43 protein-coding genes, 1 tRNA gene and 3 pseudogenes (2 of these 47 running past the window's edge) are annotated in these 57,671 nt (G+C 71.3%); 19 read left to right on the top strand and 28 right to left on the bottom strand.

Features of this window, described 5'->3' with window-relative positions; genetic code table 11:
- Positions 1-724, top strand: partial view of an MFS transporter gene (locus ACIODU_RS00530; RefSeq protein ID WP_401762228.1) — the 3' portion only. Its footprint begins 518 nt before the window's first position; 724 of the gene's 1,242 nt are visible here — the last part of the coding sequence; its start codon lies beyond the left edge, outside the window; its stop codon occupies positions 722-724.
- A 384-nt stretch (positions 725-1,108) separates the two neighbouring features.
- On the opposite strand, the gene ACIODU_RS00535 is transcribed toward ACIODU_RS00530, so the two are convergent.
- Positions 1,109-4,183: an AfsR/SARP family transcriptional regulator gene (locus ACIODU_RS00535; protein ID WP_401762229.1), complete on the bottom strand. Its 3,075-nt coding sequence runs from the start codon at positions 4,181-4,183 to the stop codon at positions 1,109-1,111.
- Between the two features lie 361 nt (positions 4,184-4,544).
- On the opposite strand from ACIODU_RS00535, the gene ACIODU_RS00540 reads away from it, so the two are divergent.
- Positions 4,545-6,992: a hypothetical protein gene (locus tag ACIODU_RS00540; protein WP_401762232.1), complete on the top strand. Its 2,448-nt coding sequence runs from the start codon at positions 4,545-4,547 to the stop codon at positions 6,990-6,992.
- Between the two features lie 26 nt (positions 6,993-7,018).
- On the opposite strand, the gene ACIODU_RS00545 is transcribed toward ACIODU_RS00540, so the two are convergent.
- From ACIODU_RS00545 to ACIODU_RS00555, 3 genes are all read right to left on the bottom strand, one after another.
- Positions 7,019-7,357, bottom strand: a complete 339-nt coding sequence (locus tag ACIODU_RS00545; protein WP_401762233.1) for a hypothetical protein — start codon at positions 7,355-7,357, stop codon at positions 7,019-7,021.
- A gap of 281 nt (positions 7,358-7,638) precedes the next feature.
- Positions 7,639-8,808 (bottom strand): hypothetical protein, encoded by a 1,170-nt coding sequence (locus tag ACIODU_RS00550; protein ID WP_401762237.1) that lies wholly within the window; start codon positions 8,806-8,808, stop codon positions 7,639-7,641.
- A gap of 503 nt (positions 8,809-9,311) precedes the next feature.
- On the bottom strand, positions 9,312-9,608 hold the full coding sequence (locus tag ACIODU_RS00555) for a hypothetical protein (RefSeq protein ID WP_401762239.1): 297 nt from the start codon (positions 9,606-9,608) through the stop codon (positions 9,312-9,314).
- A 170-nt stretch (positions 9,609-9,778) separates the two neighbouring features.
- On the opposite strand from ACIODU_RS00555, the gene ACIODU_RS00560 reads away from it, so the two are divergent.
- A complete protein-coding gene (locus tag ACIODU_RS00560) occupies positions 9,779-10,342 on the top strand; it encodes an HD domain-containing protein (protein ID WP_401762241.1) in 564 nt (187 codons plus the stop codon).
- On the opposite strand, the gene ACIODU_RS00565 is transcribed toward ACIODU_RS00560, so the two are convergent.
- Both ACIODU_RS00565 and ACIODU_RS00570 read right to left on the bottom strand, forming a co-directional pair.
- Positions 10,330-10,797 carry an NUDIX hydrolase gene (locus ACIODU_RS00565; RefSeq protein WP_401762244.1) on the bottom strand — a complete coding sequence of 156 codons (468 nt, stop codon included), beginning with the start codon at positions 10,795-10,797 and terminating at the stop codon, positions 10,330-10,332. The genes ACIODU_RS00560 and ACIODU_RS00565 overlap by 13 nt on opposite strands.
- Positions 10,784-11,556: pseudogene (locus ACIODU_RS00570) on the bottom strand (XRE family transcriptional regulator). Before ACIODU_RS00570 ends, ACIODU_RS00565 begins: the two are co-directional and overlap by 14 nt.
- Before the next feature lie 96 nt (positions 11,557-11,652).
- On the opposite strand from ACIODU_RS00570, the gene ACIODU_RS00575 reads away from it, so the two are divergent.
- The 6 genes and pseudogenes from ACIODU_RS00575 to ACIODU_RS00600 form a co-directional block, all read left to right on the top strand.
- Positions 11,653-12,345 (top strand): HAD family hydrolase, encoded by a 693-nt coding sequence (locus ACIODU_RS00575; RefSeq protein ID WP_401762247.1) that lies wholly within the window; start codon positions 11,653-11,655, stop codon positions 12,343-12,345.
- 105 nt (positions 12,346-12,450) lie between these two features.
- Positions 12,451-13,353, top strand: a complete 903-nt coding sequence (locus ACIODU_RS00580) for a radical SAM protein (protein WP_401762249.1) — start codon at positions 12,451-12,453, stop codon at positions 13,351-13,353.
- Between the two features lie 61 nt (positions 13,354-13,414).
- Positions 13,415-13,987, top strand: coding sequence for a hypothetical protein (locus ACIODU_RS00585; protein ID WP_401762252.1), 573 nt, complete (start codon positions 13,415-13,417; stop codon positions 13,985-13,987).
- A complete protein-coding gene (locus tag ACIODU_RS00590) occupies positions 13,905-14,567 on the top strand; it encodes a class I SAM-dependent methyltransferase (protein ID WP_401762254.1) in 663 nt (220 codons plus the stop codon). The genes ACIODU_RS00585 and ACIODU_RS00590 overlap by 83 nt, the downstream gene beginning before the upstream one ends.
- Before the next feature lie 11 nt (positions 14,568-14,578).
- The gene (locus ACIODU_RS00595) at positions 14,579-15,166 is read left to right on the top strand and encodes a class IV adenylate cyclase (RefSeq protein WP_401762257.1); all 588 of its coding nucleotides are present in this window, start codon (positions 14,579-14,581) and stop codon (positions 15,164-15,166) included.
- Positions 15,167-15,786: 620 nt separating this feature from the next.
- Positions 15,787-16,713, top strand: a pseudogene (locus tag ACIODU_RS00600) (tyrosine-type recombinase/integrase); the annotation flags it as partial.
- A 130-nt stretch (positions 16,714-16,843) separates the two neighbouring features.
- Here the strand turns inward: ACIODU_RS00600 and ACIODU_RS00605 are convergent.
- The 10 genes from ACIODU_RS00605 to ACIODU_RS00650 form a co-directional block, all read right to left on the bottom strand.
- Positions 16,844-16,917, bottom strand: a tRNA-Thr gene (locus ACIODU_RS00605).
- 97 nt (positions 16,918-17,014) lie between these two features.
- A complete protein-coding gene (locus ACIODU_RS00610) occupies positions 17,015-18,559 on the bottom strand; it encodes an alpha/beta hydrolase (RefSeq protein ID WP_401762259.1) in 1,545 nt (514 codons plus the stop codon).
- 89 nt (positions 18,560-18,648) lie between these two features.
- Positions 18,649-19,854 carry a DNA polymerase III subunit delta' gene (locus tag ACIODU_RS00615; RefSeq protein WP_401762261.1) on the bottom strand — a complete coding sequence of 402 codons (1,206 nt, stop codon included), beginning with the start codon at positions 19,852-19,854 and terminating at the stop codon, positions 18,649-18,651.
- Positions 19,855-20,037: 183 nt separating this feature from the next.
- Positions 20,038-24,087, bottom strand: coding sequence for a dTMP kinase (gene tmk, locus ACIODU_RS00620; protein WP_401762264.1), 4,050 nt, complete (start codon positions 24,085-24,087; stop codon positions 20,038-20,040).
- Positions 24,088-24,301: 214 nt separating this feature from the next.
- The gene (gene topA, locus ACIODU_RS00625) at positions 24,302-27,178 is read right to left on the bottom strand and encodes a type I DNA topoisomerase (protein WP_401762267.1); all 2,877 of its coding nucleotides are present in this window, start codon (positions 27,176-27,178) and stop codon (positions 24,302-24,304) included.
- Between the two features lie 466 nt (positions 27,179-27,644).
- The gene (locus ACIODU_RS00630; RefSeq protein WP_161307459.1) at positions 27,645-27,842 is read right to left on the bottom strand and encodes a hypothetical protein; all 198 of its coding nucleotides are present in this window, start codon (positions 27,840-27,842) and stop codon (positions 27,645-27,647) included.
- Positions 27,843-27,964: 122 nt separating this feature from the next.
- Entirely contained in the window at positions 27,965-29,464 is a 1,500-nt protein-coding gene (locus tag ACIODU_RS00635) for a methyltransferase (RefSeq protein ID WP_401762270.1), read from the bottom strand.
- Between the two features lie 153 nt (positions 29,465-29,617).
- Positions 29,618-30,208 (bottom strand): small secreted protein, encoded by a 591-nt coding sequence (locus ACIODU_RS00640; protein ID WP_356420664.1) that lies wholly within the window; start codon positions 30,206-30,208, stop codon positions 29,618-29,620.
- A 301-nt stretch (positions 30,209-30,509) separates the two neighbouring features.
- A complete protein-coding gene (locus tag ACIODU_RS00645) occupies positions 30,510-30,965 on the bottom strand; it encodes an ATP-binding protein (protein ID WP_401762273.1) in 456 nt (151 codons plus the stop codon).
- 103 nt (positions 30,966-31,068) lie between these two features.
- Positions 31,069-31,422, bottom strand: a complete 354-nt coding sequence (locus ACIODU_RS00650; protein ID WP_003967428.1) for an STAS domain-containing protein — start codon at positions 31,420-31,422, stop codon at positions 31,069-31,071.
- 79 nt (positions 31,423-31,501) lie between these two features.
- Here ACIODU_RS00650 and ACIODU_RS00655 point away from each other — a divergent pair, with 79 nt between their 5' ends.
- Positions 31,502-34,279: a DEAD/DEAH box helicase gene (locus tag ACIODU_RS00655; RefSeq protein WP_401762276.1), complete on the top strand. Its 2,778-nt coding sequence runs from the start codon at positions 31,502-31,504 to the stop codon at positions 34,277-34,279.
- Between the two features lie 142 nt (positions 34,280-34,421).
- Here ACIODU_RS00655 and ACIODU_RS00660 read toward each other — a convergent pair.
- The 7 genes and pseudogenes from ACIODU_RS00660 to ssd form a co-directional block, all read right to left on the bottom strand.
- A pseudogene (locus ACIODU_RS00660) lies at positions 34,422-34,682 on the bottom strand (Rv3654c family TadE-like protein); the annotation flags it as partial.
- Entirely contained in the window at positions 34,679-35,068 is a 390-nt protein-coding gene (locus ACIODU_RS00665) for a TadE family type IV pilus minor pilin (RefSeq protein ID WP_401762279.1), read from the bottom strand. The pseudogene ACIODU_RS00660 and the gene ACIODU_RS00665, both read right to left, overlap by 4 nt.
- Positions 35,069-35,792: 724 nt before the next feature.
- Positions 35,793-36,011 (bottom strand): DUF4244 domain-containing protein, encoded by a 219-nt coding sequence (locus ACIODU_RS00670; RefSeq protein ID WP_356420676.1) that lies wholly within the window; start codon positions 36,009-36,011, stop codon positions 35,793-35,795.
- A gap of 79 nt (positions 36,012-36,090) precedes the next feature.
- Entirely contained in the window at positions 36,091-36,873 is a 783-nt protein-coding gene (locus tag ACIODU_RS00675) for a type II secretion system F family protein (protein ID WP_401762283.1), read from the bottom strand.
- Positions 36,870-37,742 (bottom strand): type II secretion system F family protein, encoded by an 873-nt coding sequence (locus ACIODU_RS00680; protein ID WP_401763481.1) that lies wholly within the window; start codon positions 37,740-37,742, stop codon positions 36,870-36,872. Before ACIODU_RS00680 ends, ACIODU_RS00675 begins: the two co-directional genes overlap by 4 nt.
- Before the next feature lie 11 nt (positions 37,743-37,753).
- Positions 37,754-38,944 carry a TadA family conjugal transfer-associated ATPase gene (locus ACIODU_RS00685; protein ID WP_401762286.1) on the bottom strand — a complete coding sequence of 397 codons (1,191 nt, stop codon included), beginning with the start codon at positions 38,942-38,944 and terminating at the stop codon, positions 37,754-37,756.
- Positions 38,941-40,038, bottom strand: coding sequence for a septum site-determining protein Ssd (ssd, locus tag ACIODU_RS00690; RefSeq protein WP_401762289.1), 1,098 nt, complete (start codon positions 40,036-40,038; stop codon positions 38,941-38,943). Before ssd ends, ACIODU_RS00685 begins: the two co-directional genes overlap by 4 nt.
- Before the next feature lie 533 nt (positions 40,039-40,571).
- On the opposite strand from ssd, the gene ACIODU_RS00695 reads away from it, so the two are divergent.
- Positions 40,572-41,408, top strand: coding sequence for an HAD-IB family hydrolase (locus tag ACIODU_RS00695; protein WP_356420867.1), 837 nt, complete (start codon positions 40,572-40,574; stop codon positions 41,406-41,408).
- A gap of 513 nt (positions 41,409-41,921) precedes the next feature.
- Here the strand turns inward: ACIODU_RS00695 and ACIODU_RS00700 are convergent.
- Positions 41,922-42,800, bottom strand: a complete 879-nt coding sequence (locus tag ACIODU_RS00700) for an oxidoreductase (RefSeq protein ID WP_356420869.1) — start codon at positions 42,798-42,800, stop codon at positions 41,922-41,924.
- Between the two features lie 101 nt (positions 42,801-42,901).
- On the opposite strand from ACIODU_RS00700, the gene ACIODU_RS00705 reads away from it, so the two are divergent.
- The gene (locus ACIODU_RS00705) at positions 42,902-43,888 is read left to right on the top strand and encodes an ATP-binding protein (RefSeq protein WP_401762292.1); all 987 of its coding nucleotides are present in this window, start codon (positions 42,902-42,904) and stop codon (positions 43,886-43,888) included.
- A gap of 52 nt (positions 43,889-43,940) precedes the next feature.
- Here ACIODU_RS00705 and ACIODU_RS00710 read toward each other — a convergent pair whose 3' ends face one another.
- Complete coding sequence (locus ACIODU_RS00710) at positions 43,941-45,218, bottom strand: hypothetical protein (protein WP_401762295.1); 1,278 nt, start codon at positions 45,216-45,218, stop codon at positions 43,941-43,943.
- Positions 45,219-45,526: 308 nt separating this feature from the next.
- Here ACIODU_RS00710 and ACIODU_RS00715 point away from each other — a divergent pair, with 308 nt between their 5' ends.
- The 6 genes from ACIODU_RS00715 (at position 45,527) to ACIODU_RS00740 (ending at position 53,728) form a co-directional block, all read left to right on the top strand.
- The gene (locus ACIODU_RS00715; RefSeq protein WP_401762297.1) at positions 45,527-48,205 is read left to right on the top strand and encodes a SulP family inorganic anion transporter; all 2,679 of its coding nucleotides are present in this window, start codon (positions 45,527-45,529) and stop codon (positions 48,203-48,205) included.
- 165 nt (positions 48,206-48,370) lie between these two features.
- Positions 48,371-50,326: an acetate--CoA ligase gene (acs, locus tag ACIODU_RS00720; protein ID WP_401762300.1), complete on the top strand. Its 1,956-nt coding sequence runs from the start codon at positions 48,371-48,373 to the stop codon at positions 50,324-50,326.
- A 198-nt stretch (positions 50,327-50,524) separates the two neighbouring features.
- A complete protein-coding gene (gene nhaA / locus ACIODU_RS00725; RefSeq protein ID WP_401762303.1) occupies positions 50,525-51,949 on the top strand; it encodes a Na+/H+ antiporter NhaA in 1,425 nt (474 codons plus the stop codon).
- Between the two features lie 41 nt (positions 51,950-51,990).
- Positions 51,991-52,485 (top strand): phage holin family protein, encoded by a 495-nt coding sequence (locus ACIODU_RS00730; protein ID WP_401762306.1) that lies wholly within the window; start codon positions 51,991-51,993, stop codon positions 52,483-52,485.
- Positions 52,482-53,405, top strand: a complete 924-nt coding sequence (locus ACIODU_RS00735; RefSeq protein WP_401762309.1) for an alpha/beta fold hydrolase — start codon at positions 52,482-52,484, stop codon at positions 53,403-53,405. The genes ACIODU_RS00730 and ACIODU_RS00735 overlap by 4 nt, the downstream gene beginning before the upstream one ends.
- A 143-nt stretch (positions 53,406-53,548) precedes the next feature.
- A complete protein-coding gene (locus tag ACIODU_RS00740) occupies positions 53,549-53,728 on the top strand; it encodes a hypothetical protein (protein WP_356420888.1) in 180 nt (59 codons plus the stop codon).
- 82 nt (positions 53,729-53,810) lie between these two features.
- On the opposite strand, the gene ACIODU_RS00745 is transcribed toward ACIODU_RS00740, so the two are convergent.
- The 3 genes from ACIODU_RS00745 to nth form a co-directional block, all read right to left on the bottom strand.
- Positions 53,811-55,010: a MarP family serine protease gene (locus ACIODU_RS00745; RefSeq protein WP_401762312.1), complete on the bottom strand. Its 1,200-nt coding sequence runs from the start codon at positions 55,008-55,010 to the stop codon at positions 53,811-53,813.
- A 96-nt stretch (positions 55,011-55,106) separates the two neighbouring features.
- Positions 55,107-55,826: an NUDIX hydrolase gene (locus ACIODU_RS00750; protein ID WP_401762314.1), complete on the bottom strand. Its 720-nt coding sequence runs from the start codon at positions 55,824-55,826 to the stop codon at positions 55,107-55,109.
- A 242-nt stretch (positions 55,827-56,068) separates the two neighbouring features.
- A complete protein-coding gene (gene nth, locus ACIODU_RS00755) occupies positions 56,069-57,013 on the bottom strand; it encodes an endonuclease III (RefSeq protein ID WP_401762317.1) in 945 nt (314 codons plus the stop codon).
- Between the two features lie 362 nt (positions 57,014-57,375).
- Between nth and ACIODU_RS00760 the strand changes: the two genes are divergently transcribed.
- Positions 57,376-57,671: the 5' portion of a Crp/Fnr family transcriptional regulator gene (locus ACIODU_RS00760; RefSeq protein WP_161307922.1), read on the top strand. 379 nt of this gene lie beyond the right edge of the window; 296 of the gene's 675 nt are visible here — the first part of the coding sequence; the start codon lies at positions 57,376-57,378; its stop codon lies beyond the right edge, outside the window.

The following is a 57,671-nucleotide window of genomic DNA, read 5'->3' on the forward strand; positions in this document are numbered from 1 at the left end:
CCTGCTCGTGCTGCTGGCCGCGTACGCACGGCCGGGGCTGCTGGCGCGGGAGCGATCGGCGGATGCGGCGGCGGCAGCGGCGGCACCGGACGCGCCGGACGCGCCGGACGCGCCGAAGAAGACCCGCGCCAAGTGGACCCTGCCGGCCGCGATGACGCTGTGGATGGGCGCGGCGATGGCGTTCGGCACGGTCACCGAGGGCGCGATGAACGACTGGTCGGCCATCTACCTCAGGGACGTCGCCAAGGCGTCGGCGGAACTCGCGCCGCTGGGGATCGCCGTCGTCTCCGGAATGATGGTCCTGGCCCGCCTCTTCGCGGACGGCTGGCGCAGCCGTTGGGGCGACGCCCGTATCGTCCGTATCGGCAGCGCGCTGGCCGGCGTGGGCCTGGCCGTCGCCCTCCTCACCGGTGGGGTGGTCCCGGCCCTGATCGGCTTCGCCTGCGTCGGCCTGGGCATCGCGGCCGTGACGCCGTGCGTGTACGTGGCGGCGGCGTCCCAGGGGTCGGACGCGCTGACCCTGGTGGCCACGATGGGGACGGTGGGCCTCCTGGCGGGCCCCCCGGTGATCGGCTTCATCGCGAACGCGAGCGGGCTGGTGTGGGGCATGGGCGCGGTGGCGGCCTCGGCGATCGTCGTGTCACTGTGCAGCACGCGGATCGGCTGGCCCGCACCACACGCGGCGACGGACCCGGACCCAGTGGACGACCCGCTGACGGCGTGACACCGCCCCGCCGGCGTCGGACGCTTACGCCGATCTGACGATGTTCGACGCCGGCGCGGCGTGCCACACGATGTAGGGCATGCACACGAGCGCCACTCCCAGGGCGGCGGCACTTGTCCAGCGGACCCTCCTGGACACACGGGAACGTGGGGCTTTACTTCCGCCAAGAGTCACAGGCGCTGTTCCTTGATTCTTAAAGCTTTTACGGGCAGGCACGAAGGCGTGTCGAGGTCCCCGGAAATGATGCGGACGTCAACGCCGGATGATCAGAGTAGCCCGTACGGGCGACCGCCCGAACACACGCGCCCCCCGCTGGACCCGCGCCGTACCTATCCGTCACCCACAGAATGCTCCCCGGCCAGGCGCACGCGGAGCGTCGGGCGACTACCCCGCGAAACCCCTTGCCCGCCGCAGCGACGCCAGCGCTTCCAGGGCCCGCTCCTCCTCGCCCCGGGCGCCCGTCCGACGGCAGAGGGCGAGGGCCTCCTCCAAGTGCGCCTCGGCCTGCTCCAGCCTCCCCGTGTCCCGCTCGGCCTGGCCCAGATCCAACAGCACCTCGGCCACCTCCCCGGTGGCCCCGATCCGCCTCAGCACCCCGAGCGAGGCGATGAACTGGGCCAACGCCGACTCATTGCGACCGGCCGTCCGGTACGCCCTGCCGATCCCGGCCAGAGCGATGCCCTCCCCCCGAAGGTCCCCCACCCCGCGCAGCACGGGCAGCACGCGCGCGTAGAGGCCGAGCGCTTCGTCCGTTTTATGGAGAGGGGTCAGCACGCTCGCGAGGTTCATCCAGAGCGTCGCGCGGTCCCCCTTGCTCCCCAGCGTCGCCGCGACGTCGATCGCCTCTCGGTACGACCGCTCCGCGGCTTCCAGATCGCCCATCCGCTGCTGCAATTCCCCCAGATTGTTCAATGTGCGATAGCGGCCCCGGTCATCGGTGCCCGTAAAACCCGCGATGGCCCGCAGGAAATATTCGAGCGCGCTCTCATTCTGCCCGAGCTGAAGATGGGTGATGCCGAGTAAATTCAGGCTGCGGGCCACCTGTAATCGATCGTTCGATCGCAGTCGCAAATCAAGGGAGCGTTCCAGGAGCGGCAGAGCGAGCGCGTACTGCCCGGTGTGCCACAGAACGATCGAGACCTGGTGCGCCGATTCGCTTTCCAGATCTTCATCCTTCAACAACCGCGCGATGGACAGGGCCTCACGCGCCGTCGCGTCCCCCTCCTCGTACTGACCGCTGTGCGCGCACACCGCGCTCAGGTCCAGCAGAGCCCGCGCCCGCGCGCTGTCGTCCCCGACGGCCCGCCAGTGGGCGACGGCGCGGCGCAGCAGGGGTTCGGCCGTCTCCAGATGGCCCTCCAGATCCAGAAACCCCGCCAACACATGGGTGTGCAGCGCTAGTTGGGCCTCGGAGCCGTACCGACGCGTCCAGTCCAGCGCCCTCAGGAGATTCGCGCCCTCGGTGATCAGCCATTGCTCCGCCGCCTGCGCGTCCGCGATCTCCGGCTCCCGCGTGGCGGAGTGATCACCGCCGTCGGCGTCGACCACCATGCGGCTCCGGTACGGATAGGCCAACCGGTCGGCCCGGTCCGCGACCCGTACGTAATGATCGACAAGACGCCGAAGCGCCTGCTCCGAGGCCCCTGGGACGTCGCCGGTATTGTCGATCAACGTACGAGCGTATTCGCGCAGAAGATCGTGGATCGTGAACCGGTGCGGAGTCGGCTCGGAAATCAGGTGATGGGCCTGAAGTTCCTCCAGCGCACGTTCGGTCTCCTCGAAGGAAAGGCCGCTGAGCGCCGCCACCGCGTGCGTACCGAACTGCAAGCCGAAGTGCAGGCCGACATGGCGGAAGACAAGCTGCTGCACCGGCGTGAGCGCGCGATACGACAGTCCGAAGACATGGGACAACGTCCGCTCGCCGTCGCGCATTTCTGAGAGATGTTCCATCCCGCTCGTCAACTGCTTGAGCAGGTCGGACGTCGTCCACGACGGCCGGGAAAGCAGACGGCTGGCCATGACTTCCACGGCCAGCGGCAGATATCCGCAAATGCGGACGATTTCCGCCGCGTCCGAGGCCAGGACGGTACGCCGCCCGCCGAGCCGCTGCGCGAAGAGCGCGACGGCGTCCTCGCGCGGCAGCACGTCGAGGGAGACGGGCCGTACACCGGGCAAACCGGACAGCCGCTGACGGCTGGTCACGATGACCGCCGTCGGGGACGCCCCCGGAAGCAGGGGCCGTACCTGAGCCGGCCCGGCGGCGTCGTCCAGGATCACCAGCATGCGGCGGTCCCGCACCGTGGTGCGCCAGAGCGAGACCAACCCGTCGAGATCCTTGGGCAGTTCACCCGGCGGGGTGTCGAGCAGGCGCAGCAGCTCCGTGAGCGCGCGGACGGCCGTCAGCGGCTCCCGGTCGGAGGCATGGCCGTGCAGATGGAGATAGAGCCGCCCTTCCGGGAACTCCTCCCGGAGTTGATGCCCGAGATGCACCGCCATCGACGTCTTCCCGATGCCCCCCATGCCGTCGATGGCCTCGATGGTGACCACCGGGGCCGAGGTACGGCTCGTCTCGGAGAGCGCCGCCGTGAGCAGCCGCAGTTCGTCGTGCCGCCCCACCCAGGGGACGTCACGCGGCAGGTTGTCGGGAATCCGCGTGGTCGTCCTGGCGGGGGTACGCCTGCCGATCCCGGCCTGCCCCAGCAGCGCCGCCGCCGGCGTTCCGGCGAGAATGCCCTGGTGGACGCGGTGCAGGCGACGGCCCGCGTCGAGGCCGATGTCGCGGACGACACGCTGCCGCGTCCGCTGCACCAGCTTGGTCGCCTCGGCGGAGCGGCTGCTGCCGTACAGGGCGAGGGCCAGTCGTTCGACCAGGGCCTCGTCGACCGGATGCTCCTCGACCAGCGGCAGCAGTACGGGTACGGCCTCCGCGAACTTCCCCGCTCCCATGAGGATTTCGGCCCGGACCATGGCGGCGGTCAGGCTGCTCTCGGCGACCGTGGCCCGCAGGTGACCCGCCCAGTACGCGGAAATCCCGGCCAGCGCCTCGCCGCGCCAGAGGCCCGCCGCCAGGTCGAGCAGGCGAATGGCCTCGCCCTCGTCGTCGCTGTCCTTGAGGGAGCGGGCCTGGTCGACATAACTGGTGTAGCGCCGCAGGTCGACCCGGTCCGGATCGACGTTCATGACATAGGAGTTGGTACGGCTGGTGATCACGGGCGCGTCACCTCCCGCGATCCGAAAGGCCTTTCGGATACGCGATACGTGCGCGTGCAGCGCTTCTCTCGCTTTGGCCGGCGGGTTGTCGTCCCAGATCCGGTGGATCAGCGTATCCACACTCACCGTACGACTGGCATCCCAGGCCAGAGCGGCGAGCGCCAGGCGGGTCTTGGTGGAACCGAGATCATTGCGTCGGCCGAGGGCCCGTACTTCGACCGATCCTGAAAGTCGAATCTCGAACTCCACCAGCGTCCTCCCGCCGGTCCGGCCTCTCCTGGCCGGGTATCCGAGGATGTCACGCGGTAGTCATCCGTGGCCATCCAGGCGCTGTTTAAGTCCGAAATTGACTCATCTCAGCATGATTCCGTTCAGCCACCCCCGAGTCAGGGGAAGCACTCCAGGACGGTCACTGACGAAGCGCGTCTTGTGCATATGCTGTTGGCATGAGCCGGGCAGGGTCTATGGGGGTACGGACGTGCCATTTCCTGAATCCGGCAAACCGGAAGCATTGTTATCGGCCATGGCCGTATGCGCCATGGACCGGGAATCCCTCGCGTGGCGGGAATTGGTCCACGTTCTGGGTGCGGCGGCTCAAGTGGACCGGAGGGTGGCCGAGTTGTGGCGCGAAGTGGAAACGGCGGCGGCCGCGCCCGGAGTCACCCCGGCGATGGCCCAACTGGCCTGGGCGGTGGCCGCGTCGGCTTCGCGCGACCCGGGCACGGACGCCGCGCTGACCGACTGGCTCCGGAGGCATACGCCCCCCACGGTCGGCTCGGACCGTACGGGATCGGGGGGTACGGGGTCGGGAGGTACGGAGCCGAGGGGTACGGAGCCGGCGGGCACGGAGTCGGCGGGCACGGAGCCGGACCGCACGAACGCCATCGGCGGGGCCGCCGTCATCCACGGCCCGGCCGTGCAGGCGCGCGACATCCACGGCGGCATCCACGTGCACCACGCCGCCCCGGCGGACAGACCCCGGCCTCCGGCGCCCCGCCAATTCCCGCCCGTACGGCGGCAGCTGGTCGACCGGGAGAGCGACGTACAAGCCCTGGACGCCCTCCGCGCCCAGCATCCTCCGCACTCCCACCAACTCCTGGTGGTCAGCGGGTTCGCGGGCGTCGGGAAAACCACGCTCGTCTCCCGCTGGCTGCGCGATCACGCGGACAGCTTTCCCGACGGTCAGCTGTACGCCGACCTGGGCGGCCACGCCACCGCCGGGGAGCCCGGGGAGAGCGGGGAAACCGGGGAGGCCGGGGGACCGGTCCGGCCGGTCCGGCCGGTTCGCCCCACCGCCGTGCTGGAAGGCTTCCTGCACGCCCTCGGAGCCACCTCCGTACCGGCGGACCTCGCCCAACGCATCGCCCTCTGGCGGTCGTTGACCGCGAACCTGCGGCTCGGCGTCTTCCTGGACAACGCGTACACCGCGGCGCAGGTCCGCCCGCTCCTGTTCGGCTCACCGACGGGCCTCACCGTCGTGACGAGCAGAAACCATCTCACCGGCCTGCTGGTCGACGGCGCGGCCCTCCACCGGCTGGGCACCCTCACCACGGACTCGGCCGTCGAGCTGCTGGCGGCCGGCGGTGGCGGCAGCCGTGTCGCGCAGGACCCGGTCGCCGCGCGCGAGGTCGTCACCCTGTGCGCCTGCCTCCCCCTCGCGGTCTGCCTGGCGGCCGCCCAACTCGCCGTACGTCCGAACCGTTCCGTATCCGCCCTCGCCGCGAGCCTGTCCCAGGGACAGGGGTCGCTCGACGCCCTACGCATCGATGGAGAAGCCGTGGTGCGCACCGCACTTGACCTCTCGTACGAACTGCTGCCGCACGACAGCGCGACGCTCTACCGGCGGATGGGCCTGCTGCCCACGGACCGCTACGACCTCTTCATGCTGACGGCGAGCACCGCAGACGACCCCACCGCGGAGACCGTCGAACCGGCCCTCGACGCCCTGCTGGAGGCGAACCTCCTGGAGGAGACCGGCTCGGGCGTCTACCGCTTCCACGACCTCGTACGCCCCCACGCGAGGCGACTCGGCACGGCGGAGGAATCCGCTTCGCGGCACGAGCGCACGCTGCGCCGCTACGTGGACTGGTGCCTGGCCACGGCGAGCGAGGCGGAGGCGATCCTCACACCGAGCCACCGAATGACGCTTGCTGACGATACGTCAGATACGCCTGACACATCGACCGTTGTACCCACTCCCCTCACGGGACCGGCCGAGGCGCTGGACTGGCTCGACACCCACCGTGACGGTCTGATGGGGGCCGTACGGCACTGCGCCGACGCCGGATGGCACACCGCCTGCTGGCGCCTGGTGGACGTGATGTGGCCTCTGTTCCTCCGCCTCCGCCCCACGGAGCTGTGGATCGAGGCACACCGCGCGGGCCTCGCGGCGGCCCGCGCGAGCGGATCCCGAGCCGGCGAAGGACGCATGCTGACCTCGGGCGCGATCGGCCTGCGCACCGCCGGCCGGTACGGGGAGTCCGCCGAGTGGTACACGCGGGCGCTGGAGCACGCCACGTACGACGGAGACGTACGACAGCAGGCGCAGGCACTCAACGGTCTCGGTCACCTCAGCCTGCTCACCTCACAACTGGACGAGGCACGCGGGTACTTCGAGAACGCCCTGCGGCTGCGGGAGTCCATCGGCTACCGGCGAGGGGCCGCGCTCTCCCGAAGACGCTTAGGAGAGACCGCCCTGGCGGCGGGCGAACTGGCCACGGCGGCAGATCACTTGGTACGCGCACACGCCGAACTCGACGCGCAGGAAGAGCACTACGAGGCGGCCCGCGCCCTGGCCCTTCTCGGCCACGTCCTGGCGTCCGACGGCGATCACGAAGGCGGCACGGCGCGGCTGCGGGAGGCGCTGGCGATGTTCCGCGGAGCCGGCGCCCGGTCGGAACACTGGCAGGCGCGTTCCCTGGAATGGCTCGGGCAGGCCGCCGAACGGCGGGGCGACGGCGAGGAGGCCGGTCGCTGCTACGAGGCGGCCCGGGAGCTGTACGGGCGGCAGGACCCGGCCGACGCGCAGCGCGTGGACGACCGGCTGCGGCACCTGTGAGCGGCGCCGCAGCCGGTGCCGTGTTCCTAGGGCGTGTCCCCGCTCCTCTCGACGGCGACAGCTCTCAGGTCGCCCAGCGATCCCCCGGCGACGAGCCACGCATGCGCCACGGACGCGACAACCGGCGCGGGAGCGTGAGCCGCCCACGCGGGCAGGACAACACTCCCGCCACTCCGTGCCCCCAGCGCACACCCACCGCCCACATCGGGTACGGCGGCGACGAGGCACCCCGGCCACCGCGCGACCAGCTCCTCCGCGCGGGCGCGAGCCGCCACCGGCAGCAGAGGCACCCGCGCGACGAGCACATCGGCGTACTCCGCGCGGCCGTCTCCCCCGGGAGCGTCGGGGTCCACCAACAGGTGCACGCCACAGACCTGTTCGCGGGAAGACGTCGGCCACCCCGCACCCGACGGAACGGCCGCGTCAACCCGTACGCGCACCACACCGCTCCCCGTGACCGACCTCGACCTGGACCTCCACCCGACGTGGGCGCCCACGGAAACCAGCCCACCGAGGACAACCCCCCTCCAGGCGTCGTCCCCACCGAAGAAGCGAACCCACCCCCACCTCTCACCAGGCAGATCCCACTCGGAGGAGGCTTCCGCACTCCCCGTCCTCCCCCTCCCGATCCCGACAGGCCGGCCCTTCACTGCGCCATCCCCAGAGAACCGGCCTCCCACTGCTCCAGCGGAGAGGGGAGCGGCAGGGGTGGGACGGGCGCCTCGCTGGCGGGTTCGCCCAACTCCAGCATGGAGTAGATGATCGTACGCATCCGCTGGTGGAACTCTCCGGGCACCGACGAGAGCAGGGCGGCGACCTCCGCGTACTGCCCGGGACGATGCTGTCGCGCCGCGTACCGCAACTGCTCGTCCAGCGGATGCCCGGGGGTGACCACCGGCGCGACGGTGGCAAGAAGGGCCGCCGGGGAGTACGCGGCGATCTCACGCCTCGGTCCGGGCGTGAGCAGTAAGGCGGCATCGGTCAACGTACTGTACGCCGTAAGGGAGCCATGGTCCCCGATGATCCAGTCGGCCGCGATCAGCAGAGACTGCCAGTCCGCCTCAGGTGGCACCACCGAGATCCCATGCCCCCGGCAGCCCGCCAGCCAGCTCCGCACCTGCCAACTTCCGTGCCCGGAGAAGATGTTCGGGTGAAAGAGAAACGCCACCCGGTAGTCGTCACCGGGGAGTTGGCTCAACAGCTGCGGCAGCAGCGCGTCGATCCGCCCGAAGGTGGACGTGGGCCCCCAGGTCGAGGTGACCACCACGAACGGCTGCCCCTCATCGAGCCCCAGCGCCCGGCGGTACTCCTCGCGCCGGGGCATGCCGGCCATGATGCGGTCGACACAGGGGTCGCCCACCACATGGGCCACCCCCAGCGCCTCGGGGCACGAGAGCGCCAGCTCGTCCAGATCACGATCGTGCGCGTAGACGATCGCGGCAGGCCCCACGCGCCCCTCGTGCAGCAGATGCTGACGACTCAGCATCCCCGGCGCCCGCGTCTCCCCCGGCGCCAGCAACGAGGTGTCGGTCAGCAGTTTGATGTGACCGGCTCCGTGCGACATACGCAGAACCGGCGCGTTCAACTCGTGCACCCCGCGGGACCCGGCGGCGAGCACCAGGTCGAACTCGGCCCGCAGCGCCTCTTCCCAGGGCACGGTCGCGATCCCCAGACTCTCCAGATACCGCGCGACGCCCCCGCCGAACGCGTGCGGCGCGGCGGTGAACACCACCTGGATCCGGAAGTCCGCCTCCAGCAGACAGAAGGCCTCGCGCAGACGCTGGCCGAAGGCCACGGTGTGGACGACGACCAACATCCGCTTACAGCCCGGTACGGTCAGCCACCGACCTTGTTCGATCAGCGCCGATTGTGTGGTTTGAACAGACACAACGCTCCCCCATGCTCGTCGGCTGCGTACAGCAGTCGACGGGGGAATGCCCGCCACACACGACACTTTCCTTGCAACCCCCTTGCAGCCACCTTGCCCACCCGCACCTCACCGAGGCAGCAGTGGTCGGGACCGCTTCCGGGCTATCGGGCCAAAGAGCTCGCCGTCTTCTTGTACGGCATGCAAACGGCCGTCGCCACTGCGGCGCTCCCCACGACAAGAAGCATCGACAGTGCGAATCCGCCCACAACGACCCTCGTACGCATCACTCAGCCACGCTCCCGCTCAAGATCCCAGACACCTCAGCGGGGAGAGTACTGACCCCAACGCGATCATACAAATGACAAACCATCACGCGCATCACCCCGGCCCCCACGAGGGCGCCCATGATCCGAATCCCACCCCGGACGAGCCCCTGACCAGCAAGGAATCTACTCGGGTAGCGCCACGGACAACCGAACGATCAAGCGGTCCACGACCGCCGATGATCTAGACCAATCCGGCCGACGGCACCCCCTCACCCAAGCGACTCGCGACCCGCGCCGCCCCGCGTGGGCAACCGTCACCAGGTACGTGGACGTGGCGTAGAAGTTGTCCACGTCAGCACCGAACTCCAGCACCTTCTGCCCATCCACGTCGTCTTCGTAGAAGGTGCCGAGGATCTTGCATCGCACGCCAGTGAACGACACGCGGTTCTTGGTGAACGGGTCGAGCTCCGCATCAAGCACGGCGGATGGCGATGGGTCCTGGTTGTGAGACAGATACTCCTACGGTCATACGTCGAGCCAGATGAAGATGAGGGCTGCGAGGCAGTGGCCGGAGCGACGGCGGCTACCGCGTGCAGTTGTCATCGAGTGCGGCGGCTTGGGCCGACGGCGCCCTGGGCAGAGAGCCAGACATGGGCGATCACAGCGGGGACTGGGCGACGCACATCACGAGGGCCGAACTCAGCTGCACACTTCCACGGAGGTGGGCGCATACACAGGGAGTGGCCGACCGCGCCGTCGAAGTAAGCCAGGTCCTCAACCAAGACGCCAGCCTTCTCGTCGCCGGCGCCACGCTGCACGACATCGGGTACGCGCCGCGTCTGGCAGCAACCGGGTTCCATCCGCTGGAGGGAGCCCGGTTCCTTCGGGACGAGCACGGGGCCGATGAGAGGCTGGTGCGGCTGGTCGCGAACCACTCGTTCGCGCTCCTTGAGGCAGAGGAGCGCGGGTTGCGCAAGCAGCTCGCGACGGAGTTCCCCTTGTTGGAGGAGCCGCTGCTGGTGGACGCCCTCGTGTATTGCGACATGACGACCACGCCCGACGGCGACCGAACCACCGCGCGGAACCGGGTCGCGGAGATCGTCAGCCGCTACGGGGACGACAGCGTGGTCGGGCGGTTCATTCGCCGGGCGGCTCCGGAGATCCTTGCCTCCGTGGAGCGGGTGGAAGCCGCCCTGGCCGCTCAGCCGAGGTAGGGGTAGGTGCCGGCGAGGTAGTCCCCGATCTGCTGGCGCATGCTCGGGTGGATGTCGTACTGGTCGAGGTCGGCCGGCTGGACGAAGCGGACTCCGTCGGCCTCCTCGTTGATCGTGGGCACTCCGCCGACGGGCCGGCCGATGTAGGTGTTCTCGTACTGCTGGCGGATCTCGCCGTCGGTGTAGGCGACGATGTGGTTCGGGTTGGTGTAGACGCCGAGGAACCCGGTGAGCTCCGCGATGATGCCGGTCTCCTCCAGGCACTCCCGCACCGCACACTCGGCCGCGGTCTCGCCGATGTCCTGGGCTCCGCCGGGGAGGGCCCACTGGCCGGTGTCGCGGCGCCGCTGGAGGAGGATGGCGCCTGTCTCGTCGGCGACGAGAAGGTTGCTGGCCGGGATGAGAGTGTTCGCCTTCGGGGCACAGGGGTCGTTGTAGTACTCAGTCCTGCCCATGGTCGGCGGTCCTCTCCTGGTCGGGTTCCCATGGCCTCGCCGCGGCCCAGACGGCGTCGAAGCTTTCAGCGTAGTTGTCGAACCACCCTGTATCGCCTGCCCTCTTGAGTTGCAGGAGGGGGTTGGCACTGGCCGGTTGGCCCCAGATGTGCGGATTGACGAGCAGGTTGTCGTCGTAGCGGAACATCGACGTGTAGAGGGTGGTGTCGTGGAGTCGTACGCCGCACCCGGCCTCGCCCAGCAGCGGGCGGTAGTACGTCAGTGAGGCGCGGATCTTGGCGGCGAGGGTGTCGCCGATTCCTTCCTCGCGACCCGTACGGCGACTGCCTGCCCGTCGGGATCGCCGAAGCACAGGCGAACCCGGACGCCCTCTGCGGCGCGCTCGGAGAGCATCTTGGCGACGTGGGGGTTGGACTGGGCGAAGAAGGTGCCGGAGAAGACGAGGACGCCGATCTCGTGCCGAGCCTCTCGCAGCAGTGCGAGCCACACGTCCCGGGGCACGCTGGCCCGGTTCTGGTAGGTGCCGACCAGCTCGGCGCCTGACCCGTCCCTCGGCCGGCCCGGACGCTTGGACGGCTCGGGCCAGAGAAAGGTCTCTTCGATGCGCAGGTGTCGCGCGACGCGGAAGCGGTGCCGTGCATGGGGGATCCGTCCGCCCAGCCATCGACTGACCGTCTTGGGATCCACCTCGCAGATCTCGGCGAGTGCATCGGGCGAGACGCCGCGTTGCCCGAGCACAGTGCGCAGTCGGTTGTTCACAGCGGCCATCGAATCGGCACGGCGCGTAATCGCGCAAGGACGTTTTGGGACGCGGTCCGCTGTAGTGGAACCTCGCGGACTGCCTACTCTGGCGGCATGGAGCTCTTGGTCCTGTGGGACATCGACCATACCCTCATCGAGAACGCGGGGGTCAGCAAGGAGATCTACGCCGCTGCCTTTCGTGGCTTCTCAGGTCACGAACCCACGGAGCCCGCGCGTACTGAGGGGCGTACGGATCGACTGATCATGCGCGACATGTTCGTCCGCGAAGGGCTACCCGTGCCCGACTGGCACTTCGTCGAGACGGCGCTCGCCCAGGCGGGAGAAGCGCGCCTGGAGGAGCTACGCAGGCGCGGGACCGCCCTGCCCGGTGTGCACGAAGCCTTGAAAGCCGCCTCGGCTCAGACCGGTTGGGTCTCCTCGGTCCTCACCGGCAACATCTCCGCCAACGCCCGTGTAAAGCTTGTCGCGTTCGGCCTCGACTCCCTGCTCGATCTACCGGTCGGCGCCTACGGAGCGGACGCCGAACTCCGCCCCCACCTGGTCGCTGTCGCCCGCGAGCGCGCACAACGGCTTCATGGTGTTGCGGCCGACATCCCCACCGTCCTCGTCGGGGACACCCCTCGTGACGTGGAAGCGGCCCTGACCACAGGCTCCGGCGTCCTCGCCGTCGCCTCCGGCATCCACACCCAGGAGGAACTGAACGCCGCCGGAGCCGACGAAGTCCTGCCCGACCTGTCGGACACCAAGCGTGTCCTCGGCATCCTGGAGTCCTTCGCAGGTCACTGAAAACGTCCCAGGACGTCCCTGGACCGTCCCCGAACGCGGTGTCGAGGTCCCTGAGCAGAAGGCCACTATCAGGCTCCCACCAGGCAACCAGCCGAAGGAGCCGACGTGATCGAGGAAGTTACCGGGATCAAGAAGATCCGCATGCTCTACCTACAGCTGCTCTACCGCTGCAACTTCACGTGCCTGCACTGCTTCCACGGCAAGCGGCTCCAGTACGCCGACGCCTTCACCGTCGACGAAGCCGCAGATCTCCTCACCCTGATGCGGGACCAGTACGGCACCGAGGCCGTGACACTGCTCGGCGGAGAGCCCTTCGTCCACCGGGACCTCGCGCAGGTCGTCCGCCACGCCAAGGAGGAATTGGGCCTGCGCGTCGAGATCTGCACCAACGGGTACCGGATCGAGCGCCGTCTGACCGAGATCGCCCCCTACCTGGACCTGCTCAGGGTTTCGCTGGAGGGCGTCGGGTCGACCAACGACGGCATCCGAAAGCAGGGCAGCTACCAGAGCGCCCTGAACGCGCTCGGTCTGGCTCGGGATCTCGGCGTTCCGACCGGTGCGACCATGACCGTCACCTCACGGAACATCGCCGAAGTCCTGCCCCTCGGACGGGCCTTGGCGGAACTAGGGGTCCGGCAGCTCAAGCTCCACCACCTGCGGCCCGTTGGCAACGCCGCCGATCATCCCGAGCTGCTGGTCACCTCCCCTTCCGCCTACGGCCGGCTCCGGGACGAGCTGGCGTCAGTCGATCTGCCCCTGGAGGTGATCGTCGACGAGGACCTCTCCGAGGACGGTGCCCCGCAGGTGTGCGCGCCCTCCGACGGTCCTCGCGAGATCGACCGCATCGAGGTCGACCCGCGCGGTGCGCTGACCATGTCCTGCAAGGCCGTGGGGAAGGACGCGCACGCCTTCTGGTACGAGAAGGCGGCAGGACGCATCGTCCACAAGCCCTCGTCCGTCGACGAGCTCACTCTCGCGGTACCGGACGTGGTGTACGGACGTGCCTGATCACCCACGCTTCGAGAGCCTGGAAGGGTTACGCGGCACCGGCAAATCCACCGTGGCGCCCATGCTCGCCGCCGCCCGGCGGGCCGTCCTCGTCGCTACCGTCCCGCTGCCCTACCAGCCGCTCAGACAGGCGTTGGACGAGCGGACGAACGTAGAGGCACGGATGTGCTTCTTCCTCTCGGGCCTGTTCACCGCGGCCGAGGAGATCCAGCATCACCTCGACGCCGGCGTCCCTGTCGTCGTCGAGAGCTACTTCGCCCGGTGTCTCACCACTCACCGGGCCCTGGGGGCACAACTCGGTGTCACCCTGCCGAGTTGGCTGCCGACACCTGCTACGTACCACCTCGTCTGCGACGACAACGAGAGACAGCGTCGACTCGCTGGGCGGAACAAGCCGATGTCGCGGTGGGACTCACTGGTCGAGACCGTTACGGACCGAGTGACGGACGCCTATGCGTCGTTCCCGATGCATCGCGTCGACACCACGGGGCGCAGCCCCGACGAGGTCCTTCGAGTGATCATGGATACCGATACGCAAGGAGCGCACCCCCATGCAGACGCAGAGCCTGTGGGAGCACACCCTCACGTTCTTCCCGCAGTTCCTCGCCACACTGCGGGAACGTGTCGCTCCTGACGCCACCGTCGCCGTGGTCGGCGCGAGCGACGGCAAGTTCGTCCTGCCCCTCGCCGCCGCCGGCTACCGCGTCGTCGCCATCGAACGCGACGCGGTGGCCCTCCATGGAGGCGACGTCCACCTCCCGGGTGACAGCCAGGCCCACGCGTGGGGACTGATCGAACGACTGAAGCTCGAAGAACTCCACGAACGCGTGGAGGTCGTCGAGGACGATTTCCTGGACGGTGACCCCCTGGGCCCGCAGTGCGACGCGGTCTGGACGAGCTGCTCGTGGCACTACAGTGCCAACCACCACCGCCCGCTCGGCGAGTTCGTCGACCGCATGCGGCGCCTGGTCCGCCCGGGCGGTGTATTCGGCGCGGAGTTCATGATGCCCGTCGAAAGACGCCACCACATGATCGAGCACTACACCTCCCCGGAGCGCCTTCTCCCCCACTTCATCGGCGACTGGGAGGTCCTGCTCACCCTGCGCACCACCGAGTTCACCGAGCGGCCCCACGTCGGCCAGCTGCATGACCACACCCACCGCATGGGCCTGCTGCTCGCGGCCCGGACGTCCGCCCTCACCGACCACTTCTGAGAGAAGGCCCCATGAAGCACGAATACGAGGCGAAGTTCCTGGCCGTGGACGTCGCCGACCTCCAGAACAAGCTGAGCGCCCTCGGTGCCGTCCAGGCGTTCCCCCGCACGCTCCTCACCCGCAAGATCTTCGAGAACGACTCCCTCGACGGCGGAGCCTGGATTCGGCTGCGGAACGAGGGCGCCCGCTCGACGCTCACGCTCAAGCAGGTCACCGACGCCACGACGATCGACGGCACCAAAGAGATCGAGACCGAGGTCACCGATCTGCACGCCATGGCCGACATCCTGCGCCGGGTCGGCCTCACCGAGGTCCGGTACCAGGAGAACTACCGCGAGGAATGGCGCCTGGGCGAGGTCGCCTTCGACTTCGACACCTGGCCCGGCCTCCCCACCTTCCTGGAGATCGAAGGACCCGACGAGGCATCGGTGCGCCAGGCCGCCACCCTGCTGGACCTCGACTACTCCGAGGCCCGGTTCGGCAGCGTCGACGAGATCTACAAGAGCGAGTCCAGCCGCGACATCCTCGCCGAGCCCACGCTCCTGTTCTCCGAAGCCGAGAAGCAGAAGGGCGCTTCTCCTACGGCCCAGGACCGTTGATCACGGAGGGACACGAGCGATGCTGACGGAAGTCGCCCTACAGCACAGGGTGATCCCCGGTATCGCCGAGTTCGCCCGAGGGGGATGGTGTCGAACTCATCCACCAGCAGCGTCGGCGGCTCCTCCTCGTTGATCGAGCGGAAGATGGCCGCCGGTGTGATGTTGATGGTGAGCATCGGCTCATGGACCGTCTCGGTCAGCGCGTTCAGGAGCCGGGACTTCTCGCACTGCTTCGCAGGTCCCACCACTTAGGAATCGGGTTCTCGGTTGGAATGGACGGCTCCTCGCCTGGCAGTGTCGGGCCTGCACGCCCCTGCCGCCGGGTCGGATCTCACAGGATCGCTGGGGAGTCTTGGGGCCTTCGGCGTTGCACCACCGGAGGCTCTCCTTTTGCTCGCGGGGGTTCGGTACCGGGAGCGACCACGGACAGTACGTCCACGTCGTGCCACAGTCCAGCAGTTCTGTGTCTGCTCAGCGTAGAAGGGCCTATGGCGCATCAGGCGCTTCACGCGGCCGCCCCCAGCAGGGCCAACAGGTCTGCTGTCACCACCCGGTAGCCGTTCCCGAGCCGGAACACCTTGCACGGGTACGGGCCGCGCTTGGCTACTCCCTACGCCAGGAGCCGCCGCTCCTTCGCCCGTGGCGGGTACGCCAGCCTCAAGGCCGCCCAGGCCGACCTCGACCACGTACGCATCCTCCTCGGGCTGGCAGAATCGGACGACTCCGAGGGCACCGAGCTCATCGCCGAGATGCCGGCCGAGGTCAGCCGCGAGCGATCGCCTCTGCCCAAGGTCAAGGAGACGCGGCGGCGCCTCGACTCCGGTCAGGACCTGCTGAGCAGCCTTTGAGCGTCTCCGAATGGCTCGACCGGTGGCTGGTCGGCAAGCGCATACGCGAGTCCGGCCTCATCCGTTACGAGACCGACATCCGCGTCCACCTGAAGCCGCGCATCGGCAACCGGCGCCTGGATCGACCGCCCGTCAGCCACCTTGGCGACATGTTCACCGACATCCGCGAGACCAACGCCCAGATCCTGGAGGACAACGCCCTGCGAAGGTCCGCACTCGACAAGCTGGCGATGGTGCCGTGGAAGGGCGTCGGGAACCGGGCTCGTCGCAAGGGAATGACACCCACTCTCTCACCGTCTCCTCCCAACTCGTCCAGGACCGCTGGGAAGTGGAGTCGTCCGACCCCAAGACCGACAGCGGTTCCCGCATGGTCGCCCTCGACGACGACACAGTCGACGCCCTGAAGCACCATCGCGAACGGCAGGACAAGGCCCGCGAAGAGTGGGGCACAGCCTCAAGACCGGCCACGTCTTCACGCAGGAAGACGGCTCCTGGCTCCGCCCCGGCAAGGTGACCGACCTCTTCGAGCGCTTGGTTCGCCGCCTGCGGCAAGGCGCGGCGACCCCCATGCTCGCCGCCGGGATCGACGTCAAGATCGTCTCCGACACCCTCGGGCACAGCCACACCCGGATCACCCGGGCCATCTACCAGAGCGTCCTCCCTCACGTCGGCAAGAGCGCGGCCGAGGCCACCGCGAAGTAGGGGCCGGCCCCCTCCGCTCACGCGTCGCTCACGCAGGCACTTCCACGGCGTCTCCGTCGTGCGGCTCGGCATGCCCAGGAATAGCAAAAGCCCCAGGTCATGGCGAGATGTCCTGGGGCTTCCACAGAGCCGCCTTCGGGATTCGAACCCGAGACCTACGCATTACGAGTGCGTTGCTCTGGCCAACTGAGCTAAGGCGGCGTGCCGTCCGGACCATACTGCGGTCAGCGGCGGGGCCAAGTCTACACAGTTTCCGGGGGTGCTCCTCACCCCCTGGGTGCTGGGGTCTTTTTGCAGGTCAGGAGCACTTTGTGGCGGGTTTGGGGGGTGTGCCCTCCAGGAGGTAGGTGTTGATCGCCGTGTCGACGCAGTCGCTGCCCCTGCCGTACGCCGTGTGGCCGTCGCCGTCGTACGTGAGCAGGGTGCCCGAGGAGAGCTGGCCGGCCAGGGAGACCGCCCATTTGTACGGGGTCGCCGGGTCGCGGGTCGTGCCGACCACCACGATCGGGGCCGCGCCCTTCGCTTCGATGCGGTGGGCGGTGCCGGTGGCCTTCGTCGGCCAGTACGCGCAGTTCAGGGACGCCCACGCCAGGCCTTCGCCGAAGACCGGGGAGGCCTTTTCGAAGGACGGCAGGTCCTTGGTGACCTCGGCGGGGCCCGAGAAGGCCGGCGGGAGGTCCAGGCAGTTGACGGCGGAGTTGGCGAACATCAGATTCGCGTACGAGCCGTCGTTGTCGCGTTCGTAGTACGAGTCGGCGAGGGTGAGGAGCGCGGAGCCGTCGCCCGCCATCGCCGTCGTGAGGGCCTCACGGAGCTGCGGCCAGGCGGACTCGTCGTACATCGCCGCGATCACCCCCGTCGTCGCCAGCGACTCGGTCAAGGGGCGGCTCGCCCCCGTGGGCACCGGCTTGGCGTCCAGCGTGTCGAAGAACGCCTTCATCCGGGCCCCCACGTCCGCGACGGACTTCGTGCCGAGCGGGCAGTCCGTCTGCTTGACGCAGTCGGCCGCGAAGGACGTGAAGGCCGTCTCGAAGCCGGCCGTCTGGTCGCGGTTCAGCTCGCGGGCCGGGAGGGACGGGTCCATCGCGCCGTCGAGGACCAGCCGGCCGGTGTTCTTCGGGAACAGCTCGGCGTACGTCGCCCCGAGGAAGGTGCCGTACGACGCCCCTACGTAGGCCAGCTTCTTGTCGCCCAGCGCCGCGCGGAAGACGTCCATGTCGCGGGCCGCGTCAACGGTGGAGACGTGCGGCAGGATCGTGGCCGACCGCTTCTCGCAGCCCGCCGCGAACTTCTTGAACGCCGCCGTCAGCTCGGTCTCCTCACCCTGGTCGTCGGGGGTCTGGTCGACCTGCGTGTACGCGTCCATCTCCTGCCCCGTCAGGCACTCGACCGGCTCGCTGCCGGCCACGCCCCGCGGGTCGATGGCCACCATGTCGTACCGCGCGCGGACCGGGGCCGGGTAACCGATGCCCGCGTACGCCTGGAGGTAGCCGACGGCCGAGCCGCCCGGGCCTCCGGGGTTGACCTGGAGGGAACCGAGGCGCTTGCCGGGGCCTGTGGCCTTCTTGCGGGCCACCGCCAGGCTGATCTCCGTCCCGTCGGGCTTCGTGTAGTCCAGCGGGGCCTTCATCTTGGCGCATTCAAAGCCGGTCGCCCCACACGGACGCCAGGCGAGCTTCTGCCCGTAGAACTTCTTCAGCGCGGCCGGATCCGCCGTCGGGCCCCCTCCCGTACGCCCTCCCGTACCCGCCCCCGACGCCGAGTCGGAGCTGCAACCCGAGAGCAGGAGACCCGCCGCCACGAGGGCGGTGGCGGAGATGCGGAAGAGGCGCCTGGTGTCCATTCCGCGAGCCTAGCCGCCGTGTGACGCGTCCCGTGTTTCCACGCTCGAACGGGTGAATCGGGTGCATACGCCGGCTGTACGGCTCCCGGTCAGCCCGCCCGCAGCGACACCGCCATCGCCTCGACCGCCAGCAGCGGCGCCACATTGCGGTCCAGCGCCTGGCGGCAGGCACTGATCGACTCGATGCGGCGCAGCGTCCGCTCCGGCGTGGAGGCCCTCGCGACCCGGTCCAGCGCGTCCCGTACGTCCACGTTGGCGAGCTGGACGCGGGAACCCAGCTGGAGGGCCAGCACGTCGCGGTAGAAGCCGGTGAGCTCGGTCAGCGCCAGATCGAGGCTGTCCCGTTGCGTACGGGTCGAACGGCGCTTCTGGCGGTCGGCCAGCTCCTTCATCACGCCCGCCGTACCGCGCGGCATCCGGCCGCCGGACGGCGCGCCGAGCGCCGCCTTCATGTCCTCCGTCTCCTTGACGTCGACCTCCTCGGCGACCTGCTTGGCGTCCTCCGTCGCGGCGTCGATCAGCTCCTGGGCCGCCCGGAGGCAGCCGCCGATGTCGTCGACGCGCAGCGGCATCTTGAGGACCGTGGCGCGGCGGGCGCGCGCCCGCGGGTCGGTGGCCAGCCGGCGGGCCCGGCCGATGTGCCCCTGGGTCGCGCGCGCGGCGGCGTGCGCGGCCTCGGGGTCGATGCCGTCGCGCCGGATCAGGACGTCGGCCACCGCCTCCACGGGCGGCGTACGCAGGACGAGGTGACGGCAGCGGGAGCGGATCGTGGGCAGGACGTCCTCCAGCGAGGGGGCGCAGAGCAGCCACACGGTGCGCTGCGCCGGCTCCTCCACGGCCTTCAGCAGGACGTTGCCCGCGCCCTCGGTGAGGCGGTCGGCGTCCTCCAGGACGTTGACCTGCCAGCGGCCGCCGGCCGGCGTGAGCTGGGAGCGGCGGACCAGCTCACGGGTCTCCTTGACGCCGATGGAGAGCAGGTCGGTACGGATCACGTCCACGTCCGCGTGCGTCCCGATCAGGCTCGTATGACATCCGTCGCAGAACCCGCAGCCCGGCTCCCCGCCCAGCGCGCGGTCCGGGCTGGTGCACTGGAGGGCGGCGGCGAAGGCGCGGGCGGCGGTGGAGCGGCCGGAGCCGGGCGGTCCTGTGAAGAGCCAGGCGTGCGTCATCTTCGACGCCTCGGGGGGTGTGAGACCCGCAGCCTCGGCCGTGACACGCGCGTCCGCGTCCCGCGCGGCCGCGGCCAGCGTCGCCTGGACGCGGTCCTGCCCGACCAGGTCGTCCCATACGGTCATGTGCCGCCCTCACCTCCGTGCCGTGCCGTGCCGGTGTGTATGCCGTACGGCGCGGGGGTGCCGTACGCATGCCGTACAGCGCGGGGTGTGCCGTACGGAATCCATTGTGGGGCCGGGGTCTGACACTCCCGGCCCCACCAAGATCATCCGCGGGCCGATCCACGAGGGATCGGCCGGGCACCCCTACCGGCGCCGCCGCCGTCCGCCGTTCTCGTCGCGGTCGTCGTCGTGCGGGCCGAGCAGTTCGTCGGCCAGGGTCGGGAGGTCGTCCAAGGGGGTCTCCTCCGCCCAGTCCGAGCGGCGCCGCGGACGCTCCGCCTCCGGCGGAGCCTGCGCGTAACCGGGCACCGGCCCCTGGACACCGTCCGGGTACGGCTGCGGCAGCTCACGCGTGCGCTCGTTGGCGCCCTCGGCGACCGCCGGATCCGGTGTCTCCTCACGGAAGAAGCCGGGCGGCACCCTGTCCGCGGGAACGGCGTCCTGTACGGGCCGTACCGGCGAAAGGACGGCCGTGTCGTCGGTGGCGCGCACCTCGCGCGCGTCCCTGGCGTCCCGTCCGCCCCGGGGGTCGGTGGCACCCGGCGCGTCCCACGACTGCCGCGGATCACGCGGATCGCGCGGATCCCGGGAACCCGGCGCGTCCTGCGAACCCCCGGCATCCGCCGAGCCGTCCCGGCCCGGCGCATCCTCCGCGTCCCTCGAACGCCTCGAATCCCGCGAGTCCCGCCGGTCCTCCGCGTCCCGGGACCCCTCGGAGGATCGATCCACGTCCCCGGAGCCCTCGGAGGGCCGGTCCGCGTCCCGCCGCCCGTCCCGTACCGGCGGAATCACCGCCGTCTCGTCGGCCGCCGGATCCTGGATCCGCGGGATCACCCGCGTCTCGTCCCCCGCCGGTTCCTGGACCTGCGGAATGACCGCCGTCTCCTCGGCGTCGGAGCCCGTCGCGGGCCGCTCGTCCGCCGGCTCCTGACGCCCCTCCGGGCGCCCCTCCGGCCGCACCTCCGGAAGCTCGCGCGTCACGTCGTCGGGCGCGAACTCCGGCTTCTTGAGGAAGCGCGAGCCCGGCGCCACCGGTGTCACAACCGTGGTCTCGTGCGGCGGATACGCGGGCGGCTCCGACCGCCCGGCCTCCACAGAAGTCCGCGCGGCAGCCTCAGCCGCGGCCTCCGCCGCCTCCCGAGCCGCAGCCGCCTCCCGGGCAGCGCCCTGACGCGCCGCCTCCTCAGCGGCAGCCCGCTCCGCGACCACCCGTTCGGCGGCGGCCCGTTCAGCGACAGCCCGCTCCGCGGCGGCCCGCTCGGCAGCGGCCTTCTCCGCCGCGGCACGCTCCACAGCCGCACGCTCGGCCGCCGCCTTCTCCGCCGCGGCACGCCCCGCGGCCGCCTCTTCCTCCGCCGCCCTGGCCGAAGCCGCCGCAGCCGCAGCCGCGGACTGCTCCGCGAGCCGCCGCGCCTCCTCGGCCCTCAGCAGCGCCTCCTCCGCCTTGCGCTGCTTCTCCCGGCGCCGCTCCTCCGCCTCGGCACGGAGCCTGGCCTCGTCCTCGGCCTGCCTCCTCAGACGCGCCTGCTCCGCCTCGTGCGCCTGCTGCTCGGCCTCCCGGCGCCTGCGCTCCTCCTCGGCCTGGCGGCGCTGCTCCTCGGCGCGCTGCCTGGCCTCCTCCGCCTGCCGTTCGGCCTCGCGCTGCCGCGCCTCCTCCAGCTCGCGGCGCTTGCGATCCTCCTCCTCGGCACGGAGCTTGGCGAGCTGCGCCTGGCGCTCGCGCTCCAGCCGCTCCTCCTCCGCCTTGCGCGCCGCCTCTTCCTCGGCCCGGCGCTTGGCCTCCTCGATGGCGGCCCGCCGCGCGTCCTCCCGGGCCTTCACCTCGGCCTCGGACAGCGGCAGCATCTGGTCGAGCCGGTGCCGTACGACCGTGGTGACGGCCGCCGGCTCCTGGCCCCCGTCCACGACGAGGTACCGGGCCGGGTCCGCCGCCGCGAGCGTCAGGAAGCCGGACCGTACCCGCTGGTGGAACTCCGCGGGCTCCGACTCCAGCCGGTCCGGCGCCTCCGTGAAGCGCTCACGCGCCGTCTCCGGAGAGACGTCGAGCAGCACCGTCAGGTGCGGTACGAGACCGTCCGTCGCCCAGCGCGAGATCCGGGCGATCTCGGTCGGCGAGAGGTCGCGGCCCGCGCCCTGGTACGCCACGGACGAGTCGATGTAGCGGTCCGAGATGACGATCGCACCGCGCTCCAGGGCGGGACGGACGACCGAATCGACGTGCTCGGCGCGGTCGGCCGCGTACAGCAGCGCCTCGGCGCGGTTCGACAGTCCGGCGCTCGACACGTCCAGCAGGATCGAACGCAGCCGCTTGCCGACCGGCGTGGCGCCCGGCTCGCGCGTGACGACCACTTCGTGTCCCTTGCCGCGGATCCACTCGGCCAGCGCCTCCACCTGCGTGGACTTGCCGGCGCCGTCACCGCCCTCCACGGCGAGGAAGAAGCCGGAAGCGGCCGGGGCCTGCGCCGGGTCGGCGCCGCCCCGCACCGCGTCCCGCAGGTCCCTGCGCAGCGGCACGCCGGCGCGGTCGTCGGTCTTGGCGAGCACCACCGCCGCGACGGGCAGCAGCAGCGCGCCGACCAGCATGAGCGTGAAGGCCGCGCCGCCGTGCGCGAAGACGAAGTCCTCGTTGGCGAGGCGGTGCGGGCCGATGGCGGCGGCGAGGAGGGGCGCGATCACCACTCCGGCCGCCACGAAGAGCCGTACGACAGCGTGGAGATGCTCCGTCACGCGCGTACGGAGCGATTCCTCGGTATCCAGATCGATCAGCGTGTGTCCGGTGTTCGCCGCGACACCGGCGGCGAAGCCGGTGAACAGTGCGAGGAACAGCACGGTCGCCGTGTCCGGTACGAGCCCCATGGCGAGCAGCGCGATACCGGTGAGCGCGATCGCCAGCGGGAGCAGGCGGCGGCGGGACAGGGAGGGCAGCACCTTGGCCGCGCCCCGGATGCCGAGCCCGGTGCCCCCGGTCAGGAAGAGGACGAGCAGCGCGAACGCGACGGGGCCGCCGCCGAGGTCCTTCGCGTGCAGGACGGACACGGACACGGCCGCCGCGACAGCGCCGGCCACGGCGGAGCAGGCCAGGACGAACAGCGGCACGCCGCCCGTACGCCCCTTGCCCGCACCGGGACCGGACCCTGAACCGGAACCGCCGGATCCCTGAGCCGACACGGAGGCCGACGGCCTGCGCAGCCCTTCCAGCGGGGACCGGGGCCGGGGCGTCCGCCCGTCGGGCAGCTCGATGAAGTAGATCGTCGACACGGAGGCCGCGAAGAGCCCCGCCGCCACGTACGACCCCAGAGCCGCCTGGTGCAGCGAGAACCAGTCGATGCCCGTACCGAGCAGATTGCCGATCAGCGTGGCGACGAGCAGCACGGCCGCCGCCGCGGGCACGGCCAGGAACGCCGTACGCAACGAGAGGCGGTGCAGGGCGTCGAAGTGGTCGGGCAGCGGGCGGACCGCCGCGCCCTCCAACGGAGGCGCCGGGAGCAGGGCGGGAGCCGCGCTCTCCTTGGCGACCGTCCAGAAACGCTCGGCGACCCCGGCCACGAAGACCGTGCTGAGCAGGATCGGCAGGGCACGGTCGGGGGTCCAGTCGATCCACAGCGGGGCGATGATCAGGAGCGCGAGGCGTACGACGTCCGCGCCGATCATCGTCCAGCGACGATCGAGCGGCCCGCCCTCGCGCGGCGGCTTGCGCGGCTTGGCGCGCTTGCCGGAGGCGGCGCCCCGCCGGGGACCGCCGTCGGCCCCGACGGCCGAAGCACCGGTCGTCCCGGCGCTCTCCCCCGTACCGGAGGCAACGGAGGCACCAGGAGCACCGGAGTCCGTACCGGCGCCCGTCCTAGGACGCGTGCCGGAACCAGGAGTCACCAACGCCGTCAGCGGTCCCAGAAGCACCGCCCCGAACAGCACCGTGGCCACGACCCGCGCCCCGAACACCGCCGCGACGGCGAACGCCGCGCCTCGGTATCCCGCGCCGAACGAGCCCTCGGAGATCGCTGCTTGCAACGACAGCAGCAGAAGCACGAGAACGGCGAGCGCGTCGCCCACGCCGCCGATGAGCTGGGCGCCCCACAGCCGCCGCAGCGGTGGGAGGCGCAGCAGTGAGCGTACGGCGCGCTCTCGTGAGTCTGCGGCAAGTGCGTCGGAGTCGGAGGTGGCGCTCACGACCGTTGGCTGCTCGGCTCGCGTCATCCGCCCAGCCTATCCGCAGCCGGTGACAGTCCGTGCGGCCGGTGCGGAGCGGGTGGTCCAGGCGTGGCGATTACCGCCCGGTTGCCCTCCCGCACCCGCCCATTCGTCCGCTTTTCCGGCCGGTATCACCGACTCGGACCGGCTCCGCCGACTTTTATCCGTGCGCTGTCGCTCGTGCGCTCTTACTCATCCGACTTGCTTACTCGTCCAACTCTTACTCGTCCGACTTCGCCGACCTCGACGCCGAAGCCGTCGACTTCTTCGCCGCGGCCGCCTTGGTCGCCGCGCTCGTCTTCTTCGCCGCCGTCTTCTTGGCGGCCGTCGCCGTGGTCTTCTTCGCGACGGCCTTCTTCGCCGTCGTCGCCTTCTTGGCCGGCGCCCGCTTGGCGGGAGCCTTCTTCGCCGTCTTCTTCGCGGTCTTCTTCGCCGGCGACTTGGCGCGCTTCTCCGCGAGCAGTTCGTACCCCCGCTCCGGGGTGATCGCCTCGACGCTGTCGTCCGTCCGCAGGGTCGCGTTCGTCTCGCCGTCGGTGACGTACGGGCCAAAGCGGCCGTCCTTCACCACCACGGGGCGCTCGCTCACCGGGTCCGTCCCCAGCTCCTTGAGCGGCGGCTTGGCCGCGGCGCGGCCCCGCTGCTTCGGCTGGGCGTAGATCGCCAGCGCCTCGTCCAGCGTGATGTCGAAGAGCTGGTCCTCGGTCTCCAGGGACCGCGAGTCGGTGCCCTTCTTGAGGTACGGGCCGTACCGGCCGTTCTGCGCCGTGATCTCGACCCCCTCGGCGTCCGTCCCCACCACACGCGGCAGCGACATCAGCTTGAGAGCGTCGTCGATGGTGACCGTGTCCAAGGACATCGACTTGAAGAGGGAGGCGGTACGCGGCTTGACCGCGTTCTTGCCCGTCTTCGGCGTGTTCTCCGGGAGGATCTCGGTGACGTACGGGCCGTACCGGCCGTCCTTCGCCACGATCTGGTTCCCCGTCACCGGGTCCGCGCCCAGCTCGAAGTCGCCGCTCGGCTTGGCCAGCAGCTCCTCCGCGTACTCGACCGTCAGCTCGTCCGGTGCCATCTCCTCCGGCACGTCGGCGCGCTGGTGGCCCTCTTCGTCCTTCTCGCCGCGCTCCACGTACGGCCCGTACCGGCCGACGCGCAGCATGATGCCGTCGCCGACGGGGAACGAGGAGATCTCCCGGGCGTCGATCGCGCCGAGGTCCGTGACGAGTTCCTTGAGGCCGCCGAGGTGGTCCCCGTCGCCGTTGCCCGCGGACGAGGCGGCGCCGACGTCGTCGCCGTCCCCGCCCTCGCCGAAGTAGAAGCGCTTGAGCCACGGCACGGAGTGCGCCTCGCCCCGCGCGATGCGGTCGAGGTCGTCCTCCATGCGGGCCGTGAAGTCGTAGTCGACCAGCCGGCCGAAGTGCGTCTCCAGCAGGTTGACCACGGCGAAGGAGAGGAAGGACGGGACGAGCGCCGTGCCCTTCTTGAACACGTAGCCGCGGTCGAGAATCGTCCCGATGATCGAGGCGTACGTGGACGGGCGGCCGATCTCGCGCTCTTCCAGCTCCTTGACCAGCGACGCCTCGGTGTAGCGGGCCGGGGGCTTGGTGGAGTGCCCGTCGACCGTCAGCTCCTCGGCGGAGAGCGCGTCGCCCTCGGCGACCTGCGGCAGCCGGCGCTCGCGGTCGTCCAGCTCCGCGTTCGGGTCGTCCGCGCCTTCGACGTACGCCTTCATGAAGCCGTGGAAGGTGATCGTCTTGCCGGACGCGGAGAACTCCGCCTCGCGGCCGTCGGAGGCGGAACCGACGATCTTGACGGTGACGCTGTTGCCGACCGCGTCCTTCATCTGGGAGGCGACGGTCCGCTTCCAGATCAGCTCGTAGAGGCGGAACTGGTCGCCGGACAGACCCGTCTCGGCGGGCGTGCGGAAACGATCACCCGAAGGCCGGATCGCCTCGTGCGCCTCCTGCGCGTTCTTGACCTTGCCGGCGTACGTGCGCGGCTTGTCCGGCAGGTAGTTCGCCCCGTAGAGCTGCGTGACCTGCGCGCGGGCCGCCGAGATCGCGGTGTCGGAGAGCGTCGTGGAGTCCGTACGCATATAGGTGATGAAGCCGTTCTCGTACAGCTTCTGCGCGACCTGCATCGTGGACTTGGCCCCGAAGCCCAGCTTGCGCGAGGCCTCCTGCTGGAGCGTCGTCGTACGGAAGGGGGCGTACGGGGAGCGGCGGTACGGCTTCGACTCGACGGACCGCACCGAGAACGAGGCGTTCTCCAGCGCGGCGGCCAGGGCGCGCGCGTTCTCCTCGTCCAGGTGGAGCGTCTGGTCGGACTTGATGCGGCCGTCGGAACCGAAGTCACGGCCCTGGGCGACCCGCTTGCCGTCGACCGCGTTGAGCCGGGCGATCAGCGAGGACGGGTCGGAGGCGTCACCGGCGCGGCCGGTGGAGAACGTGCCGGTCAGGTCCCAGTACTCGGCGGAGCGGAACGCGATGCGCTCGCGCTCCCGCTCGACGACGAGGCGGGTGGCGACGGACTGCACGCGGCCGGCGGACAGGCCCCGCATGACCTTCTTCCACAGGACCGGCGAGACCTCGTAGCCGTACAGCCGGTCGAGGATCCGGCGGGTCTCCTGGGCGTCGACCATGCGCGTGTTCAGCTCGCGCGGGTTGGCGACGGCGGCCCGGATCGCGTCCTTGGTGATCTCGTGGAAGACCATCCGGTGGACGGGGACCTTGGGCTTGAGTACTTCCTGGAGGTGCCACGCGATGGCTTCGCCCTCGCGGTCCTCATCCGTGGCGAGGTAGAGCTCGTCGGACTCGGCCAGCAGGTCCTTGAGCTTTCTGACCTGCGCTCTCTTGTCGGCGTTGACGACGTAGATGGGCTCGAAGTCGTTCTCCACGTCCACACCGAGACGCCGTACCTCGCCCGTGTACTTCTCGGGCACCTCGGCGGCACCGTTCGGGAGGTCGCGGATGTGCCCGACGCTCGCCTCGACGACATAGCCGGGGCCGAGGTAGCCCTTGATCGTCTTCGCCTTGGCAGGCGACTCGACGATGACGAGTCGGCGGCCGCCGTGTGCGGCTTCGCTGGTCGGGGACAACTTCGCTCTTCTCTCCGGATCGACACTCGGTGGGCCCGTACGCCAGTACGGCAGAACGGCACGGCGGGACCGGTACGGCCCAGCGGTGACGCTGCTTCGCTGCGGAGTGTGACGGTACAACCCGCCCCCGTGTCAAACGGCAAAAGACCGCAACGGCCACTCGAACGGTAACCCGACTCCGGGCATTCCTGCCGCCCGGACCCCCGGGCCCGTCGCGTCGGACCGCTTCCCCGGTGGTTCCGGGACGGGCCGGGAGGGGGGTGGTGCGCCGGGGGTACGGATTGGGTCCCGCGCAGGTCCGGCGGGTACGGGGCCCGGTACGGAGGTGCCTGTCGATCATGGACGGGAGATTCCGGTCCCGGATCGGAAAGCGAGGCGCAGATCGGGAGTCGGATCGCGGATCGCGGATGGGATCGGCGCGCGGGGGTCGGAGGCGGAGATCAGACGCCGGGCTCGGACGCGGGACTCAGATACGGCCGAAGCACCAGACGCCGAGCGCGAGAAACGCCACGCCCGAGAGTGTCGCGAGCGTGATGGAGGCCGCCGCCCCGACCCCGTGGGCCACCGGTGCGCGGTGCAGGACCCGTACCCCGGTCCACAGCAGCAGCGCGGCGCCGAACAGCGCGAAGGCCGTCCCCGCGAAGATCGCCGGCCCGCTCTCCATGCCCGCACCCCGTTCACTCCGTCGTACCCGGCGCCCGTTCCGGAGCGCCGGCACCCAGCAGCCCGAGGCTGGCAGCCCGGGACGTCAGGAGTACGAATTTCGGGTGAACGCCGCGCGCGGGTTCACCCGGAAGCTGGTTCCAGGAAGCCCTCCTCCACCAGCAGACGGATCGACTGCGGCGTACGGTCCCGGAGCAGCACCGGGTCCTCGCCCATGACCTGCGCGATGGCGTCCAGGATCCGCCCGGCGCTCAGCGTGCCGTCGCAGACCCCCGCGAACCCCGCCCCGACCGTGTCGACCTTCGTGGCCCGCCGCATCCCGCGGTGCTGGCGCAGCACCACGTGCTCGGGGTCCTCCGCGCCCGGCAGCCCCACCTGCTCCTGGACCACCTCGGTCGCCAGCACGAAGTGGTCGGCGAGCAGCGCCGCGTCGTCGTGCGCCCGCAGGTAGTCCTGCCGCTCGAAGTGGGCCTGTACGGCGTCGCCGAGCGGCTGCTCCACCGAGTGCGGCCACTCCTCCGCGACGACGGACGGCTGCTCGGCGCCGGACTTCCTGAGCGTGATCCAGCCGAAGCCGACGGCCTTGGTGCCACGGGACTCGAACTCGTCCAGCCACGCCCCGTACCGCTCCGCGTACGCCTCCGGGTCGCTCCGGTGGTCGCCGCCGTCGCGCAGCCACAACTCCGCGTACTGCGTGATGTCCTGGACCTCCCGCTGGACGATCCACGCGTCGCAGCCGCGCGGCACCCAGGAGCGCAGCCGCTCCTGCCACTCCTCCCCCTCCACGTGCTCCCAGTTGGCGAGAAACTGCGCGTACCCGCCCTGGTTCAGCCGGTCCCCCGCCTGCGACACCAGCGTCCGGCAGAGGTCGTCGCCGGCCATTCCGCCGTCCCGGTAGGTGAGCCGGGCGCCGGGCGAGATCACGAAGGGCGGGTTCGACACGATGAGGTCGTACGTCTCGTCCGCGACCGGCTCGAAGAGGGACCCCTGGCGCAGGTCGGCCTCGGGCGCCCCGGAGAGGGCCAGGGTCAGGCGGGTGAAGGCGAGCGCGCGCGGGTTGAGGTCGGTGGCCGTCACGCGTGTGGCGTGCCGGGTCGCGTGCAGCGCCTGGATGCCGGAGCCCGTGCCGAGGTCGAGGGCGCTGTCCACGGGGGTCCGTACGGTGATTCCGGCCAAGGTCGTCGAGGCCCCGCCGACACCGAGCACGACCCCTTCGTCGTGGTCCCCCACGCCTCCGGCGCCGCCGACGGCGCAGCCCAGGTCGGAGACGATGAACCAGTCCTGTCCCTCGGGGCCGCCGTACGGCCGTACGTCGACCGTGGCGCGGATCTCGTCGCCGTCCTCGGTGATCCAGCCGCCGGCCAGCGCCTCGGGGAGGGCCAGGGCCCGCTCCGCGTGCTCCCGGGCGACGGGGCGCTGGAGCAGGAAGAGCCGTACGAGCGATTCGAGCGCGGTGTGGCCCCGGGTGGCGCGCAGGGCGGGCACGGTCTCGCTGCGGGCGAGCGCGGTGTAGGCCGGGGCGCCGAGCAGGTCGAGGAGACCGTCGGCGGTGAAGTCCGCGGCGAGAAGGACCTCACGGAGTCGGGACGAGTGGTCGGGCGAGGGAAGGCTGGTCGTACTCACCTCTCCATTGTGGCGGCTGTCACTGACAACGGCCCGCGGCCCGCCGCCCGGAAGGGGCGCGGCGGGCCGCGTGTCACGCGTCTTCCCCGTGGCGGCGAGCTCCGCGGACCGGATCACCGGTCCACGGACAGGGTTACGAGCCCGCGGCCGGCGTTACGAGTCCGCGGACGGGCTCGCGGCGTCCGAGGCGGACGGGGAGGGCTTCTGGCAGCCGGGCTGCTTCGCCATGGCGGTGCCGACCTCGCCGGACTGGAGCTTCTGGAGCGCGTCGTCACCGCTCTTGCTGAGCTTGTCGAGTTCCTCGGCGACACCGGTCAGGCCGTCGGCGAACTTCGCCTGGTCCTTGGTGTCGAGCGCGTCGACCTTCTGCTTGAGGCCCGCGTAGGCGGCCGAGGTGGCGTTGAGTTCCTTGACGGCTTCCTGCTGGGTCGTCGCACCGTCCTTGACGGGTGGGGCACCCGCGCCGTTCACGGCGGATCCCAGGGCCTTGTAGGCGTCCGAGATGGACTGGAAGGCCGCCGAGTCCGTCTTCTGGACGTCGGCCGGCTTGCTGCTGTCCGAGGTCACCTGCTGGATGGAGACGTTGGCGTCCGCGATCTTCTTCAGCTGCGGCTGCACCTGGTCGCAGACCTGCTTCGCCCAGTCGTTCACCTTGTTGTCGCTGTCGTCGCCGCTGCTACAGCCGGTCAGCGCCATGAGCAGTGCCGCACCGCCGGACAGCGCGGCCACAAGCTTCTTGTTCACCGGTTTGGTCCCTTCCAAGGCTCTCGGCCCCGGAACATACACGCCATGTGGGCTACATCCGCGCGCCGGACGTCCGGTTCATACCGCATTGGAGCCATTTGCACCAGCAGTGAGGGAGAGACACCTCACCCTCACCCCCTCTGTACGCGGGGCGTGGGGCAAGGCCCCGTCGGATCAGGGGACTTGGCGGAGCCGACGGAAGGGACGGCCGGGGTCGCCGTCCGGAAAACCCGTCCGGACCGCTTCCGGAAACCAGGAAAGGCCCTGCTCGGCAGGGCCCTTCCTGAAATGGATCAAGAACTCATGGCAGCGCTACGGCATGGGCCGTCGGCCAAGTCATCCGGATGACGCCACCGTCGTCGTCCGAGGTGACCTCGACGTCGTCGACGAGCCCGCTGATGACCGCGAGTCCCATCTCGTCCTCACCGTCGGAGTCATGGTCGTAGAGATCGCCGGCCGGCGCTCCGCCACCCGCCTCCGGGGCCTCGGTGGCGACGCTGCCCGTGCTCGGCACCTCGTCGCCGACCTCGATGGCGAAAGACTTCTCCTCCTCGATGAGGACAACCCTCACCGGGGCGGTGATGCCATGGCTGCGGTGCAGCCCGACGGCCCGGCTGCATGCCTCACCGACCGCGAGTCTGACCTCGTCCAACACAGCTTCGTCGACCCCGGCCCGGCGCGCCACGGCGGCCGCCACCAGACGGGCCGTCCTGACATGTTCGGGCTGGGCGCTGAAGCGGAGTTCAACGGTGGCCATGCGATCCCCCTCGAACGTACGAGCGTGCAGACTCACAGGACGCGGGCGCCCGGGCACACGGCCCGGAGCCCACCGTCCTTCCTCCGGAAGGTGGCGACCGACCTCAGTCGGTGGCCGCCACGGCCTCGTCGACCGTGGTGTGGATGGGGAACACCTTGGTCAGACCGGTGATCCGGAAGATCTTGAGAATGCGCTCCTGGTTGCAGACCAGGCGCAGCGAGCCTTCATGCGCACGCACCCGCTTGAGTCCGCCCACGAGCACGCCGAGACCGGTGGAGTCAAGGAAGTCCACGCCTTCCATGTCGACAACCAGGTGGTAGCTGCCGTCGTTCACCAACTCGACCAACTGCTCGCGCAGCTTGGGCGCGGTATACACATCAATCTCGCCACCGACCTCGACGACCGTACGGTCGCCACCAGGGCCGGACACATTGCGAGTCGACAGAGACAGGTCCACGGATCCTCCAGCACCTTGCTATCGAGCGGTCGCCCCTCGGGTCTCCCCGACGGAGCCAGGGGACGTATCGCCAGCCGCGATGGCATTCAATCACTTACCAGCAGCCATGCACGACGCCTTGGGACCATTGTCCGTCATGCCAGTGACACACTCGATGCCGATGGCCAGGAATCACCGCCCCCAAGGACCCGCCGAGAGCGGGGAAAGCCGCCCCTCCCCCGGTACGGTCCTCGACCGGCTCGCCGCAGGGGCGGGCCGTGCTGCGCGCATCACCCATACGGAGCACCTGCCCCCGAGGGCGGGTCGTCATGCGGTCTGGCCTGATCGCATCCGCGCGGAGGTGATCGACGCCGTCCGGCGCGCCGGGATCGATCATCCGTGGGCCCACCAGGCGGCCGCCGCCGAGCACGCCCTGGACGGCGAATCCGTCGTGATCGCCACCGGCACCGCCTCCGGCAAGTCCCTCGCCTACCTCGCTCCCGTGCTGAGCACCCTCCTGGACGGCTCCGAGGCCCCCAACGGGCGCGGCGCGACCGCCCTCTACCTGGCCCCCACGAAGGCCCTCGCCGCCGACCAGCGCCGCTCCGTCAAGGAACTCGCCGCCCCGCTCGGCACCCGCGTACGCCCCGCCGTCTACGACGGCGACACGCCCGTCGAGGAACGCGAGTGGGTCAGGCAGTACGCCAACTACGTCCTGACCAATCCGGACATGCTGCACCGGGGAATACTCCCCTCCCACCCCCGCTGGGCCTCCTTCCTGCGCTCCCTGCGCTATGTCGTGATCGACGAGTGCCACACCTACCGGGGTGTCTTCGGCTCGCACGTGGCGCAGGTGCTGCGCCGGCTGCGCCGCGTCTGCGCCCGCTACGGCGCGGACCCCGTCTTCCTCCTGGCCTCCGCCACCGCGGCGCAGCCCGCCCTGGCCGCCGGCCGGCTCACCGGCCTGCCCGTCCACGAGGTCGCCGACGACGCCTCACCGCGGGGCGAGCTGGTCTTCGCCCTCTGGGAACCCCCGCTCACCGACCTCCACGGCGAGAAGGGCGCCCCGGTCCGCCGTACCGCCACCGCCGAGACGGCCGAGCTCCTCACCGATCTCACCCTCCAGGGCGTCCGTACGGTCGCGTTCGTACGCTCCCGGCGCGGCGCCGAGCTCATCTCCGTCATCGCCCAGGAGCGGCTGGCCCAAGTCGACCGCTCCCTGGTCCGCCGGGTCGCCGCCTACCGGGGCGGCTACCTGCCCGAGGAGCGCCGCGCCCTGGAGAAGGCCCTGCACTCCGGCGAACTGCTCGGCCTCGCGGCCACCACCGCCCTGGAACTCGGCATCGACGTGTCCGGCCTGGAGGCCGTCCTGATCGCCGGCTACCCGGGCACCCGCGCCTCGCTGTGGCAGCAGGCGGGGCGCGCGGGCCGGGCCGGGCAGGGCGCGCTGGCCGTCCTGGTCGCGCGGGACGACCCGCTGGACACGTTCCTCGTCCACCACCCCGAGGCCCTGTTCCAGCAGCCCGTAGAGTCGACCGTCCTCGACCCGGACAACCCGTACGTCCTCGCCCCCCACCTGTGCGCGGCCGCCGCGGAGCTGCCCCTCACCGAGGCCGACCTGCCCCTCTTCGGCCCGGCCGCCGCCGGGCTGCTGCCCCAGCTGGAGTCCGCGGGGCTGCTGCGGAAGCGTGCGTCCGGCTGGTACTGGACCCGCAGGCAGCGCGCCGCCGATCTCGCCGACATCCGGGGCGAGGGGGGCCGGCCCGTCCAGATCGTCGAGGCGGCCACCGGCCGGCTGCTCGGCACGGTCGACGAGCCCGCCTCTCACGCCGCCGTCCACGAAGGCGCGGTCCATCTCCACCAGGGCCGCACCTACCTGGTGAGACAGCTCGATCTGGAGGACTCGGTCGCCCTGGTCGAGGAGGCCAGCCCGCCGTACTCCACGACCGCCCGCGACACCACCGCCATCTCCGTCCTGGAGACCGACACCGAGATCCCCTGGGGCGCGGGGCGCCTCTGCTACGGCTCCGTCGAGGTCACCAACCAGGTCGTCTCCTTCCTTCGCCGCAGGCTCATCACGGGCGAGGTGCTCGGCGAGAGCAAGCTCGACCTCCCGCCCCGCACCCTGCGCACCCGGGCCGTCTGGTGGACGGTCACCGAGGACCAGCTGGACGCCGCCCGGGTCAACCCGGAACAGCTGGCCGGCGCCCTGCACGCCGCCGAGCACGCCTCGATCGGGATGCTGCCGCTCTTCGCGACGTGCGACCGCTGGGACATCGGCGGGGTGTCCGTACCGCTCCACCCGGACACGCTGCTGCCGACGGTCTTCGTGTACGACGGCCACCCCGGCGGCGCGGGCTTCGCCGAGCGGGCGTTCCACACGGCCCGCGCCTGGCTCTCGGCCACCCGCGAGGCGATCTCGTCCTGCGAGTGCGAGGCGGGCTGCCCCTCCTGCGTCCAGTCCCCGAAGTGCGGCAACGGCAACGAGCCCCTGCACAAACGCGGCGCGGTCCGCCTCCTCACCGAACTGCTCAAGGCCGCACCGGCGGACTCCGAGGCCGTGCCCACCCCCGGGACACGGACACAGCCCCCGACCCCGGATCGGCCGACACCTGCCCCGCAGCCGGAGCCGACCCGAGTCCCGGAGCCCGCCCTCGCCCCCGCGCCGACGCCGACGCCGACGTCAGAGGCATCTCAGGCAATGGGGTCGGCGGCGACGCCCACGGTGACCGTGCCGCCCGCGCGCTCCGAAGCTGAGCCCCGCCCCGGCCCCCATCCCAGCTCCGAACCCGAGCCCCGGCCGGAACCTGAGCCTCGGCCCGCGCCCGGGCCCGAGCCGGGACCGGCGCCGGTAGCGGTGGCCCCGCCCGGGCCCTGACCACCGGGCCGTACGGGCCGAAGCGCGCCCGTACGCTCACGTCCGCGACCTCCCCCGGAGCCGGGACCGGCGCCACCAGTGGTGGCCCCGCCCGGGCCCTGACCACCGGGCCGTACGGGCCGAACCGCGCCCGTACGCTCACGTCCGCGACCTCCCCCGTCAGCGCGCACCGCACCAGCTCCGCCCCCTGGGCCTCGGCCACCTCCGCCGCCCGGTCGCAGGCGGCCGCCCGGCCCTGGAGCGCCCGCCCGGCCGCGCCGAGGGCGGCGAGGTCGGCGGCGCCTCCGGCCCGGTGACGGGCGGCGACCGCCTGGCCGAGGGCGAGGACCACGGCGAACACCGCGCACATCGCCGTCGCCGCCATCGCCGCCCAGACCGTCGCGGACCCCCGGTCCCCGCTCATGACGCCACCCCCACGGCCCCAGGGCCTCCCAGGCCGCCTCCAGCTCCGTCCTGGGCGTCCTCAGCCGGAGCCACCGCCTCCGCACCGAGCGTCAGGGCCAGCGCACCCGGCCCCGGGGTGGGTGCTTCCACCCGCACCCGCCACAGGTCCCCCGACCGCGCCATCGTGATCCGCGCGCCCTCCGGAGCGGCCGAACGGGCCACCGCCAACGCCTCGGCCTCGGGCTCCGACCGGGCAGCCGCCCGCGCCCCGGCCCGCGCCGCGTCGACGCACCGGATCTGCGCGGAGGCCGCCGTCAGGGCCCAGACCAGCGCCAGGGTGAACGCCACCAGCGCGGGGACGGCCATAGCCGCCTCCACCGTCACGGACCCCCGGTCACCCGTCATGAACCGTCCTCGGCCGGTCATGAACCGCCCGGGACCCGTCCCGAATCGCCTGCCGCCCGTCGCGACTGCCCCACACTCCGTCGCGGAGGGGTCGCAGGCCATAACAACCACCCCGGAGCCCGTCGCCGATCGCCGACGCCGCTTCCTGCCTGGCCCGCGCCCCGCCACGGACAGCCCGCAGCCGGTGGCAACAGCCTCACGGCCCATCGCGGCCGCCCCGGAGCCCGTCACGGATCGCCGACCACCCTTCCTGGACGCCCCGCGCCACGCCACGGACGACCCGCAACCGGTGGCAGCCGCCTCCTCGCCCATCGCGGACGGCCCGAAGCCCGTCACGGATCGCCGACCACCCTTCCTGGACGCCCCGCGCCACGCCGCGAATGACCCGCAACCGGTGGCAACTGCCTCGTGGCCCGCCACGTACAACCCGCAGCCGCTGGTAGCCGCCTCGCGGCCCATCGCAGCCGCCCCGAAGCCCGTCCCGAAACGCCGACCGCCCTTCCTGGACGCCCCACGCCCCGCCACGAACAAACCGCATCCGGTGGCCGTCTCATGGCCCACTACGGACAAGCGGCAGCCGGTGGCAGCCGCCTCGCGGCCCGCCACGGACGTGCCGGGGCCGGTGCCAGCCGTCTCGCGGCCCGCCGTGGACGGCCCGAGGCCCAGCCCGGATCGGCGGGAGCGCACCCTCGGTCGCCGACGATCCCCCATCGGGCGCCGGCCCTCAGAACTGCGCACCGAGCGCCTCCCCGATCACCGACCGCAGCGCGTCGGCCACCTGACCTCCCGTGACCACCTTGTAGAGCACCGCCGCCAGCGCGGCGGCGGCCAGCGTCACCATGGCGAACTCCGTCGTCGCCATCCCCAGGTCCGTCCGCGTGCCGCCCAGTCGCAGCCGCAGCCACCGCACACCCGCCCGCACCCGCATACCGAACTCCCGCATGCCTACCTCCCGTAATCCGTGAAACGAACATGAATTCGAAGAATGAAAAGCTCCCGCCGCAGTCGACGGCGACGGCGGTTCACCCGCCACGCAGCAGTCCGCCCGCCAGCCCGATGACCACCGGCGCCACCCCCACCGCCAGAAACGCGGGCAGGAAGCACAGCCCCACCGGCGCGGTGATCAGCACCTGTGCCCGCTGGGCCCGGACCACCGCCGTACGCGCCCGTTCCGCTCGGAGGCCCTCGGCCAGCCGCGCCACCGGCTCGGCCGCGGGCGCCCCGCTGACGCCGGCCCGCTCCAGGCACCTGGCCAGCCCCGCCGCGCCCGGTATCGCGCCGAACCTCCCCCACACCGCGGCCGGTTCACCGCCGAGCCGAAGCTCCGCGGCGGCCCGGGCCAACCGATCCCCGACCGGTCCGCCCAGCGACTCGCCGACCGCCTCGGCCGCCTCACGCGGACCCGCCCCGGCGGCGACACAGGCCGCCAGCAGATCCGCGGCGAGGGGAAGTTGACGCGCCGCCTCGGCCTCGACCGCGACGGTGGCGGCGTCCTCGGGGGCCCGGCTCCGCAGCCACCGCCGCACCCCGTACGCCCCCGCGCACCCCACGATCCAGCCGGTCACGCCTCCGACGAGCACCCAGCCGGTTAACACGGTGGCGAACACCGGGCCCCACCGCCGCGCCCAGGCCCTCACATCCGGCCATGCCCGATGCCGCCGCGCGTGCTCCACGGCCAGGACCAACGCGAGCCGCTTGCGCACCCGCCGCTCGTACCGGACCGCCAGCACCGTGAAGAACAGGCACCCGACAGCAGCCAGCACCCAGCCCACCACCCACACCCGGTGGGCCAACTCCCCGCTCATGTCCCCACCCCCCTCCGCACGATCCGGCCGGCCCACCACAGACCGGCCCCCTCCAGCAGCCCGCCGACCGCCAGACAACCCAGCCCCGCGGGGGTGTGCAGCAGCACACGCAGCGGATCCGCGCCGAGCGCCGAGCCCATCGCCAGACCCAGCACGGGAAGGAGGGCGAGCACCACGACCGTCGACCACGCGCCGGCCAACTGGGCCCGCAGGCCCTCCCGCTGCTCCCTCTCGGCCCGCAGAGCGGCTTCCAGCCGGTCGAGACCGGCGGCCAGACCCGCCCCGCCGTCCACAGCCACCCGCCAACAGGCCGCGAGCCCCGCCAGGCCCTCGCGTCCGGGCTCACGCGCCGCCTGCCGCAACGCCTCGGGCACCTCCCCGCCGAACCGCGCGGCCGCCACCACCAGGGCCTCGGCCTCCCCGAGGCCCCCGGTCGCCACCGCGGCCGCCAACAGGGCCTGGATCGGCTGCGCACCGGACCTCAGCTCCCCCGCCGCCGCCCCGCACAGCGCCACCACACCGCCGGCCCGCCGCTCAGCGGCCCTGGCCCGCTCCCGGGCCCGTAACCGCCGCCGCACGAGGGGCACGGCGACCGCGCCCCCGATCAGCGGCAGCACGGAGTCCCCCAGCACGGCGAGCACCCCCGCCACCGGCAGACAGAGCCACTCCCCCCGCAACCGCCGCACGCGCAGGACCACCCCCACCCGCCACCGCCGCCACGCCGCCCAGCCGTCCGCACCACGGCCGCCGTCCACGCCCTCGCCGTCCACGAACAGCACCGTGGCCCGTCGCGCCGCCGCGTCGCGGTCGACCGTCAGCCAGGCCGCCGCCCCCGCGCAGACCATCGCCGCGCACGCCGCCGCCGACATCGACACCGTCGTCACAGCGCACCCCCGATCAGCATCAACAGCCGTGGCCAGCCCCGGTCGTACGCGAACGCCTCCGCGCCCCACCGCAACGCGGGCACCGGCACCACGAGCCCCGCGCTGTCCCGCTCCAGCACGTCCACCTCCGCGAGCCGACGCCGCCCGTCGCGGTCCCGCACCAGATGGATCACCACCGACAGCGCGGCCGCCAACTGGCTGTGCAACGCCGCCCGGTCCAGCCCCGCCGCCGTCCCGAGCGCCTCCAGCCGCGCGGGCACATCGGCCGCCGTATTGGCGTGCACCGTCCCGCAGCCGCCCTCATGGCCCGTGTTGAGAGCGGCCAGGAGATCCGTCACCTCCCGCCCGCGCACCTCGCCGACGACCAGCCGGTCGGGCCGCATCCGCAGCGCCTGGCGGACCAGGTCCTCCAGCGTCACCAGGCCCGCGCCCTCCTGATTCGCCGGCCGGGACTCCAGCCGCACCACGTGGGGGTGGTCCGGCCGCAGCTCCGCCGAGTCCTCGGCCAGGACGATCCGCTCCCGCTGCCCGACCAGGCCGAGCAACGTCGAGAGAAGCGTCGTCTTGCCCGTGCCCGTACCCCCGCTGATCAGGAAGGACTGCCGCGCCTGGACCAGCGCGCGCAGCACCCGGTCGCCGCCCGGCGGCACCGTCCCCGCCGCGATCAGCTCACCCAGCGAGAACGCCTTGGGCCGCACCACCCGCAGCGAGAGATACGGCGAACCGACCGCCACCGGTGGCAGCACCGCGTGCATCCGCGTGCCGTCGGGCAGCCGGGCGTCCACCCAGGGCCGCGCGTCGTCCAGCCGCCGTCCGGCCACCGCCGCCAGCCGCTGCGCGAGCCTCCGCACGGAAGCGGCGTCGGCGAACACCACACCGGTCAGTTCCAGCCCGCCGCCCCGGTCCACCCACACCCGGTCGGGCGCAGAGACCAGGACATCCGTCACGGAGGGGTCCGCGAGCAGGGGCTCCAGCGGTCCCGTGCCCACCAGCTCGCACCTCAACTCCTCGGCCGCGCCGAGCACTTCCGCGTCCCCGAGCAGCCGCCCCTGGGCCCGCAGCGCGGCCGCCACCCGCGCCGGGGTCGGTTCGGCCCCGCTCTCCGCCAACCGCTGCCGCACGGCGTCCAGCAGGCCGGCCGCCGGCGCCCCGCCGTACGGGACCTCGTCCCGCGCACGGCCGGTCACGGGCTCACGCTCCCCTCGCCGGCCAGCGCCCGCTCCCAGAAGGCGGTGCAGAACGCGGCGAGCGGACCACGGGCACTGGATCCCGGCGGCGCCCCGCCGTCCTGCGCCTGGGCCAGGCCCGGCTCCCAGGGCAGCTCGCCCACCAGCGGCAGCCGGAGCGCGCCCGCGATCCACCGCTCGTCCAGACCCGTCGCGTACGGGCCTCGGACCACGGCCCGCAAGTCCTGGAGGACCATGCCGACCATGGAGGCCACCCGCCCGGCCGCCGCCACGGCCCGCAGCTCGGCGGGCACCACCAGCAACCCGAGATCCACCTGGGCCAGGGCCTCCGCCATCGCCTCGTCGATCCGGCGCGGGAGATCCACCACCACGACGCCGCCGCGCCTGCGGGCCGCCGCGAGCACGGACCGCATGGCCTCCGGCTGAACCACCACCGCGTCACCGCGATCCCAGCTCAGCACCCGTAACTCGTGCAGCCGGGGCAGCGACTCCTCCAGCGCGCCCCCGGCGACCCGGCCCTTCGAGGCCGCGAAGTCCGGCCACCGCCGGCCTTCGGTCTGCTCGCCGCCGAGCAGCACGTCGAGCCCGCCGCCCAGCGGATCACCGTCGATGAGCATCGTGCGCCGCCCGGCCCTGGCCGCGGTGACGGCCAGCGCGCAGGCCAGGGTCGAGGCCCCCGCACCCCCGCGCCCGCCGATCACGCCGACCGTCAGCGCCTGCCGGCCCACGCCCTCCGCGGCGTCCGCGATCCGGTCGACCAGCCAGCCTTCCGCGTCGGGAAGCCGCAGGACACAGTCGGCGCCGATCTCCACCGCCCGGCGCCACACGTCCGGATCGTCCTGGTCACGCCCCACCAGCATCACCCCCCTCCTGCGGGTGGCGCCCCGGCAGCGCGCCGCCGCGTCGTCCCCGACGAGGACCATCGGCGCGTCCTCCCAGCACCCCTTCTCCTCCGGCACCCCGTGGTGCACCTGCGGCTCCGCGCCCGCCGCCGCGCACAGCCGCAGCAGGTCGTCGAGCAGCTCCGCGTCCTCGGTCACGATCAGCGGTCCCGCCCGCCGCCCTCCGGCGACCCGCGACCGATCGGATGTCATGGATCCCGCCACGATCTCCGCCCCCTTCGTCTCTGCCTCGATCCGGGATCTGCGAGCGCTTCTCAGCGGTCTCGCAGGCATCCGGGATCGGTGATTCCGGCTTCCGCGAACTTCGCGGTCGGAATCACCGTGCAGCGGAACAGGAAATCGTGTGGATCTTGCTCGAAAACTGTGGACAACTCACAGGTTGTGAATATCCCGCTCGCTCATACCGGTGACTTCCGGACCGCAGCGCGTCGGCTACGCAGAGTGAGGGGTATGAATGGAAAGACACCGCCGCACACGCACCGCAGACCGGGATCGAACGAGGTCAGGAGAGGGGGGACAACGGGATTCGAGAGACGAAAACGCGTCCGGACATGCGACGACCCCCGCCGGGGGGGAGAGCGGGGGTCGTCCCCACAGCCAGACTCGGGGGGGAGGAGTCGGGCCGGGTTAGCACGGTCGCGAACGATCCGTGACTTCCATGGTGTACCCGAGGGCCTTCTCAGGCAAACCCACGCGCCGGACCTTACGCCGAATGGTGGGCGCATATGCTCACCCTCGTGGAAATCCGCTCCTTGCCGCGCACAGCTGCCTTCTTTGACCTGGACAAGACGGTCATTGCGAAGTCATCGACGTTGACCTTCAGCAAGCCCTTCTACCAAGGCGGTCTGATCAACCGCCGGGCGGTACTACGGACCGCTTACGCGCAGTTCGTCTTCCTCGCCGGAGGCGCCGATCACGACCAGATGGAGCGGATGCGGGAGTACCTCTCCGCGCTCTGCAAAGGCTGGAACGTCTCACAGGTCAAGGAGATCGTCGCAGAGACCCTGCACGATCTCATCGACCCGATCATCTACGACGAAGCGGCGTCCCTCATCGAGGACCACCACACCGCCGGCCGGGACGTGGTGATCGTCTCCACCTCGGGCGCGGAGGTGGTAGAGCCGATCGGCGAACTCCTCGGCGCCGACCGGGTGGTGGCGACCCGGATGGCCGTCGGCCCCGACGGCTGCTTCACCGGCGAGGTGGAGTACTACGCGTACGGACCGACCAAGGCCGAGGCGGTCAAGGCGCTCGCCGAGTCGGAGGGCTACGACCTCTCGCGTTGCTACGCGTACAGCGACTCCATCACGGACGTCCCGATGCTGTCGTCCGTCGGCCATCCGTACGCAGTCAACCCGGACCGCGCGCTGCGAAGGGAGGCGATCGCGCGCGACTGGCCGATCCTGGTCTTCAGCAGGCCTGTTCGGCTGAAGAGGCGGCTGCCCGCCCTGTCGATGCCGGCGCGCCCGGCGTTGGTGGCCGCGGCGGCCGTGGGAGCGGCGGCGGCCACGGCGGGGCTCGTCTGGTACGCGAGCCGCCGCCGGACGACGGCGCCCGTGTAACCGCCATGACCGCTGCGACCGCTTTCCCCCGTTAGACGACCGTTCCCTTTGTGACCAGCACCCGTTGCTGACCACCACCCGCCGCCCGTTTCGTCCTCGCCCTCGTCCTCTGCCCGTTTCATAAGCGCCGGCCGCCCGTTTCGCACCCGTTTGAACGTGAAAGTAAAGAAGTCGGGCCCGGGGTTTCGCTTCCCTGGAGACAGGAGTACAAAGGAATCAACGGCCCGCGAGACCAAGGACATCCGAGAGGATCACCTGAGAAACGCTAGAGGCCCCACGGACCGAAGCACGGAAGTCGAGTACCCACGCGACGTCGACCCGTCGATTACGGGCCAGCCGCACCAGGTGACGGGCGAAGTTCCCGACCTGATGGGCACTACTTCGAGGACGCTTGGTAACTCGATGGACGTGTTGGCGGCGGCATCGAAACTGATGCCGCCGCAATTCTGCCCAGCCCGCCCGAACGAGGGGAATGCGGGCCGAGCCACCGTTCGGAATAAGCGCGCGGCAAATTCAGGCCGCGCCGCGCTGGAGGGCCTCACATACCGCCGTGGACTCCCTCACTCCCAGTTCGATCGCGCGGCCGCAGTGCGCGATCCACGTGACCATCCCGTCCGGGGTGCCCGACAGATAACCGGCGAAGGCGGCGGCATACGCGGCCCGGCCCAGCTCCGCGTGGCCCACCTCCGCCGGGCAGACCGACTTGGGGTCCAGACCGCTGCCGGTCAGCACGATGCGCTCGGCGGCGCGCGCCACGAGGCCGTTGTACGAACCGAACGGGCGCAGCGCCAGCAGTTCGCCGTGCACCACCGCGGCCGTCACCAGCGCGGGCGCCGCGCTCCCCGCCACGACCAGGGCCGACAACCCCTCCAACCGCCCCGCCACCTCGGCGGCGCCGGGCAGCGGTGCCTCGGTCAGCGGCCCCGCGACCTCGGCGCCGGGTGTCTCCGTCACCCGTTCGCCGGCCAGACGGGGCCGTCCGACCGTGTCGTCGGCGGGGCCCGCGCCGCCCGCCGCCACCAGATGCAGCCGGGCCAGCACCCGTACCGGTGACTGGTCCCAGATCGAGAGGAGTTGGCCGGCCTCGGCGGTCAGCCGGAGGGCGGCGCCGACCGTACGGGCCTGGTCGTCGGAGCCGAAGTCGCTGCGCCTGCGTACCTCTTCCAGTGCCCAGTCGGCACCGGACAGCGCGGCGGAACCGCGCGCCGCGCGCAGGGCAGCCTCCGAGGTGACCTCGTTGCTCCGGCGGCGCATCACCCGGTGGCCGTAGACGCGGTCGACCGCCCTGCGCACGGAATCCACCGCGTCGGGGACGCCCGGCAGGGAGGCCAGCGCGAGCAGGGGTTCCTCCGGCCGCGGAGCGGAAGAGGCGTCAGAGGAAGTCGTACTCATAAGTAGCAAGGCTACGCGCCCGCGGCGGGCGCCCCACCTTGGAGTGGACTTCTTCACGGAATGTAACCGGCGAACACGGTGAGCCGCTAACCTACGTGAACATGAAGATCGCTTTCGTGGGTAAGGGCGGCAGCGGCAAGACCACGCTGTCCTCGCTCTTCATCCGTCACCTGACCGCCAATGAGGCTCCCGTCGTCGCGGTGGACGCCGACATCAACCAGCATCTGGGGGCCGCGCTCGGCCTCACGGACGAGGAGGCGGCCGCGCTGCCCGCGCTCGGCGCGCATCTTCCGCTGATCAAGGACTATCTGCGCGGCAGCAACCCGCGGATCGCGTCCGCCGACGCGATGATCAAGACGACGCCGCCGGGCGAGGGGTCGCGGCTGCTCCGGGTGAACGAGGACAACCCGGTGTACGACGCGTGCGCGCGGACCGTCCGGCTGGACGACGGGGAGATCCGGCTGATGGCCACGGGGCCCTTCACGGAGTCCGACCTCGGGGTGGCCTGCTACCACTCCAAGGTCGGCGCGGTCGAGCTGTGCCTGAACCACCTGGTCGACGGGCCGGACGAGTACGTCGTCGTCGACATGACTGCGGGCTCGGACTCCTTCGCGTCGGGGATGTTCACGCGGTTCGACATGACGTTCCTGGTGGCCGAACCGACGCGGAAGGGCGTCTCGGTCTACCGCCAGTACAAGGAGTACGCGCGGGACTTCGGCGTCTCGCTCAAGGTGGTCGGCAACAAGGTGCAGGGCGAGGACGACCTGGACTTCCTGCGCCAAGAGGTGGGCGACGACCTGCTCGTCACCCTGGGGCACTCCAACTGGGTCCGGGCAATGGAGAAGGGCCGCCCGCCCCGCTTCGAACTGCTGGAGGCGGACAACCGCTGCGCGCTCCAGATCCTCCAGGACGCGGCGGAGGACTCGTACGAGAACCGCGACTGGGAGCGGTACACGCGGCAGATGGTCCACTTCCACCTCAGGAACGCGGAGAGCTGGGGCAACGCGAAGACGGGCGTCGACCTGGCTTCCCAGGTCGACCCCGCCTTCATCCTCAGCGAGGAGTCCGCCGTGCCCCAGCCCGGCTGAGGCCGCGCCGTGCCCCAGCCCGGCTAAAACTGAGCCCCGGTCCGTCCGTCCGTCAGCTCTTCCGTTCGAGGGCCGCCGGGGCGCGGGACGGGGTGAGGGTGGTCGGGTCCGTCATGTACGGGGCCCAGCCGCCCTTCGGGGCCTGGCCCACGCCGAGACCGCGCAGCTTCTCCAGCGTCTGCGGGTCCTGCGCGTCCAGCCAGTCCGCCAGCTGACGGAACGACACGCAGCGCACGTCCCGCTGGACACAGACCGTCTTGATCGTCTCCTCGATGGCGCGCATGTACGTGCCGCCGTTCCAGGACTCGAAGTGGTTGCCGATGATCAGCGGGGCGCGGTTGCCGTCGTACGCCCGGTCGAAGGCCTTGATCAGGCCGTCCCGCATCTGGTTGCCCCAGTACGTGTGCTTGGCCGGGTCGCCCTTGGTCGTCCCGGACTGGTTGAACATGAAGTTGTAGTCCATCGACAGCGTCTCGAACGCGCGCCCCGGCACCGGCACCAGCTGGAGCGGCAGGTCCCAGAGGCCCTCGGTCTTCTTCGGCCAGACCTGGTTGCCGACGCCGCTGGAGTCGTAGCGGAAGCCCATCGTCCGCCCGGCCAGCATCATGTTCTTCTGCCCTTCCAGGCAGGGCGTACGGCCGCCGACCAGCTCCTTGTCGTAGTCGAAGGGCAGCGGCGCCTCGGTCGCGAGCCCCGCGTTGGTCTTCCAGCCCTTCACGAACGCCTTGGCCTGGCTGATCTCGCTCTTCCACTCGTCGACCGACCAGGTGCCGACGCCGCCGTTCTTGCCGCAGAAGTGGCCGTTGAAGTGCGTGCCGATCTCGTTGCCGTCGCGCCAGGCGCCGCGCAGCTGGCGCAGGGTGTCCGAGATCCCCTTGGTGTCGTTGAAGCCGATGTCCGAGCTGCCGGCCGCGTGCCGCGGCGGGTCGTACTGCCGGGCCCTCTCCTTGGGGAGGAGATAGACCCCGCTCAGGAAGTACGTCATCGTCGCGTCGTACTTCTTGCCCACCTCGCGGAAGTGGGAGAAGAGCCGCTGGCTGTCCTCGCCCGCGCCGTCCCACGAGAACACCACGAACTGCGGGGGCTTCTGACCCGGCTTCAACCGCTGCGGCTTGGGCAGTCGCGGCTGCGCACCGGTGTACGCGGTGGAGCCGTCGCCGATGAGCCGTACGACGTTCTTGGGCGCGGCGGGCGCCTTCCTGGCGCCGTACGCGCCGTTCTCGGCCTCGGGCCCACCCCCCGGGCCACCGGTGCCGGAACAGCCGGTCAGACCGACGGCGAGCGCCGTTACGGCGGCGCCGAAGGTGATTCTCATTCTGGCGGCCAGCATCCGCCCACCTCTTCCTTCAGGGTTCGCGTACCGAAGTGCCGAGCGGCGAGGTGCCGGCACGGCGCCGAGCGCCGCCAACCTCCCACCACGGACAAAAAGAAGATGAAACGACAAGCCGTACAAAATGACTAATCACCGGTTCGAGTGATTGATTGACCCATTTGCCCGGAAAGTTATGCCTGAGTCTTTACTCTCCATTACGATCTGTTTACCAAGAGTTGCACTGAGCATCCCGCCGCTGCACGCCGTGACCCACGGCCGCGTCCCCCACGTTCCGCGACCGCGCTGCCCCGGAGGAGACGGGAATCATGTCTGCCCGCGTACCCACTCGCGCCGACGGCGCCGCTCGACCGACCCGTACCGACCCGTCGTCCTCCGGCTCCCGGCCCCCGTTCCGGTCCCGATTCCGGTTCCGGATCGCCGGGGCCGACCTGTCCGCCTCCGTCACCGTCTTCCTGATCGCGCTGCCGCTCTCGCTCGGCATCGCCCTCGCCACCGGCGCGCCGCTCCAGGGCGGCCTGGTCGCGGCGGCCGTCGGCGGCCTGGTCGTCGGCCGCCTCGGTGGCGCCCCGCTCCAGGTGAGCGGGCCCGCCGCCGGGCTCACCGTCGTCACGGCCGACCTGATCCAGCTGTACGGCTGGCGCACCACCTGCGCCATCACCGTCTGCGCCGGCCTCGCCCAACTCGGCCTCTCGGCGCTACGGGTGGCCCGCTCGGCCCTCGCCGTCAGCCCGGCGATCGTGCACGGCATGCTCGCCGGCATCGGCGTCACGATCGCGCTGTCCCAACTCCACATCGTGCTGGGCGGCTCCCCCCAGAGCTCCGCGATCGCCAACGTCAAGGGACTCCCCGCCCAGTTGGCGGACCTGCATCCCGGCGCGGTGTCGGTCAGCCTGTTCACGATCGTGGTGCTGCTCGCCTGGCCACGGATTCCGGGGCGCGGCGGCCGGTTCGTACGGAAGGTCCCCGCCACGCTCGCCGCGGTGGCCCTGGCGACCTCGGTGGCCGCCGTGCTCGGGGTGGGCCTCCCGCGCGTCGACCTGCCCTCGTGGAGCAACCACGCCCTGCCGGAGCTGCCTCAGGGGCCGGTGCTCGGGCTGATCGCCGCCGTCCTCACCGTCACCCTGGTCGGCAGCGTCGAATCGCTGCTCTCCGCCGTCGCCGTGGACAAGCTGGTGTCCATGCGCAAGGAGCCCGCCGTCCGGATCCCGCGCGCCCGGCTCGACCGCGAGCTGTTCGGACAGGGCTCGGGCAACATCCTCTCCGGCGCGCTCGGCGGGCTGCCCATCACGGGCGTCGCCGTGCGCAGCTCCGCCAATGTCGCGGCCGGCGCGGTGAGCCGCAATTCGACGATGCTGCACGGCCTGTGGGTCGCGGTCGCGGCGCTGCTGCTGGTGCCGGTGCTCGACCTGATCCCGCTGGCGGCGCTGGCCGCGCTGGTGATGGTCGTGGGGATCCAGATGGTCAACCTCGTCCACCTGCGGAGCGTGCAGCGGAACCGCGAGATGCTGGTGTACGCGGTGACGCTGGGCGGGGTCGTGTTCACCGGCGTCCTGGAAGGGGTGGCGATCGGGATCGCCGTCGCGGTGGCGGTCGCGCTGCACCGGCTGACCAGGACGCGGATCACGGTGGCCGAGCGGAACGGAGTCCACCGGATCCGGGTCCGGGGCCAGTTGACGTTCCTGGCGGTGCCGCGCCTCAGCCGGATCCTCCAGGAGGTGCCGCACCGCGCGGACAGTGTGGTCGAGCTGGACGGGTCCTTCATGGACCACGCGGCGTACGAGGCGCTGCACGACTGGCAGACCTCGCATCTCGCGCAAGGCGGGACGGCGGAGTTCACCGGGCGGGCCGGCGGGCGGATCGCGGAGCCGACGACGGAGCTCCAGTCCTGCTGCCGTCCGTGGACGCCGTGGCGTAACCACCACTGTGGTGAACACCCGGCGGCGGAACCGGCCGTCGCCGAGGTGTCGGGCGCGAGCCCGTCGGGCGCGGGCGCCTCCGGCGCGGTCTCATTCGGTACGGCGTCACCCGACACGGCTTCATCCGGTACGGGTCCGTCCGACACGGCCCTGTCCGATACGGGTCCGTCCGACGCGGACGCGCCAAAACACACCCCCGCCTCCACCACTCCCACCCCCGCCCCCACGGGCCTCCCGGCGGCGGCCCCCTCCGCCCCACCCCGTAACAGCACTCCACCCCCCGACACATCAGCCCCCCGCGTCACCCAGCCGCACCTCGACGGACGGCGGCGCCCCGTGGGCGGCGGGCCCAGCAGTCGTCAACTCGCCAGCGGCATCAGCTCGTTCCAGCGCAACACCGCCCCCCACGTCCGGGACGAGCTGGCGCGGCTCGCCCGGGAGGGGCAGCGGCCGTCGCAGCTCTTCCTGACCTGCGCCGACTCCCGGCTGGTCACCAGCATGATCACGTCCAGCGGCCCGGGCGACCTCTTCACCGTACGGAACGTCGGCAACCTCGTGCCGCTGCCCGGCGCCGACGGTCCGCACGGTACGGACGACTCGGTGGCGGCCGCGATCGAGTACGCCGTGGACGTCCTCCAGGTCCAGTCCATCACCGTCTGCGGGCACTCCGGATGCGGGGCGATGCAGGCCCTGTTGAACACGCCGGACGTCAACGGCGAGCCCCGTACCCCCCTCAGGCGCTGGCTGCGGCACGGACAGCCGAGCCTGGAACGGATGAAAAGCAAGCACCACTCCTGGGCCAGGATCGCCGGGCGCCTCCCGGCCGACGCGATCGAACAGCTCTGCCTGACCAACGTGGTCCAGCAGCTGGCGCATCTGCGCGCCCACGACGCGGTCGCGCGCGGACTCGCCGAAGGCAGGCTGGAGTTGCACGGCATGTACTTCCACGTCGGCGAGGCGCAGGCCTACCTGCTGGCCGACGGCAGCACGACGGGGAGTTCGGGGGGCGGCTCCGAGGAGGTGTTCAACCGCGTGGCCCCCACGACCCTGGAGGAGTCGCACGCCTGAACCGGCCGCTCCCGCCATCCGTGAGAGTGTGTGGCCGCTGCTGCCCCCAGCCCCACACAGGTCTAAACCAATTCCCGGAAGGGCCTTGTCACCCGGGCATCCGCCTGATGAGCTAGGCCAGGGACACACAGGACGCCCTGGGGACGCCCGGGAGAGGGAGATGTCGTGAGCAACGAAAGCCTGGCCAATCTGCTCAAGGAGGAGCGGCGGTTCGCGCCGCCGTCCGAGCTGGTCGCGCACGCCAATGTGACGGCGGAGGCCTACGAGCAGGCCGCGGCGGACCGGCTCGGCTTCTGGGCCGAGCAGGCGAGGCGGCTCACCTGGGTCACCGAGCCGACCGAGACGCTGGACTGGTCGAACCCGCCCTTCGCGAAGTGGTTCGCGGACGGTGAGCTCAACGTCGCGTACAACTGCGTGGACCGTCACGTGGAAGCCGGCAACGGCGACCGGGTGGCGATCCACTTCGAGGGCGAACCGGGCGACAGCCGCTCGATCACCTACACGGAGCTGAAGGACGAGGTCTCCCGCGCCGCCAACGCGCTGACGGAGCTGGGCGTCCAGTCCGGCGACCGGGTCGCGATCTACCTGCCGATGATCCCCGAGGCCGCGGTCGCGATGCTCGCCTGCGCCCGGATCGGAGCGGCGCACTCCGTCGTCTTCGGCGGCTTCTCCGCCGACGCCGTCGCCTCCCGCATCCAGGACGCGGACGCCAAGCTCGTCATCACCGCCGACGGTGGCTACCGCCGCGGCAAGCCGACCGCCCTCAAGCCCGCCATCGACGAGGCGGTCACGAAGTGCCCGCAGGTCGAGCACGTGCTGGTGGTCCGCCGTACGGGGCAGGACACCGCCTTCGACAGCACCCGTGACGTGTGGTGGCACGAGATCGTCGCCCGCCAGACCGCGCACCACACCGCCGAGGCGTTCGGCGCGGAGCACCCGCTCTTCATCCTCTACACCTCCGGCACCACGGGGAAGCCGAAGGGCATCCTCCACACGTCCGGCGGCTACCTCACCCAGGCGGCCTACACCCACCACGCCGTCTTCGACCTCAAGCCCGAGTCGGACGTCTACTGGTGCACGGCCGACATCGGCTGGGTGACCGGCCACTCGTACATCGTGTACGGGCCGCTCGCCAACGGCGCCACGCAGGTCATGTACGAGGGCACCCCCGACACCCCGCACCAGGGGCGGTTCTGGGAGATCGTCCAGAAGTACGGGGTGACGATCCTCTACACCGCGCCGACCGCGATCCGTACGTTCATGAAGTGGGGCGACGACATCCCCGCCAAGTTCGACCTGAGCAGTCTGCGGGTCCTGGGCTCGGTCGGTGAGCCGATCAACCCCGAGGCGTGGATCTGGTACCGCGAGCACATCGGCGCCGGTACGACCCCGATCGTGGACACCTGGTGGCAGACCGAGACCGGCGCCATGATGATCTCACCGCTCCCCGGGGTCACCGAGACGAAGCCGGGCTCCGCCCAGCGCGCCCTGCCCGGCATCTCGGCCACCGTGGTGGACGACGAGGCCAACGAGGTCCCCGACGGGGGCGGCGGCTACCTGGTCCTGACGGAGCCGTGGCCGTCGATGCTCCGTACGATCTGGGGCGACGACGAGCGGTTCATCGACACGTACTGGTCCCGTTTCGAGGGCAAGTACTTCGCCGGTGACGGCGCGAAGAAGGACGACGACGGCGACATCTGGCTGCTGGGCCGCGTGGACGACGTCATGCTGATCTCGGGCCACAACATCTCCACCACCGAGGTCGAGTCGGCCCTGGTCTCGCACCCCAAGATCGCGGAGGCGGCGGTCGTCGGCGCGGCCGACGAGACCACCGGCCAGGCCATCGTCGCCTTCGTCATCCTGCGCGGCACCGCGAGCGTGGACGACGGGCTCGTCGCCGAGCTGCGCAACCACGTCGGTACGGCCCTGGGCCCGATCGCCAAGCCCAAGCGCATCCTCCCGGTGGCGGAGCTGCCGAAGACCCGCTCCGGCAAGATCATGCGGCGCCTGCTGCGCGACGTGGCCGAGGACCGCCAGCTCGGTGACGTCACGACCCTCACCGACGCCTCGGTCATGGACCTCATCCAGAGCCAGCTGCCGTCGGCGACCAGCGAGGACTGAGCACGGCCCGCACACACGCAGAGACACGCGGAAGCACGCGGAGGCACCTGGCGTCCACCGACCCGGGTGCCCCCGCCCGCGCCCGCGTAGAGTGTGCGCGACACCGACAAATGAACAAGAAAATCCAGGTGCGCCGGGAAGTCTGGTCGGCAACGTGATCCGCCATGTCCGCCGAACCGCCCCCGGAGGTACGACCCCGTGCCAGCCCCCACGGCCACCGCCACCGCCCGTAGGTTCCTCGGCCGGCTGTCGCTGCCCGAGCGGAACTACGTCGCCGACGCGCTCCGTACCGAAACCGTGGGCGGACTGCTCCTCCTCGCCGCCGCCGTCGCGGCCCTGTTCTGGGCGAACACCCCGGTCAGCGCGTCGTACACCACCGTGCGGGACTTCCACCTCGGCCCCTCCGCCCTCGGCCTCCACCTCTCCGTACAGCACTGGGCGGCCGACGGACTGCTCGCCGTCTTCTTCTTCGTCGCCGGGGTCGAGCTGAAACGCGAGCTGGTCGCGGGTGAGCTGCGCGATCCCCGCGCCGCCGCCCTGCCTGTCGTCGCCGCGCTCTGCGGGATGGCGACGCCCGCCCTCGTCTACCTGGTGGTCAACGTCGTCGGCAACGGCTCGCTGGACGGCTGGGCGGTCCCCACGGCCACCGACATCGCCTTCGCCCTCGCCGTCCTGGCCGTCCTCGGCACCGCACTGCCCGCCGCGCTCCGCGCCTTCCTCCTCACCCTCGCCGTCGTCGACGACCTCTTCGCGATCCTGATCATCGCCGTCTTCTTCACGAGCGACCTGGACTTCGCGGCGCTCGGCGGCGCCTTCGCGGGCCTCGCCGTGTTCTGGCTGCTGCTGAGGAAGGGTGTACGGGGCTGGTACGTGTACGTCCCGCTCGCTCTCGTCAACTGGGCGCTCATGTACAACAGCGGCATCCACGCCACCATCGCGGGCGTGGCGATGGGCCTGATGCTCCGCTGCGTCAGGACGGGCGACGAGGCGCAGTCCCCGGGGGAGCGCGTCGAGCACCTGGTACGCCCCCTGTCGGCGGGGTTCGCCGTCCCCGTGTTCGCCCTCTTCTCCGCGGGCGTCCTGGTGACGGGCAGCGTCCTCGGCGACGTCTTCACCCGCCCCGAGACCCTGGGCGTGGTCCTGGGGCTGGTGGCGGGCAAGGCCGTCGGCATCTTCGGCGGTACGTGGCTGGCCGCGCGCTTCACCCGGGCACGGCTCAACGAGGACCTGGCCTGGCCGGACGTGTTCGCGGTGGCCGTCCTGGCCGGGATCGGCTTCACCGTGTCGCTCCTCATCGGCGAGCTGGCGTTCGCCGGGAACGCGGCCCTCACCGACGAGGTGAAGGCCTCCGTCCTGCTGGGCTCCCTCATCGCGGCGGTGCTCGCCGGCGTCCTGCTCAAACTCCGCGTACGGACCTACCGCGCGCTCTTCGAGGAGGAGGAGCGCGACGAGGACCAGGACGGCGTACCGGACATCTATGAACAGGACGATCCCGGGTATCACCTGCGCATGGCCGCGCTCTTCGAGGCGAGGGCCGCGGACTCCGAGGCGAAGGCCGCGGAACACCGCCGTCTGGCGGAACACGCGGGGGCAGCGCGCGATGAGGCCGACGGTCCGGCATGATCTGACACACGCGAGAACCAGAGCGAGAAGAGGGAGTCACCGTGAGCGACCCCGGCAGGCACGCCGCCGACGCAGTCCGGACCGGCGTCATTGTGGGACCCGTCAGCGCCGACCGCAGCCTCGGCCAGTTGGTCGCCGAGGCCACCACCGAGCTGTCCGGACTGGTGCACGACGAGATCGCGCTGGCCAAGGCGGAGATCCGGCAGGACGTCAAGCGGGGTGCGATCGGCGGCGGGGCCATCGCCGTCGCGGGGGTCCTCGCCCTGTTCTCCCTGCCGGTGTTCAGCTTCGCGGCCGCGTACGGCATCCACAACTGGGGACTCGGGCTCGCCTGGTCGTTCCTGATCGTCGGCGGGGCGTTCGTGGTGCTCGCGGGCCTGCTGGCCGGGTTCGCCGTACGGAAGTTCAAGAAGATCAAGCCCCCGGAGAAGTCCATCGCCTCGTCCAAGGAGTCGGCGTCCGTCCTCCAGAACGCGAAGCCCCACCCCCGGGAGGTCGGGCAGGAGACCAAGTCTGTGGCACGCTCGTCCGCATGACCGTCCCTGATTCCGCCTCCACCGTCCGCCTCGATGGTCCGTGGGTCCACCGCGACGTGGCGGCCAACGGCGCGCGCTTCCACATCGCCGAGGTGGGCGACGGGCCGCTGGTGCTGCTGCTCCACGGCTTCCCGCAGTTCTGGTGGACCTGGCGGCATCAGCTGACGGCGCTCGCGGACGCCGGGTACCGCGCGGTGGCCATGGACCTGCGCGGGGTGGGCGGCAGCGACCGTACGCCGCGCGGGTACGACCCCGCCAACCTGGCCCTCGACATCACCGGCGTCGTGCGCTCCCTCGGCGAGCCCGACGCGGCGCTCGTGGGGCACGACCTGGGCGGGTACCTCGCGTGGACCGCCGCCGTGATGCGGCCCAAGCTGGTGCGCAGGCTCGCGGTGTCCTCGATGCCGCACCCGCGGCGCTGGCGCTCCTCGATGCTCTCCGACCTGTCGCAGAGCCGGGCCGGCTCGTACATCTGGGGCTTCCAGCGGCCGTGGCTGCCGGAGCGTCAGCTCGTCGCGGACGACGCGGCGTTGGTGGGCCAGCTGATCCGGGACTGGTCGGGGCCGAGCCTGCCGGACGAGGAGGCCATCGACGTCTACCGGCGGGCGATGACCATTCCGTCCACGGCGCACTGCGCGATCGAGCCGTACCGCTGGATGGTGCGGTCCATGGCGCGCCCGGACGGCATCCAGTTCAACCGGCGCATGAAGCGGCCGGTACGGGTGCCCACCCTCCAGCTGCACGGGTCGCTGGACCCGGCGATGCGTACGCGCAGCACGGCGGGGTCCGCGGAGTACGTGGAGGCGCCGTACCGGTGGCGGCTCTTCGACGGGCTCGGGCACTTCCCGCACGAGGAGGATCCGGCGGCGTTCTCCTCGGAGCTGATCAACTGGCTCAAGGACCCGGAACCGGACCGCTGAGGGCGCGATCCGGCCTCGCCGGAACGGCGTCTCGAACACCATCACGAACACGCGTCCTAGGAAGGGCCACTTGCCGGGCGCATAGGCCAATTGGCCCTCCCCCGCGCGGTTATCGACCTTGGGGCACGGGCACACGTCCCCGTATGGGCTGGACGCACGACTACGGTGACGCACCACGCAAGCGCCGCTCGGCCACTGTGCCGATCCCCCACGAGAGGGGCGGCGCGCACGATCAGGAGCATGATCCGACGCTCGGGATCTCCCTCATCCTCCGCCGCAGGGCGCGCTGGGTCTCGGCCCGGCTGCGCCACCCGCGCACATAGGCGCGGGCACCGGCGCACTCGCGCGGCCAGGAGCGGACAGGACAAGAGCGGCCAGGACCCGAGGCCCCGACCGCCCGCACCGCTACAGCGCGCACCCCTGGCTGTCGACTTCCTGATTGGCCGTACGGCCCTTCTCGATGTCCTCGCGGATCTCGTCGACCGTCAGGGCGTACCCCGTGTTCGCGTCGTCGAGCGACCGCGCGAAGATCACGCCGTACACCTTGCCGTCCGGTGTGAGCAGCGGGCCGCCCGAGTTGCCCTGGCGCACGGTCGTGAACAGCGAGTACACCCGGCGGCTGACCTCGCCTCGGTGGTAGATGTCGGGCCCGTTGGCGTTGATACGGCCCCGGACACGCGCGGAGCGCACGTCGTACGCGCCGTTCTCCGGGAAGCCCGCCACGATCGCGTTGGCGCCGCTGCGCGCCTCGCTGTCGGTGAAGCGGAGCGGGGTCGCGGGCAGGTCCGGCACGTCCAGCACCGCGATGTCGCGCTGCCAGTCGTAGTGGACGACCTTCGCGTCGTACAGCTTGCCCTCGCCGCCTATCTGGACCGTCGGCTGGTCCACCCCGCCGACCACGTGCGCGTTGGTCATCACGCGGCGGTCGGCGAAGACGAAGCCCGAGCCTTCGAGGACCTTGCCGCAGCTCTGGGCCGTACCGACGACCTTGACGATGGACCGCTGGGCGCGGGCCGCGACGGGACTGCCCGCGAGCGCGGGGTCGGGCGGCTGGACCTCGGTGATCGGCTCGTTGGCGAAGGGGCTGAAGACCTGCGGGAAGCCGTTCTGCGCGAGGACGGACGAGAAGTCCGAGAACCACGTGGACGCCTGGGTAGGCATCACCCGTGAGACTCCGAGGAGCACCTTGGAGCTGCGGACCTCCTTGCCGAGCGTGGGCAGCGTCGTCCCCGCGAGGGCGGAGCCGATCAGCCAGGCGACCAGCAGCATGGCGAAGACATTGACCAGCGCGCCGCCGGAGGCGTCCAGGGCGCGCGCCGGCGACCACGTGATGTAGCGGCGCAGCTTGTTGCCGAGGTGGGTCGTGAAGGCCTGGCCGATGGAGGCGCAGACGATGACGATCACGACCGCGACCACGGCGGCGGTGGTGGAGACCTCCGCGTCCTCGGTGAGGTTGTCCCAGACCACCGGGAGCAGGTAGACGGCGACGAGGCCGCCCCCGAGGAAACCGATGACCGACAGGATGCCGACCACGAAGCCCTGGCGGTAGCCGACGATCGCGAACCACACAGCGGCGAGCAGCAGCAGGATGTCCAGCACGTTCACCGTCGTTAGCCTCGCAGATTCGTCAACGGCCTGGGCAGCGGGGTCGGGCGGGGACGGCAGGCGGGGGCCGGCGCGTCCCGGGCGGGAATCAGCCTGTCACGCGCGCCAGTCCAGCGGGACCTCCTTCGTGCGGTCCCAGGGGACCTCGAAACCGGCGAGATACAGGATGCGGTCGATCAGTCCGGCGGTGAAACCCCAGACCAGGGTGGACGCGACCAGGAAGGCCGGGCCCCGGTGGCCGCTCGGGTGGAAGGCGCTGACGCGGTGGGCGGGGTCCGTGAGCTCCGCCACGGGGACAGTGAAGACACGGGCGGTCTCGGCGGGATCGACGGCGGCGACCGGGGTGGGCCTGCGCCACCAGCCGAGCACGGGTGTCACCACGAAGCCGCTGACAGGGATGTAGAGCGCGGGCAGTACGGCGAAGAGCTGGACGCCCGACGGATCGAGGCCGGTCTCCTCCTCGGCCTCCCGCAGCGCCGCCCTCAGGGGCCCGACGGTCGCCGGGTCGCCGTCCTCGGGGTCGAGCGCGCCGCCGGGGAACGACGGCTGGCCCGGATGCGAACGCAGGCTCCCCGCCCGCTCCATGAGCAGCAGCTCGGGGCCGTGCTCGCCCTCCCCGAAGAGGATGAGCACGGCCGACTGCCGCCCGCCGCCGCTCTTGGGCGGCAGGAAACGGCTCAGCTGCTCCGGCGCCACGTCCAGCGCGGCGCGCGCGACGGGCATGAGCCAGTCGGGCAGCCCGTCCACGGTGACGTCGACTCCGGTCGTGCGGTCGTCGTACATGCGGTTGTGGTACGTCCTGTCAGCGCGCGTCATCTGCACCCCTGTCGCATAACGCCTGCCGTCGGCCGGATCGTTCCGCCCTCGTCCGGCTCCGCCCGTGTGTATCGCCGTACGGCTGTGACGCGTCGCCGCACGGCATTCGCGTCGTGCGGCTGTGACGTCATACGGCGCGGGCCCCTCATGCGCTCAACGCGCGCCGTTCTTCCGCGTGGTCGGTATCAGCGGCTCGACCCGTGGGACCGGTATCCGGTACGGGGAAACTCGTCGGCTCCGGCTCATTCCGCGCCCGTACCGCCGTCACCGGCGTCCGCACCCGCGCCCAGCGGCGGCGCCGGCCTGCCCGGGTAGTCGGCAGGCGGGCTCAACCGCTGCCCCGGGTAGCCGCCCTTCTCGTACTTGAGGAGCTTCTCCGCCTTCTCCGGGTCCGTCTCCCCCACTCCGTACGACGGACAGAGGTGCGCGATCGGGCAGGCGCCGCACGCGGGCTTGCGCGAGTGGCAGATACGGCGGCCGTGGAAGATCACCCGGTGCGAGAGCATCGTCCACTCGCTCTTGGGGAAGATCGCCTCGATCTCCGCCTCGACCTTCTCCGGCTCCTCCTGCTCGGTCCACTTCCAGCGGCGCACCAGCCGGCCGAAGTGGGTGTCGACGGTCAGCCCCGGGACCCCGAACGCGTTGCCCAGCACCACGTTCGCCGTCTTGCGGCCGACACCGGGCAGTGTCACCAGATCGGCCAGGCGGCCCGGGACCTCGCCGCCGAAGTTGTCCCGGAGGGCCGTCGACAGCCCGATGAGCGACCGCGCCTTGGCCCGGAAGAAGCCCGTCGGGCGGATGATCTGCTCCAGCTCCTCGGGCACGGCCGCGGCCATGTCCTCGGGCGTCGGGTAGGCGGCGAAGAGCGCGGGGGTGGTCTGGTTCACCCGCAGGTCGGTCGTCTGGGCGGAGAGGACCGTCGCGATCAGCAGCTCGAACGGGTTCCGGAAGTCCAGCTCGGGGTGGGCGTACGGATAGACATCGGCCAGCTCGCGGTTTATCCGCCGGGCCCGCCGGACCATGGCCAGTCTCGATTCCGGTTCCGCCGCTTTGGCCGCTTTGGCCGCCGCCGTACGGATGGGCGTACCCGCCCCGGCGGTCTCCGTCCCGGCTCCGCCCGGGGCCTCGTCCCGGGCCGCGGCCTTGCTCGCGCCTCGGCCCGCCCCCTTGCCCCGTGGGGCTTTCACGGCTTTTTTCGGTTTCTCCGAGGGCTGTTCGCCCACAGCGGAATTACGGTCGGCCGCCACTTCTCCGGCCCCCTCTGCCTGCGCTGTCACCGGCTTTTTGGACACCCGGCCAGCCTAAAGCCCTCCACTGACATCCGCCCCGGCCCTGGCCGATCGCCACCCGAATCGGCCTCCCGGGCACGGTCCGGAGCCCCTGTACGTCAAGCTTGTGACCGATCACACGGTTTCGAACACGGGGTGGCCCGGCAGACGGCGAGAGGGCCGTGGGATACGGAGCCACCCGAGAACCGACAGCACGTACGGCATTATGGGGACCCTGGTTCCGCTCTGGTTCCCTGAGCAGGTCGACAAGGAGAGAACACGTGGACGACGTTCTGCGGCGTGCCCCGCTCTTCGCGGCGCTCGATGACGAGCAGGCCGGAGAGCTCCGCGCCTCCATGAGTGAAGCGACGCTGGCCCGCGGTGATGCTCTCTTCCACGAGGGCGACCCCGGCGACCGTCTCTATGTGGTCACCGAAGGCAAGGTCAAGCTGCACCGCACTTCCCCGGACGGCCGGGAGAACATGTTGGCCGTGCTCGGCCCCGGCGAGCTGATCGGCGAGCTGTCCCTCTTCGACCCCGGCCCGCGTACGGCCACGGCGAGCGCGCTCACCGAGGT

The sequence above is a fragment of the Streptomyces sp. NPDC088261 genome, assembly GCF_044740805.1.
Lineage (GTDB): Bacteria > Actinomycetota > Actinomycetes > Streptomycetales > Streptomycetaceae > Streptomyces.

What these genes read in the sequence shown, in the direction of transcription:
- ACIODU_RS00590 (WP_401762254.1), top strand. Translation starts at nt 13,905, where the DNA reads ATGCAGACGCAGAGCCTGTGGGAGCACACCCTCACGTTCTTCCCGCAG.
- ACIODU_RS00750 (WP_401762314.1), bottom strand. Translation starts at nt 55,826, where the DNA reads ATGACGCGCGCTGACAGGACGTACCACAACCGCATGTACGACGACCGC.
- ACIODU_RS00695 (WP_356420867.1), top strand. Translation starts at nt 40,572, where the DNA reads ATGCTCACCCTCGTGGAAATCCGCTCCTTGCCGCGCACAGCTGCCTTC.
- ACIODU_RS00665 (WP_401762279.1), bottom strand. Translation starts at nt 35,068, where the DNA reads ATGACGGGTGACCGGGGGTCCGTGACGGTGGAGGCGGCTATGGCCGTC.
- ACIODU_RS00645 (WP_401762273.1), bottom strand. Translation starts at nt 30,965, where the DNA reads ATGGCCACCGTTGAACTCCGCTTCAGCGCCCAGCCCGAACATGTCAGG.
- ACIODU_RS00715 (WP_401762297.1), top strand. Translation starts at nt 45,527, where the DNA reads ATGTCTGCCCGCGTACCCACTCGCGCCGACGGCGCCGCTCGACCGACC.
- ACIODU_RS00560 (WP_401762241.1), top strand. Translation starts at nt 9,779, where the DNA reads ATGGGCGATCACAGCGGGGACTGGGCGACGCACATCACGAGGGCCGAA.
- ACIODU_RS00565 (WP_401762244.1), bottom strand. Translation starts at nt 10,797, where the DNA reads ATGGGCAGGACTGAGTACTACAACGACCCCTGTGCCCCGAAGGCGAAC.
- ACIODU_RS00700 (WP_356420869.1), bottom strand. Translation starts at nt 42,800, where the DNA reads ATGAGTACGACTTCCTCTGACGCCTCTTCCGCTCCGCGGCCGGAGGAA.
- ACIODU_RS00705 (WP_401762292.1), top strand. Translation starts at nt 42,902, where the DNA reads ATGAAGATCGCTTTCGTGGGTAAGGGCGGCAGCGGCAAGACCACGCTG.
- ACIODU_RS00550 (WP_401762237.1), bottom strand. Translation starts at nt 8,808, where the DNA reads ATGTTGGTCGTCGTCCACACCGTGGCCTTCGGCCAGCGTCTGCGCGAG.
- ACIODU_RS00655 (WP_401762276.1), top strand. Translation starts at nt 31,502, where the DNA reads ATGGCATTCAATCACTTACCAGCAGCCATGCACGACGCCTTGGGACCA.
- ACIODU_RS00675 (WP_401762283.1), bottom strand. Translation starts at nt 36,873, where the DNA reads ATGAGCGGGGAGTTGGCCCACCGGGTGTGGGTGGTGGGCTGGGTGCTG.
- tmk (WP_401762264.1), bottom strand. Translation starts at nt 24,087, where the DNA reads ATGACGCGAGCCGAGCAGCCAACGGTCGTGAGCGCCACCTCCGACTCC.
- ACIODU_RS00615 (WP_401762261.1), bottom strand. Translation starts at nt 19,854, where the DNA reads ATGACCGTATGGGACGACCTGGTCGGGCAGGACCGCGTCCAGGCGACG.
- ACIODU_RS00610 (WP_401762259.1), bottom strand. Translation starts at nt 18,559, where the DNA reads ATGGACACCAGGCGCCTCTTCCGCATCTCCGCCACCGCCCTCGTGGCG.
- ACIODU_RS00575 (WP_401762247.1), top strand. Translation starts at nt 11,653, where the DNA reads ATGGAGCTCTTGGTCCTGTGGGACATCGACCATACCCTCATCGAGAAC.
- ACIODU_RS00585 (WP_401762252.1), top strand. Translation starts at nt 13,415, where the DNA reads ATGCTCGCCGCCGCCCGGCGGGCCGTCCTCGTCGCTACCGTCCCGCTG.
- ACIODU_RS00670 (WP_356420676.1), bottom strand. Translation starts at nt 36,011, where the DNA reads ATGCGGGAGTTCGGTATGCGGGTGCGGGCGGGTGTGCGGTGGCTGCGG.
- ACIODU_RS00735 (WP_401762309.1), top strand. Translation starts at nt 52,482, where the DNA reads ATGACCGTCCCTGATTCCGCCTCCACCGTCCGCCTCGATGGTCCGTGG.
- ACIODU_RS00710 (WP_401762295.1), bottom strand. Translation starts at nt 45,218, where the DNA reads ATGCTGGCCGCCAGAATGAGAATCACCTTCGGCGCCGCCGTAACGGCG.
- ACIODU_RS00680 (WP_401763481.1), bottom strand. Translation starts at nt 37,742, where the DNA reads ATGTCGGCGGCGGCGTGCGCGGCGATGGTCTGCGCGGGGGCGGCGGCC.
- ACIODU_RS00630 (WP_161307459.1), bottom strand. Translation starts at nt 27,842, where the DNA reads ATGGAGAGCGGGCCGGCGATCTTCGCGGGGACGGCCTTCGCGCTGTTC.
- ssd (WP_401762289.1), bottom strand. Translation starts at nt 40,038, where the DNA reads ATGACATCCGATCGGTCGCGGGTCGCCGGAGGGCGGCGGGCGGGACCG.
- ACIODU_RS00740 (WP_356420888.1), top strand. Translation starts at nt 53,549, where the DNA reads ATGGGCTGGACGCACGACTACGGTGACGCACCACGCAAGCGCCGCTCG.
- ACIODU_RS00595 (WP_401762257.1), top strand. Translation starts at nt 14,579, where the DNA reads ATGAAGCACGAATACGAGGCGAAGTTCCTGGCCGTGGACGTCGCCGAC.